59 protein-coding genes, 1 riboswitch and 1 other annotated feature (2 of these 61 only partly in view) are annotated in these 57671 nt (G+C 41.5%); of the genes, 41 read left to right on the top strand and 18 right to left on the bottom strand.

The genetic code is table 11. The features are described from left to right. The 3 genes in view from M2353_RS14205 to M2353_RS14195 are tightly spaced (at most 39 nt apart) and all read left to right on the top strand, a layout consistent with a single transcriptional unit that may run on beyond the window. Nucleotides 1-658, top strand: the final stretch of a protein-coding gene (locus M2353_RS14205) for a phytoene desaturase family protein (protein WP_284725612.1). Its footprint begins 824 nt before the window's first position; 658 of the gene's 1482 nt are visible here — the last part of the coding sequence; the start codon falls outside the window, past its left edge; it ends in the stop codon at nucleotides 656-658. Between the two features lie 26 nt (nucleotides 659-684). Next, entirely contained in the window at nucleotides 685-1479 is a 795-nt protein-coding gene (locus M2353_RS14200; RefSeq protein WP_017367901.1) for an alpha/beta hydrolase family protein, read from the top strand. A gap of 39 nt (nucleotides 1480-1518) precedes the next feature. Next, a complete protein-coding gene (locus tag M2353_RS14195) occupies nucleotides 1519-1761 on the top strand; it encodes a DUF2584 domain-containing protein (RefSeq protein WP_017358362.1) in 243 nt (80 codons plus the stop codon). A 40-nt stretch (nucleotides 1762-1801) separates the two neighbouring features. Here the strand turns inward: M2353_RS14195 and pckA are convergent, their stop codons facing one another. Further along, nucleotides 1802-3388 (bottom strand): phosphoenolpyruvate carboxykinase (ATP), encoded by a 1587-nt coding sequence (pckA, locus tag M2353_RS14190; RefSeq protein WP_007501908.1) that lies wholly within the window; start codon nucleotides 3386-3388, stop codon nucleotides 1802-1804. A 226-nt stretch (nucleotides 3389-3614) separates the two neighbouring features. Further along, nucleotides 3615-3749, top strand: a riboswitch (SAM riboswitch). Between the two features lie 195 nt (nucleotides 3750-3944). On the opposite strand from pckA, the gene metK reads away from it, so the two are divergent. Both metK and asnB read left to right on the top strand, forming a co-directional pair. Beyond that, nucleotides 3945-5147, top strand: coding sequence for a methionine adenosyltransferase (gene metK, locus M2353_RS14185; RefSeq protein ID WP_008342973.1), 1203 nt, complete (start codon nucleotides 3945-3947; stop codon nucleotides 5145-5147). 148 nt (nucleotides 5148-5295) lie between these two features. Next, the gene (gene asnB / locus M2353_RS14180; RefSeq protein WP_008342976.1) at nucleotides 5296-7194 is read left to right on the top strand and encodes an asparagine synthase (glutamine-hydrolyzing); all 1899 of its coding nucleotides are present in this window, start codon (nucleotides 5296-5298) and stop codon (nucleotides 7192-7194) included. A gap of 141 nt (nucleotides 7195-7335) precedes the next feature. Here the strand turns inward: asnB and M2353_RS14175 are convergent, their stop codons facing one another. Further along, on the bottom strand, nucleotides 7336-7851 hold the full coding sequence (locus M2353_RS14175; protein ID WP_008342977.1) for a gamma carbonic anhydrase: 516 nt from the start codon (nucleotides 7849-7851) through the stop codon (nucleotides 7336-7338). A 45-nt stretch (nucleotides 7852-7896) separates the two neighbouring features. Between M2353_RS14175 and M2353_RS14170 the strand changes: the two genes are divergently transcribed. From M2353_RS14170 to M2353_RS14160, 3 genes are all read left to right on the top strand, one after another. Further along, nucleotides 7897-8676 carry an alpha/beta hydrolase gene (locus M2353_RS14170; protein WP_019743683.1) on the top strand — a complete coding sequence of 260 codons (780 nt, stop codon included), beginning with the start codon at nucleotides 7897-7899 and terminating at the stop codon, nucleotides 8674-8676. A gap of 28 nt (nucleotides 8677-8704) precedes the next feature. Continuing rightward, on the top strand, nucleotides 8705-9784 hold the full coding sequence (locus M2353_RS14165; RefSeq protein ID WP_041507625.1) for a tetraprenyl-beta-curcumene synthase family protein: 1080 nt from the start codon (nucleotides 8705-8707) through the stop codon (nucleotides 9782-9784). Between the two features lie 231 nt (nucleotides 9785-10015). Next, on the top strand, nucleotides 10016-10792 hold the full coding sequence (locus M2353_RS14160; protein WP_284725611.1) for a sporulation protein: 777 nt from the start codon (nucleotides 10016-10018) through the stop codon (nucleotides 10790-10792). 19 nt (nucleotides 10793-10811) lie between these two features. On the opposite strand, the gene mnmM is transcribed toward M2353_RS14160, so the two are convergent. Further along, complete coding sequence (mnmM, locus tag M2353_RS14155) at nucleotides 10812-11390, bottom strand: tRNA 5-(aminomethyl)-2-thiouridylate-methyltransferase MnmM (RefSeq protein WP_017367896.1); 579 nt, start codon at nucleotides 11388-11390, stop codon at nucleotides 10812-10814. Further along, a complete protein-coding gene (gene mnmL / locus M2353_RS14150) occupies nucleotides 11387-12352 on the bottom strand; it encodes a tRNA modification radical SAM protein MnmL/YtqA (protein WP_017358356.1) in 966 nt (321 codons plus the stop codon). The genes mnmM and mnmL overlap by 4 nt, the downstream gene beginning before the upstream one ends. 152 nt (nucleotides 12353-12504) lie before the next feature. Here mnmL and M2353_RS14145 point away from each other — a divergent pair, with 152 nt between their 5' ends. The 8 genes from M2353_RS14145 to M2353_RS14110 all read left to right on the top strand — a co-directional run bounded on the left by M2353_RS14145 (nucleotide 12505) and on the right by M2353_RS14110 (nucleotide 17986). Beyond that, entirely contained in the window at nucleotides 12505-12780 is a 276-nt protein-coding gene (locus M2353_RS14145) for a YtzC family protein (protein ID WP_017367895.1), read from the top strand. Between the two features lie 150 nt (nucleotides 12781-12930). Then, entirely contained in the window at nucleotides 12931-13263 is a 333-nt protein-coding gene (locus M2353_RS14140) for a hypothetical protein (protein WP_250026726.1), read from the top strand. A 265-nt stretch (nucleotides 13264-13528) separates the two neighbouring features. Beyond that, a complete protein-coding gene (locus tag M2353_RS14135) occupies nucleotides 13529-13708 on the top strand; it encodes a hypothetical protein (RefSeq protein WP_008342991.1) in 180 nt (59 codons plus the stop codon). A gap of 17 nt (nucleotides 13709-13725) precedes the next feature. After that, nucleotides 13726-14118 carry a GntR family transcriptional regulator gene (locus tag M2353_RS14130; RefSeq protein WP_024719312.1) on the top strand — a complete coding sequence of 131 codons (393 nt, stop codon included), beginning with the start codon at nucleotides 13726-13728 and terminating at the stop codon, nucleotides 14116-14118. Beyond that, nucleotides 14111-14989: an ATP-binding cassette domain-containing protein gene (locus M2353_RS14125; protein WP_007501894.1), complete on the top strand. Its 879-nt coding sequence runs from the start codon at nucleotides 14111-14113 to the stop codon at nucleotides 14987-14989. Before M2353_RS14130 ends, M2353_RS14125 begins: the two co-directional genes overlap by 8 nt. Next, nucleotides 14983-15966 carry an ABC transporter ATP-binding protein gene (locus tag M2353_RS14120; protein ID WP_160757433.1) on the top strand — a complete coding sequence of 328 codons (984 nt, stop codon included), beginning with the start codon at nucleotides 14983-14985 and terminating at the stop codon, nucleotides 15964-15966. Before M2353_RS14125 ends, M2353_RS14120 begins: the two co-directional genes overlap by 7 nt. Nucleotides 15967-15987: 21 nt before the next feature. After that, complete coding sequence (locus tag M2353_RS14115) at nucleotides 15988-16686, top strand: ABC transporter ATP-binding protein (protein ID WP_017367892.1); 699 nt, start codon at nucleotides 15988-15990, stop codon at nucleotides 16684-16686. After that, nucleotides 16676-17986 (top strand): ABC transporter permease, encoded by a 1311-nt coding sequence (locus M2353_RS14110; protein ID WP_284725610.1) that lies wholly within the window; start codon nucleotides 16676-16678, stop codon nucleotides 17984-17986. Before M2353_RS14115 ends, M2353_RS14110 begins: the two co-directional genes overlap by 11 nt. A 60-nt stretch (nucleotides 17987-18046) precedes the next feature. Here the strand turns inward: M2353_RS14110 and M2353_RS14105 are convergent, their stop codons facing one another. Further along, nucleotides 18047-18745, bottom strand: coding sequence for a sunset domain-containing protein (locus M2353_RS14105; protein ID WP_008343000.1), 699 nt, complete (start codon nucleotides 18743-18745; stop codon nucleotides 18047-18049). Between the two features lie 84 nt (nucleotides 18746-18829). Beyond that, on the bottom strand, nucleotides 18830-19633 hold the full coding sequence (gene ytvA, locus M2353_RS14100; protein WP_284725609.1) for a YtvA family blue-light photoreceptor: 804 nt from the start codon (nucleotides 19631-19633) through the stop codon (nucleotides 18830-18832). Nucleotides 19634-20058: 425 nt separating this feature from the next. Here ytvA and M2353_RS14095 point away from each other — a divergent pair, with 425 nt between their 5' ends. The 6 genes from M2353_RS14095 (at nucleotide 20059) to M2353_RS14070 (ending at nucleotide 27666) form a co-directional block, all read left to right on the top strand. Further along, nucleotides 20059-20388 carry a DUF4257 domain-containing protein gene (locus M2353_RS14095; protein ID WP_008343006.1) on the top strand — a complete coding sequence of 110 codons (330 nt, stop codon included), beginning with the start codon at nucleotides 20059-20061 and terminating at the stop codon, nucleotides 20386-20388. Nucleotides 20389-20490: 102 nt separating this feature from the next. Beyond that, nucleotides 20491-20712 (top strand) — a binding site (T-box leader). Between the two features lie 97 nt (nucleotides 20713-20809). Beyond that, the gene (leuS, locus tag M2353_RS14090) at nucleotides 20810-23224 is read left to right on the top strand and encodes a leucine--tRNA ligase (protein WP_284725608.1); all 2415 of its coding nucleotides are present in this window, start codon (nucleotides 20810-20812) and stop codon (nucleotides 23222-23224) included. Nucleotides 23225-23354: 130 nt separating this feature from the next. Further along, nucleotides 23355-24257 carry a dienelactone hydrolase family protein gene (locus tag M2353_RS14085; protein WP_284725607.1) on the top strand — a complete coding sequence of 301 codons (903 nt, stop codon included), beginning with the start codon at nucleotides 23355-23357 and terminating at the stop codon, nucleotides 24255-24257. Nucleotides 24258-24309: 52 nt separating this feature from the next. Then, a complete protein-coding gene (locus M2353_RS14080; protein WP_284725606.1) occupies nucleotides 24310-25062 on the top strand; it encodes an NAD-dependent epimerase/dehydratase family protein in 753 nt (250 codons plus the stop codon). A 218-nt stretch (nucleotides 25063-25280) separates the two neighbouring features. Continuing rightward, on the top strand, nucleotides 25281-26141 hold the full coding sequence (locus M2353_RS14075) for a carbohydrate ABC transporter permease (protein WP_098680761.1): 861 nt from the start codon (nucleotides 25281-25283) through the stop codon (nucleotides 26139-26141). Between the two features lie 25 nt (nucleotides 26142-26166). Continuing rightward, nucleotides 26167-27666 carry an extracellular solute-binding protein gene (locus tag M2353_RS14070; RefSeq protein ID WP_008343015.1) on the top strand — a complete coding sequence of 500 codons (1500 nt, stop codon included), beginning with the start codon at nucleotides 26167-26169 and terminating at the stop codon, nucleotides 27664-27666. A 44-nt stretch (nucleotides 27667-27710) separates the two neighbouring features. On the opposite strand, the gene M2353_RS14065 is transcribed toward M2353_RS14070, so the two are convergent. Together M2353_RS14065 and M2353_RS14060 are read right to left on the bottom strand one after the other, a co-directional pair. Continuing rightward, a complete protein-coding gene (locus M2353_RS14065; RefSeq protein ID WP_045034179.1) occupies nucleotides 27711-28550 on the bottom strand; it encodes an aldo/keto reductase in 840 nt (279 codons plus the stop codon). A 13-nt stretch (nucleotides 28551-28563) separates the two neighbouring features. Next, nucleotides 28564-29751, bottom strand: coding sequence for an MFS transporter (locus M2353_RS14060; RefSeq protein WP_284725605.1), 1188 nt, complete (start codon nucleotides 29749-29751; stop codon nucleotides 28564-28566). Nucleotides 29752-29905: 154 nt separating this feature from the next. On the opposite strand from M2353_RS14060, the gene M2353_RS14055 reads away from it, so the two are divergent. Further along, complete coding sequence (locus tag M2353_RS14055) at nucleotides 29906-30277, top strand: winged helix-turn-helix transcriptional regulator (RefSeq protein ID WP_008343017.1); 372 nt, start codon at nucleotides 29906-29908, stop codon at nucleotides 30275-30277. Nucleotides 30278-30312: 35 nt separating this feature from the next. On the opposite strand, the gene M2353_RS14050 is transcribed toward M2353_RS14055, so the two are convergent. Beyond that, complete coding sequence (locus M2353_RS14050; RefSeq protein ID WP_284725604.1) at nucleotides 30313-32613, bottom strand: helix-turn-helix domain-containing protein; 2301 nt, start codon at nucleotides 32611-32613, stop codon at nucleotides 30313-30315. Nucleotides 32614-32844: 231 nt separating this feature from the next. On the opposite strand from M2353_RS14050, the gene M2353_RS14045 reads away from it, so the two are divergent. From M2353_RS14045 to M2353_RS14015, 7 genes are all read left to right on the top strand, one after another. Then, nucleotides 32845-33810 (top strand): ABC transporter permease, encoded by a 966-nt coding sequence (locus tag M2353_RS14045; protein WP_284725603.1) that lies wholly within the window; start codon nucleotides 32845-32847, stop codon nucleotides 33808-33810. An 18-nt stretch (nucleotides 33811-33828) separates the two neighbouring features. Beyond that, the gene (locus M2353_RS14040; RefSeq protein ID WP_039168377.1) at nucleotides 33829-34941 is read left to right on the top strand and encodes a glycoside hydrolase family 88/105 protein; all 1113 of its coding nucleotides are present in this window, start codon (nucleotides 33829-33831) and stop codon (nucleotides 34939-34941) included. Next, complete coding sequence (locus M2353_RS14035) at nucleotides 34938-35462, top strand: lipoprotein YteS (RefSeq protein ID WP_178930471.1); 525 nt, start codon at nucleotides 34938-34940, stop codon at nucleotides 35460-35462. Before M2353_RS14040 ends, M2353_RS14035 begins: the two co-directional genes overlap by 4 nt. Nucleotides 35463-35480: 18 nt before the next feature. Beyond that, a complete protein-coding gene (locus M2353_RS14030; protein WP_178930470.1) occupies nucleotides 35481-36770 on the top strand; it encodes a Gfo/Idh/MocA family oxidoreductase in 1290 nt (429 codons plus the stop codon). 24 nt (nucleotides 36771-36794) lie between these two features. Continuing rightward, nucleotides 36795-37478 carry a YesL family protein gene (locus M2353_RS14025; RefSeq protein WP_035702083.1) on the top strand — a complete coding sequence of 228 codons (684 nt, stop codon included), beginning with the start codon at nucleotides 36795-36797 and terminating at the stop codon, nucleotides 37476-37478. A gap of 54 nt (nucleotides 37479-37532) precedes the next feature. Further along, nucleotides 37533-37844: a rhodanese-like domain-containing protein gene (locus M2353_RS14020; protein WP_017358336.1), complete on the top strand. Its 312-nt coding sequence runs from the start codon at nucleotides 37533-37535 to the stop codon at nucleotides 37842-37844. 102 nt (nucleotides 37845-37946) lie between these two features. Then, nucleotides 37947-38129: a sporulation protein Cse60 gene (locus M2353_RS14015; RefSeq protein ID WP_284725602.1), complete on the top strand. Its 183-nt coding sequence runs from the start codon at nucleotides 37947-37949 to the stop codon at nucleotides 38127-38129. 185 nt (nucleotides 38130-38314) lie between these two features. Here M2353_RS14015 and M2353_RS14010 read toward each other — a convergent pair whose 3' ends face one another. From M2353_RS14010 to M2353_RS13995, 4 genes are all read right to left on the bottom strand, one after another. After that, complete coding sequence (locus M2353_RS14010; RefSeq protein ID WP_017358334.1) at nucleotides 38315-38839, bottom strand: CbrC family protein; 525 nt, start codon at nucleotides 38837-38839, stop codon at nucleotides 38315-38317. 133 nt (nucleotides 38840-38972) lie between these two features. Next, nucleotides 38973-40505 (bottom strand): glycine betaine transporter OpuD, encoded by a 1533-nt coding sequence (gene opuD / locus M2353_RS14005; protein ID WP_284725601.1) that lies wholly within the window; start codon nucleotides 40503-40505, stop codon nucleotides 38973-38975. Between the two features lie 139 nt (nucleotides 40506-40644). Beyond that, nucleotides 40645-40842 (bottom strand): hypothetical protein, encoded by a 198-nt coding sequence (locus M2353_RS14000; RefSeq protein ID WP_019743705.1) that lies wholly within the window; start codon nucleotides 40840-40842, stop codon nucleotides 40645-40647. Then, nucleotides 40839-42110 carry a BaiN/RdsA family NAD(P)/FAD-dependent oxidoreductase gene (locus tag M2353_RS13995; RefSeq protein ID WP_284725600.1) on the bottom strand — a complete coding sequence of 424 codons (1272 nt, stop codon included), beginning with the start codon at nucleotides 42108-42110 and terminating at the stop codon, nucleotides 40839-40841. Before M2353_RS13995 ends, M2353_RS14000 begins: the two co-directional genes overlap by 4 nt. A gap of 175 nt (nucleotides 42111-42285) precedes the next feature. Here M2353_RS13995 and M2353_RS13990 point away from each other — a divergent pair, with 175 nt between their 5' ends. Next, nucleotides 42286-43908, top strand: coding sequence for a putative polysaccharide biosynthesis protein (locus tag M2353_RS13990; RefSeq protein ID WP_017358331.1), 1623 nt, complete (start codon nucleotides 42286-42288; stop codon nucleotides 43906-43908). Nucleotides 43909-43923: 15 nt separating this feature from the next. Continuing rightward, nucleotides 43924-44640: a pseudouridine synthase gene (locus tag M2353_RS13985; RefSeq protein WP_017367874.1), complete on the top strand. Its 717-nt coding sequence runs from the start codon at nucleotides 43924-43926 to the stop codon at nucleotides 44638-44640. Nucleotides 44641-44707: 67 nt separating this feature from the next. Here the strand turns inward: M2353_RS13985 and M2353_RS13980 are convergent, their stop codons facing one another. Further along, a complete protein-coding gene (locus tag M2353_RS13980) occupies nucleotides 44708-44929 on the bottom strand; it encodes a DeoR family transcriptional regulator (protein WP_008356419.1) in 222 nt (73 codons plus the stop codon). Between the two features lie 369 nt (nucleotides 44930-45298). Continuing rightward, nucleotides 45299-46597, bottom strand: coding sequence for an NCS2 family permease (locus M2353_RS13975; protein WP_017358329.1), 1299 nt, complete (start codon nucleotides 46595-46597; stop codon nucleotides 45299-45301). A 94-nt stretch (nucleotides 46598-46691) separates the two neighbouring features. On the opposite strand from M2353_RS13975, the gene pepV reads away from it, so the two are divergent. Continuing rightward, on the top strand, nucleotides 46692-48092 hold the full coding sequence (gene pepV, locus M2353_RS13970; RefSeq protein WP_217967901.1) for a dipeptidase PepV: 1401 nt from the start codon (nucleotides 46692-46694) through the stop codon (nucleotides 48090-48092). A gap of 27 nt (nucleotides 48093-48119) precedes the next feature. Continuing rightward, on the top strand, nucleotides 48120-48737 hold the full coding sequence (locus M2353_RS13965) for a Type 1 glutamine amidotransferase-like domain-containing protein (protein WP_284725599.1): 618 nt from the start codon (nucleotides 48120-48122) through the stop codon (nucleotides 48735-48737). A 210-nt stretch (nucleotides 48738-48947) separates the two neighbouring features. On the opposite strand, the gene cysK is transcribed toward M2353_RS13965, so the two are convergent. Further along, a complete protein-coding gene (gene cysK, locus M2353_RS13960) occupies nucleotides 48948-49877 on the bottom strand; it encodes a cysteine synthase A (RefSeq protein WP_411238087.1) in 930 nt (309 codons plus the stop codon). A 69-nt stretch (nucleotides 49878-49946) separates the two neighbouring features. Here cysK and thpR point away from each other — a divergent pair, with 69 nt between their 5' ends. From thpR to M2353_RS13940, 4 genes are all read left to right on the top strand, one after another. Next, nucleotides 49947-50522: an RNA 2',3'-cyclic phosphodiesterase gene (gene thpR / locus M2353_RS13955; RefSeq protein ID WP_284725598.1), complete on the top strand. Its 576-nt coding sequence runs from the start codon at nucleotides 49947-49949 to the stop codon at nucleotides 50520-50522. A gap of 25 nt (nucleotides 50523-50547) precedes the next feature. Beyond that, nucleotides 50548-51483 (top strand): hypothetical protein, encoded by a 936-nt coding sequence (locus tag M2353_RS13950; RefSeq protein ID WP_008343036.1) that lies wholly within the window; start codon nucleotides 50548-50550, stop codon nucleotides 51481-51483. Between the two features lie 47 nt (nucleotides 51484-51530). Further along, nucleotides 51531-52460, top strand: a complete 930-nt coding sequence (locus M2353_RS13945; protein WP_284725597.1) for a YegS/Rv2252/BmrU family lipid kinase — start codon at nucleotides 51531-51533, stop codon at nucleotides 52458-52460. A 284-nt stretch (nucleotides 52461-52744) separates the two neighbouring features. Beyond that, a complete protein-coding gene (locus M2353_RS13940) occupies nucleotides 52745-53545 on the top strand; it encodes a phosphotransferase family protein (protein ID WP_205627782.1) in 801 nt (266 codons plus the stop codon). Here M2353_RS13940 and M2353_RS13935 read toward each other — a convergent pair. Beyond that, the gene (locus M2353_RS13935; protein ID WP_024719286.1) at nucleotides 53542-53817 is read right to left on the bottom strand and encodes a YtzH-like family protein; all 276 of its coding nucleotides are present in this window, start codon (nucleotides 53815-53817) and stop codon (nucleotides 53542-53544) included. The two genes, M2353_RS13940 and M2353_RS13935, sit on opposite strands and share 4 nt — an antisense overlap. 189 nt (nucleotides 53818-54006) lie before the next feature. Here M2353_RS13935 and trmB point away from each other — a divergent pair, with 189 nt between their 5' ends. The 3 genes from trmB (at nucleotide 54007) to M2353_RS13920 (ending at nucleotide 57384) form a co-directional block, all read left to right on the top strand. Further along, nucleotides 54007-54648, top strand: coding sequence for a tRNA (guanosine(46)-N7)-methyltransferase TrmB (trmB, locus tag M2353_RS13930; protein ID WP_284725596.1), 642 nt, complete (start codon nucleotides 54007-54009; stop codon nucleotides 54646-54648). A gap of 116 nt (nucleotides 54649-54764) precedes the next feature. Next, nucleotides 54765-55613, top strand: a complete 849-nt coding sequence (locus tag M2353_RS13925) for a YtnP family quorum-quenching lactonase (RefSeq protein WP_284725595.1) — start codon at nucleotides 54765-54767, stop codon at nucleotides 55611-55613. A gap of 73 nt (nucleotides 55614-55686) precedes the next feature. Beyond that, nucleotides 55687-57384, top strand: coding sequence for an NAD-dependent malic enzyme (locus M2353_RS13920; protein WP_008343042.1), 1698 nt, complete (start codon nucleotides 55687-55689; stop codon nucleotides 57382-57384). 40 nt (nucleotides 57385-57424) lie between these two features. Here the strand turns inward: M2353_RS13920 and M2353_RS13915 are convergent, their stop codons facing one another. Continuing rightward, nucleotides 57425-57671: the 3' portion of a PepSY domain-containing protein gene (locus tag M2353_RS13915; RefSeq protein ID WP_003217759.1), read on the bottom strand. It continues 68 nt past the right edge of the window; 247 of the gene's 315 nt are visible here — the last part of the coding sequence; its start codon lies beyond the right edge, outside the window; it ends in the stop codon at nucleotides 57425-57427.

Below are 57671 nucleotides of genomic sequence, written 5' to 3'. Positions count from 1 at the left end.
AGATGCACTGACTGTTTATCGCCAATTAATTGATGAAGAAGACCGCCCGAGCTTTGGAAATCAAAAACTGGCAAACATTGAGCCATCGTTATCAGGTTTTGTTCTTTTGTTGGGCGTCCCTAAAGTCTATGAACAACTGTCTCATCACAACGTGTTTTTTCCAGAGAATTATGAACAAGAATTCAAGGATATTTTTCAGAAAAAACAGCTTCCTCATGATCCGACGCTTTACATCTGTTATTCAGGTCATTCAGAGCCAGCTTTAAGCGGAGGACCAGGAAGAAGTAACTTGTTTGTATTGGCCAATGCGCCATATGTGACAAAAGAGCAAAATTGGGACATGCTAAAGGAGACATATGGCCAGCATATGAAAACAAAACTAAAGGAAAAGGGTCTCTTTGATCTTGACCAGCTTGTAGAATTTGAAGCGGTACAAACCCCGCTTGATTTACAGCAAAAAACGGGAGCGTATCATGGGGCCATTTATGGCATGTCGTCAAACTCGTTCAAGCAGGCATTTTTTCGCATCAATAATCAATCAAAGGATATTGAAGGACTTTGGTTTGTTGGCGGCACAAGTCATCCAGGCGGCGGCACTCCGATGGTGACAAAATCAGGACAGCTCGTCGCAGAGGCCATTATCAAGCATTTGACGTAACACCGAATGAAAAGGAGAGAATTCAAGTGATTGTGGAAAAGAGAAGGTTCCCGTCGCCACATCCGCATATTCACTTATATACAGTGACATATGAGGCCGATGGACTTCGGATGAAGGGGCTGCTCGCTGAACCGGCCGGAGAAGGTCTCTATGACGGTTTTTTATATTTACGGGGCGGCATTAAAAATGTGGGAATGGTTAGACCTGGCCGAATTGTGCAATTTGCTGCGCAAGGGTTTGTCGTCTTTGCGCCCTTCTACCGAGGGAATCAAGGAGGCGAAGGGAACGAGGATTTTGCCGGAGAAGATCGGAAAGATGCATTTGCTGCATTTCAGCTGTTGAAACATCATCAAAAGGTGAAGCAGGAGCGCATTCATATCTTTGGTTTTTCCCGCGGCGGAATTATGGGCATATGGACCGCTGTTGAAATGAAGCATGAGGCCGCTTCCTTTGTGACATGGGGAGGCGTAAGTGATATGAAGCTCACCTATGAAGAACGTGTGGATATGAGAAGAATGATGAAGCGTGTGATAGGAGGTCCTCCTCATAAGGTACCAGAAGCATATGAGGCTAGAACGCCTTTGAATCATGTGCACCAAATTGAAGCACCTGTCTTAATCATTCATGGGGAGCTGGATGAGAATGTATCCATTGAGCATGCGTATTTATTAGAAGATGCACTGCGTCAGCATGGCAAATCTGTGGAAACATGGTATTTTCACGGATATCATCATTATTTCCCGCCACAGCATAACCGGGAGATTGTCAGACGGTTGACGACATGGATGCACAGCCGAAAAGGCGGAAATGTGGTAAAATAAACGGTAGAAAGAAATATAGAAAGTAGGGGGATTTTCATTATGGGAATGCCTGTTGAATTTAATACAATGATTGTCACAAAAGGAAAAGAGACAAGAATTGAAGAAAATGTGTTTGAGCTCATGAAGGAAGGGTACCGCATTTATCCATTAAATATTCCGCTTGAGGTGCGTAAAACGAAAGACGGAGAAAAAACAGGAACAGCACATGTTGAAAAGCTGGAGCTCACAGACAATATCACGAAGGTGACGTACCGTCTTGTGTCATTGCATTCAACGAACTAAAAAAGCTGAGGGAATGAATCCCTCAGCTTTTTCCTTTTGATTAGACGAGTGGTCCGCCTTTTGCTTCAATATCACTTGCTGCATGGCTGAATTTTTTGAAGTTCTTTTTAAATTCATTTGCAAGGAAGTTTGCTTTTTCTTTGTAAGCCTCTTGATCGTCCCATGTTTTAGCAGGCTGAAGCACTTCATCTGGCACTCCTGGAATATGAAGCGGGATGTGTAATCCGAAGATGTCGTCAGTGATCATTTCAGCGTTGTCAAGATCGCCTTCGATCGCTGCCTGCACCATTGCTCTTGTATGAGCAAGATTCATTCGTTTGCCCGTACCGTAGCCGCCGCCAGTCCAGCCTGTATTCACAAGGAATACTTTTGCGCCGTGCTCATCAATTTTTTTACCAAGCATTTCAGCATAGACATGAGCAGGAAGTGGCAAGAATGGTGAACCAAAGCAAGTAGAGAACGTTGTTTCTGGTGACGTCACGCCACGCTCAGTTCCCGCTAATTTACTTGTGTAACCGCTCAAGAAGTGGTACATGGCTTGTTCTTTCGTTAAACGGCTGATTGGAGGTAAAACACCGAATGCATCAGCTGTTAAAAAGACGATAGCAGATGGGTGACCTGCAATACTTGGTTTCACGATGTTATCAATCATTTCGATTGGGTAAGCCGCACGTGTATTTTCAGTAAAGAATGTGTCATCATAATCTGCTTCACGTGTTTCTTCATCAAGTACTACATTTTCAAGCACTGATCCGAAGCTAATGGCTTTGTAAATTTGTGGTTCTTTTTCTTCACTTAAGTTCACGCATTTTGCATAGCATCCGCCTTCAATATTGAAGACACCTGTGTTAGACCAGCCATGCTCATCGTCTCCAATCAGCTTGCGGCTTGCACTTGCAGAAAGCGTCGTTTTTCCAGTACCTGAAAGGCCGAAAAATAAAGCAACATCGCCTTCTTGACCGACGTTAGCAGAGCAGTGCATTGATAAAATATCTTGTTCAGGAAGCAGGTAGTTCATAACAGAGAAAATGGATTTTTTCATCTCTCCTGCATATTCTGTTCCACCGATCAGAATCGTCCGTTTTTCAAAAGAAACGATAATAAACGTTTCAGAGTTTGTGCCATCTGTTTCAGGATCTGCTTTAAAGTGAGGTGCAGATAAGATGGTGAAAGGTTTTTCGTTTGATGATGGTGTTGATCCATCAGGTCTGATGAATAGCTGCTTTGCAAAGAGATTGTGCCAAGCGAATTCATTTACAACTGTAATTGGCATACGGTATTTTTCGTCAGCACCGGCAAAACCATCAAAGACAAATAGTTCATCACGTTCTTTTAAGTATGACACAACCTTTGTATATAAACGATCAAATGCCTCTTTCGAGATCGGCTGATTCACTTGACCCCAATCAATTTTATGTTCAGAGTTTTCTTCTTTTACGATGAATTTATCTTTAGGCGAACGTCCAGTGTAGGCACCCGTTGTGGCGCGCACAGCACCAGTTGAAGTTAAAACGCCTTCATTACGTGCCAAAATCTTTTCAACAAGTTTCGGAACAGATAAATTTTGGTGCGTATTTTCTAATGAGAGCAATGACTGCAAATCTTCTTTTAAATCCACTGAGTTCATAAAAAAACCCTTCCTTTACCGTTGAATTTGTTTGTTTTGATTAGTATAACACATTGATAATAATAGTCTATACTATTTAAACATTTTTGTGTGTGTTTTTTCATTTCTGCTATGAAAATATGCTTTTTGGTGATGCTAATGATGAGGTGAAAAAAAGGGGAGATAATTCCTATGAACCATTGACATGACGCAAGGGTTTAAGATAAGATATCTTATTGAACGGATACTCTTATCCCGAGTTGGTGGAGGGACAGGCCCGATGAAGCCCAGCAACCGGTTTCTTATGAAAAAGGCATGAACATGCTGAGAAACCAAGGTGCTAACCTGATGCAAGGTACAAGAACACCTTGAGCGATAAGAGTGAAAGGCATGCGATCTCAGACCCTTTCCTCGCAATGAAGGAAATGGTTTTTTTATTTTTGGGATATCATATGAACAAATTGCCAATAACATCTCTAATATAAACATGTTGAAATATAAGAGGGAACGAGTTCCGTATCATATTGGAGGCCTCATCTTGGGATGATGTGGTCTTGTACAGGAGGAAATAGCCATTATGAGTCAAAATCGTCGTTTATTTACTTCAGAATCAGTGACCGAAGGACATCCAGATAAAATCTGTGATCAAATTTCAGACAGCATTTTGGATGAAATTTTAAAGAAAGATCCAAATGCACGTGTTGCCTGTGAAACTTCTGTAACAACCGGTCTCGTATTAGTAAGCGGTGAGATTACAACGTCTACTTATGTCGACATTCCAAAGACGGTGCGTGACACGATTAAGGAAATTGGCTACACACGTGCGAAATATGGTTTTGATGCGGAAACATGTGCGGTTCTTACATCAATTGATGAACAGTCTGCTGATATTGCGCAAGGTGTAGACAAAGCGCTTGAAGCACGTGAAGGAACAATGACTGAAGAAGAAATTGATGCGATCGGTGCAGGTGACCAAGGTTTGATGTTTGGTTTTGCAAACAACGAAACTGAAGAGCTTATGCCACTGCCGATTTCTCTTGCACATAAATTATCTCGCCGTTTAACAGAAGTACGCAAGAATGAAACACTTGCATACCTTCGTCCGGACGGAAAAACTCAAGTAACAGTTGAATATGATGAACAAAACAAACCAGTTCGTATTGATACGGTGGTTATTTCTACACAGCATGCACCAGAAGTGACGCTTGAACAAATTCAAAGCGACTTAAAAGAGCATGTCATCCGCCCCGTCGTTCCAAGTGAACTGATCGATGAAGAAACAAAATACTTCATCAACCCAACAGGCCGCTTTGTTATCGGTGGACCTCAAGGGGATGCTGGTTTAACTGGACGTAAAATCATCGTTGATACTTATGGCGGGTATGCTCGTCACGGTGGCGGTGCTTTCTCTGGCAAGGATGCAACGAAGGTTGACCGTTCGGCAGCATATGCGGCTCGCTATGTAGCGAAAAACATCGTAGCAGCTGGTCTTGCAGATTCATGTGAAGTGCAGCTTGCTTATGCAATTGGTGTTGCACAGCCTGTCTCTATTTCAATTGATACATTTGGAACAGGAAAAGCCTCTGAAGAGAAATTAATTGAAGTGGTACGTGCAAACTTTGATCTTCGTCCAGCCGGCATTATTAAAATGCTTGACTTACGTCGTCCGATCTATAAACAAACCGCTGCATACGGACATTTTGGCCGTCATGACTTGGATCTTCCATGGGAAAAAACGGATAAAGCCGACACGCTTCGCAAGGAAGCATTAGGAGAATAACAACATACAAAACCGCTTATTTTAAGCGGTTTTCCTTTTGATTAAAAAAAATTCTACAAAAAGCGTAAAAATGTGAAACAAAATTGGACAAAATACTGTCTAATTATAGGTCTACTTTTAAGAAATAACATAACGTGGAGGCAATAATATGTGTGGGTTTGTTGGTGTATTTAATCACCGTCCATTGTCCGAAACTACTGAGCAGGAAGAGTTAATTAAGCAAATGAATCGTCTCATCGTTCATCGAGGTCCGGATGATGAGGGGTACTTTCATGATGAGCATGTAGGATTTGGATTTAGACGTTTAAGTATTATAGATGTTGAACACGGAAAGCAGCCGCTTTCTTATGAAGATGAAAAGTATTGGATTATTTTCAACGGAGAAATTTATAACTATGTGGAGCTGAAAGAAGAGCTTGTGAAAAAAGGCTATACGTTCAGCACAGATTCTGATACGGAAGTCCTTCTTGCCACATATCGCCACTATAAAGAAGAAGCGGCATCGAAGCTTCGCGGGATGTTTGCATTTTTAATTTGGGATAAAGAAGCGCAGTTATTATATGGCGCAAGAGATCCTTTCGGCATTAAACCGCTCTATTTTACACAAATGGATGACCAAGTGTACTTTGCTTCTGAACGCAAAAGCTTAATGGCTGTGAATGAGAACATTTTATTTGATGAGACTGCTTTGCAGCAGTACATGTCTTTTCAGTTCGTTCCTGAGCCAAATACACTTGATCAAAAAGTGCACAAAGTCGAGCCAGGTCATCAGTTTACACTGCGTCCAGGCCAAGACATTGCATTTAAGACTTACTGGAAAGTTCAATTCAAACCTGAACAAACACAAGAGCAGAAATTAGTAGAAGAAGTACGTGATGCTATCTATGATTCTGTAAAAGTCCATATGAGAAGTGATGTGCCTGTTGGTTCATTCCTATCAGGCGGGATCGATTCTTCTTTCATCGTGTCAGTCGCAAAGGAATTTCACCCTGAACTGAAGACATTCTCTGTTGGTTTCCAGCAGGATGGATTCAGTGAGGTAGATGTAGCAAAAGAAACAGCTGATAAGCTGGGATTGCAAAACTTTAGTGCTGTGATTTCTCCTGAGGAATATATGAATGAGCTTCCAAAGATCGTCTGGCATTTAGATGATCCTTTGGCTGATCCAGCGGCGATTCCATTGTATTTCGTGGCAAAAGAAGCGAAAAAACAAGTCACAGTTGTTCTTTCAGGTGAGGGAGCAGACGAGCTGTTCGGTGGATATAATATTTACCGTGAGCCGCTGTCTCTAAAGCCTTTCGAATCTGTACCTTCCATGCTGAAAAAGCTTCTTCTTCGTCTGGCTCGTTTAATGCCAGAAGGAATGAAAGGGAAAAGCTTTATCGTTCGCGGCTGTACGCCATTAGAGGAACGTTATATCGGCAATGCGAAAATCTTTGAAGAGCCAGTGAAGAAAAACCTCTTAAAGCAGTATGATCCGAACATCACGTATCGTGACGTGACGAAAACATACTTCGAGGAAAGTGCAGGCTACAGCGATATTAACAAAATGCAATATGTTGATATCCATACGTGGATGCGCGGGGATATCCTGCTGAAAGCAGATAAGATGACAATGGCGAATTCTCTTGAGCTTCGTGTTCCATTCCTTGATAAGGTCGTATTTGAAGCAGCTTCTAAAATTCCAGAAGAGCTGAAAACGAAAGACGGCACAACGAAATATTTATTGCGTAAAGCAGCAGAAGGCATTGTACCGGACCATGTGTTAAACCGTAAAAAACTAGGTTTCCCTGTGCCAATTCGTCATTGGCTGAAAAATGAGATGAACGCTTGGGCGAAAGATATCATTAAAAACAGTCAGACAGATGAATACATTAACAAGGCATATGTTCTTGATTTATTAAATGATCATTGTGCTGGAAAAGCAGATCATAGCCGTAAGATTTGGACTGTCCTGATCTTTATGATCTGGCATAGCATCTATGTAGAGCGCAGCATTGATCCAGAGCAGTTGAATCACCAGCCGAAAGAAGTTATTTTTAGCTAATGAAAAAGGTTTTCAGCTTTGTGCTGAAAACCTTTTTTGTCATGATAGAAAGTAGTGGAAAAGGGTAAAATAACAAGCGGTACACAGTTATTGCTTAATATCCTGAAAAAAACATGATAAAGTGAAGATACATGTATGATGTTAACGCGATAAAAGGGAACGATAGTATTGTCCTTTTTCTACATATTCTCTGCGGATACGATCCATGTCTTGGATATCTTCATCTGTTAACTGGCGAACGACTTTGGCTGGACGGCCAAAAGCGAGTGAGCCTTTTGGGATGACTTTTCCTTGCGGGACAAGGCTACCTGCACCAATAAAGGCTCCTTCGCCAATTTCCGCACCATCGAGAATGATGGATCCCATGCCAATGAGGGCATTTTTTCGAATGATAGAGCTATGTAATGTGACTTGGTGTCCAATGGTAGCACCATCTTCAATAAGAAGTGTTTTTCCAGGACTTTGATGCAGGCAGGATAAGTCTTGAATGTTGACGTTTTTTCCAATTCTCACAGGAGCTACATCGCCTCTAATGACCGTTTGGAACCAAACGCTTGAATATTCTCCAATTGTGACATCACCTGTAATGGTGGCGTTTTCTGCAACAAAGACCGATTCATGAATCTCAGGTGTAAACTGATGATATGGATAAATCACTTTTTCGACTTCCTTTCTTAATACAACATTTGTGAGGTGTTTACTTTGTGGACTTGGCATGCTGAAAGACCGGTTGGTACAATTGTCATTGTACATGGTGCTAGTGAATATCATGGCCGATATAAATGGCTGATCGAAATGTGGCGAAATGCAGGCTATCACGTCGTCATGGGTGACCTGCCTGGGCAAGGGACATCGACACGTGCGAGAGGCCACATTCGTTCTTTTCAAGAATACATTGATACAGTGGATGAATGGATTGAACATGCGAAGTCGTTCAGACTTCCGACATTTTTACTTGGACATAGTATGGGGGGACTGATTTCGATTGAATGGTTCAAGCAGTATACCCATACGAAGATTGATGGCCTTATTTTATCATCACCTTGTTTAGGTCTGCAATTTAAACCGAAGAAGCTGATGGATTTTGCGTCAAAAGGGCTAAATGTGCTGGCGCCGTCTTTTAAAGTCGAATCTGGGCTGTCGATCGAACTTGCCACACGGAATCAAGATGTGATAGAGGCAGATTCGAATGATTCGCTTTATGTGACGAAGGTGTCGGTTCGCTGGTATCGAGAACTGGTGAAAAATATCGATGCGGCGATGCAGCCTACGAATGTTTTTCGGTCGATTCCACTCCTGCTCATGCAGGCAGGCGATGACAAGATTGTAGATAAAACAAGAGTGATGAAATGGTTCAATGGCATTGAATCAACCAATAAGTCATACCGTGAATGGGAAGGGCTTTATCATGAAATTTTTAATGAGCCCGAGCGAGAAGATGTGTTTAAGGCGGCAAGAGCCTTTACTGATCAATATATTTGATTGTGAGCTAAAGTTGGGGGTGGATGATTTGTCAGTACCAGAACGTCCTTTTGCACTGATGACGAAGGTGTATAAAGATATTTTTCCGCTAGTTCATCAGGAGCTAAAAAAGTGGCGGGCTCATGCAGAAATGATTGAAAATGAAGAACTGAGAACGCAGGCACTAGCGAGCATATCCAGTAAAACCTTTCACTGTGAAGGCGGGGGAATTTTATCTCTTCTTGCAGGTGAAGCGAAGGAAACGTGTATTGAATTCATTGTGGCGTACCAAACGATTAGCGATTACTTAGATAATTTGTGTGACCGCAGTACATCACTTGATCCAAAGGATTTTCATATGCTGCATCAGGCAATGAGAGATGCACTCGATATTCATGCGGAGCTTAAGCCGTATTATCAATTCCGTGATGATCAAGAGGATCATGGGTACTTGCATGCGCTAGTCAGGACGTGCCAAGATGTGCTGTCACGTCTAGCGCATTATCCGATCATTCAGCCCTATTTACATACGCTGTGTGATTATTATAGTGATTTACAAGTACATAAGCATGTGGTTCCTCATGAGCGTGAACCTCGATTAGAGTCATGGTTCCGCCAGTATGAAAAGGATTTACCAAAGATGGAGTGGTATGAGTTTTCCGCATGTGCAGGATCAACGCTGGGTATTTTCTGTCTTGTGGCTTATGCACTGCAGCCTGATTTTACAGAGAAGCAGGCGAAGCAAATTTACGAAAGCTATTTCCCTTATATTCAAGGTCTGCACATCTTACTGGACTATTTAATCGACCAAGAAGAGGACAGGCTGGAAGGCGATTTGAATTTTTGCTCGTACTACAACTCTCATCATGAGATGATGGATAGACTACAGCATTTTATTGAAAAAGCGGATGAACAGCTGAAAGGCATTCCACACGAGAATTTTCACAAACTAATCAATAGAGGGTTACTTGCGGTCTATTTGTCTGATGAAAAAGTGACAGCCCAAAAAGAGATGAACAAGCTGGCAAAGCGGTTGATCAAATCAAGCGGGAAAACATCGTTCTTTTTCTATATCAATGGCAGAGCCTATCGAACCTATCAGAAAATGCCTTGGAAGAAATCTTCATAAAGGATAAAGTAAGCTCATCAGCTTGTAGAAAATGGTTTTCTACAAGCTTTTTTGTTTTGAACTGTTTCGTTTTGGGCCATGTACAGTTCTTTTATGATTACAATCCTCTTATTTGCTGCCGATATTATTCTTAGTGTACGAAAAATAGGAGAAAAGTATGGATCGAATGAATCGTATCTACTCCTTATGACGTATATTTGTTGAAAAACTTAAAAAAGGGGAAGGTCGAATATGTCATTTTTTAAAAAGTTTGCAGCAAGTGTGGGAATCGGTGCAGCAAAAGTGGATACAATTTTGGAGAAAGATGCGTATGAACCAGGAGAAGAAGTAAAGGGAACAGTCCATGTGAAGGGCGGAAAAGTGCCTCAAGATATTCGCTATATTGATTTAAAGTTGAATACATGGTACACCATCGTAAAAGATGATGAAGAGCAGCGAAAATACACAACGATCCATTCTCTCCGAGTGACTGAATCATTCACGATTCAGCCTGGGGAAGCTCATCAGTTTACTTTCTCTTTTTACCTTCCTCTTGATACACCAATGACTGTAGGTAAAGTAGAGGTGGCTGTTGTGACAGACCTTGATATTCAAGGCGGTATTGATAAATCTGATCATGACCGCATTTTTGTAAGCGCGCACCCGTGGGTGAAACGTGTGCTTGAAGCTGTTGGAAACTTAGGCTTTCACCTTCATGAAGCAGACTGTGAAGAAGCACCTTATTTCAGGCGCCGCCTTCCCTTTGTTCAAGAGTTTGAGTTTATACCGACTTCCGATTATTATCGTCAAATGCTTGATGAGTTAGAGGTGATTTTCTTCATTGATGAAGAGGGGCTAGATCTCATTTTTGAAGTTGACCGCAGAGCAAGAGGGCTGCGTGGCTGGCTGGAAGAAATGTATAATGACGGAGAACAGCTTGTACGTGTCCGCTTTACTCGATCAGAGCTTGCAGATGCAGAAGAGCTGGAAGTAGTGCTTGAAGAAATCATTGACCAATACGCTTATTAAATAATAAAACTCAAATCCATTAAGAGGATTTGAGTTTTTTTTCGATGGCTACCACAAAGGGCGGATCGTTTTGAATATTCATGTATTGATAAGAGATCACCTGTACTTCTTCGTGATGGAGTGTTTTGCAATAATCAAGAAGGATGTCCTTCTCTTTTTTTCCTTCAGGATGACCGTGGTAAATCACAAGAACGATCAGACCTCCAGGCTTAAGCCAATCCATGAGCTGTTTGATCGCTTCAATGGTCGTATGTGCCTGAGTCGTGACGGTTTTATCGCCTCCTGGTAAATATCCAAGATTGAACACTGCACCAGATATGTGGCCATAAGCATCCGCTGGCAGATGCTCAGCAAGTTGTTCATGTCCGTCATGGATCAGGTGAACGTTTGGGTAGTGCTCACCAAGTCTTTTGCTTGTTTGCTCAATGGCTTCCTTCTGTACATCGAATGCGAAAACTTGTCCATCTCTCCCGACAAGGTCAGCTAAATAGCGCGTATCATGGCCATTCCCCATCGTTGCATCAATGACAATATCGCCTTTTTGACAAGCACGTTCTAACAGTTCTTTACTAAAAGGGAGCATCCGTTTTAAAATCATTTTGCCGCTTCTTCCAATCTGACGAAGCGTTTGCCCTGGTAGCTGTTACGTCTTTCAAGCTCAGCATTAATGGCATTGAGCACTTCCCATTTATTCACACTCCACATTGGACCTACCATTAATTCAATGGGACCATCGCCTGTAATACGATGAATAATCATTTCTGGGGGCAGGATCTCCAGCTGATCACAGACAAGCTGGACATATTCCTCTTGGCTGAGAAACTCTAGTTTGCCTTTCTCATATTGCTTTACCATCGGTGTTCCTTTTAACAGGTGAAGTAGATGAATTTTAATTCCTTGCACATCTAAATCAGCGACAGCTTTTGCTGTCTCCATCATCATATCTCGGTTTTCAAGAGGAAGACCGTTGATGATATGTGAACAGACTCGAATGCCATGTTTTCGCAGTTTTTCTACACCTTCTACGTAGCATTCATAATCATGGGCACGGTTGATGAGCATCGCTGTCCGCTCATGTACAGTTTGTAGACCAAGTTCAACCCATAAATACGTCCGTTCGTTTAACTCAGCTAAATATTCCACCACGTCATCTGGTAGGCAATCAGGTCTTGTGGCAATCGATAAACCAACCACTCCATCCAGATTCATGACGGTTTCGTATTTTTCTTTTAAAACAGGAAGCGGCGCATGTGTGTTTGTGTAAGCTTGGAAATACGCCATGTATTTTCCGTCTTTCCATTTTGTATGCATCCGGTCCTTGATTTCATTAAATTGAGTGATGAGATCATCCGCCCGGTTTCCTGCAAAATCACCAGATCCTGCTGCGCTGCAAAATGTGCAGCCTCCATGTGCGACAGTACCATCACGGTTTGGACAATCAAAGCCGCCGTCTAATGCGACTTTAAATACTTTATGACCAAAGTGCTCACGCAAATGATAATTCCATGTGTGATAACGTTTTTCGCTGTTTGAATATAAAAAAGGGTTATGCTGATCCAAGTCAGTAACCTCCTTGCATAATAATAGGCATCCTTAAAGTTTAACAAAAATCACGAAAGAGGACAATTGAATCTGTCCAACATTTTCTTTAGTGAAAAAGCTTTACGTGGGCAAAATAGGCGAGAGCAATGATGAAATGGAGGGATGGCTAGATGGCAACTAGAAAATCAATCGATGAATTTGTCCAAAAAAGCACTGAGACTCTTGAGTTTGCAAGCGAACAGTTTGATTTGAGCTCTCGCCAAGAACATTATAACGTAGAAGAATTTTCAAAAGCGCAGCTCATGCTTGAAGATGCGGTGAATGAATTAGAAAAGTTAAAAGATGTCGCCAATGATCAGCAAAGAGAACGTTTAGACAGAACGCGTGTACAAATTCAAAGTCTGCAAAACCAAATGATTTTAGGTATTTCATACGAGAACGAATGATGAACAGATCCTTCTTTTAAGGGTCTGTTTTTATTTTTTGGCTGTTTTCGCAAAGATTGTTGTTTTTGGATATATATTTGTAATAGGTTTTTGTTCTGTTAAAGTATGTTATATATAGAAATTGCAAATATCTTCAAGGGGGTAGAAGAAATGTGGGAGACTCTTCCTGATTGGTTTTGGGCATTATATTACTTGTTTTTCTTAGCAACATTAGGAACCGCAATATTCAGTGTTGTGAAAAATAAACAAAGGGGATTGTCCATTCTAACCATTGTATTTACTGTTACAATTCCGATGATTAGCCTGATAAATAGCATTGGTAGAGTAGAAGGAATGAATGAATTTGAACACTTATTTAGTCAATTGCGACAAGGTGCAGTTTGGTCTATCTTTACAGTTATAGGCTATATATTTTTATTAGTATGGTGGGTGCTAATCCTGTTCAAAAGCAAGTCCAAAAACAAAGTAATAGTATCTAATTAAAACATTGTAGAGACCTCAATATTCGGGGTCTTTTATTATGCACTTTTTCAGGCGATGATGAAAGTTATTAACGTGTTGAACACCCTAAACCAGAAGCAAACCTGGCTTCCGAAAGCTTTTAAGTAGCTTCGTCATTTTATCTGGTTCGTCTGCCAATTTTTTTCTAAAGTCTCTTGACTTTTCAATTAAGTGTCTATATTGTATTAGGTGTACTACATCAACTAATACACTGCAGACACTTAAACGTGAAGAAAGGTGTTTAACCATGAAAAAAGAAAAAAAACCAATCAATTTAAAGTGGATGGTACTGGCTGTTGCGTTAGCATGTACATTTTTTTTCGTTCTCGTTTTCATTGGTTTTGAAGTTCAAAAAGATTTTATTCCAAATTCGGTCCCTTTAATGCAAGGACATGATCAAGCGATAGGACTGCAAAAGCATGAATGAGAAAAGAGGGAGCCATCATGATTCAAATAGATCCAAGAAGCGCTGCACCAATATATGAACAAATCATTGAGCAGTTAAAAATTTTGTGCTTAAAAGGCGTGATGAAACCAGGTGACAAACTGCCTTCTGTGAGAGAGCTTGCCACCATTATTATTGCGAATCCAAACACCGTCAGCAAAGCGTATAAAGAGCTTGAACGGGAAGGAATTATTGAAACATTAAGAGGCCGTGGAACGTATGTGACAGAAGGTGCACAGTTAAAGCTGAATGAAGGGAAGGTGTTAGAGATGAAGGAGCAATTAAGGCAACTCATTATTGAAGCTCATTATGCCGGTATTGATATTCATCAACTCAAAGAGTGGCTGGAGGAGATCAGCTCAAGTCTAAAAGGAGGAAAACAAGTTGATTGAGGTCAGAAATGTATCAAAGAAATTAAATGGACGTGAAGTACTCAGCAACGTTTCCTTCAAGATAGGCGAAGGAGAGATCTTTGGTCTGCTTGGCCGGAATGGCTCTGGTAAAACAACACTTCTTCGCTTGATTCAGCAAATCCTTCTTCCAGATGAAGGAGAGATTTATTTTAAAGATGTACTCGTAAAAGACCACCCGTTAGTGAAGCAAAATATTGTGTATATGCCAGTCGTAAATCCCTACTTTGACCGGTACAATTATGGACAGCTTGTGAAGTTGTTAAAACAACTGTATCCAAAGTTTGACGTGACATATGCCAATGAGCTTGTGAACCGGTATGAGATTCCGGAAAAAGTGAAATACCGTGAATTGTCGACAGGTTTAAAGAAACAGCTATCCCTCATTTTAAGTTTTGCCATCAAACCAGCAGTCATTTTGTTAGATGAGCCGACAGACGGGATTGATGCAGTCACAAGAAATGACGTTCTTCAGCTGATGATTGACGAGGTGGCAGAACGACAAACAACGATTTTAATTACATCTCACCGTTTAGAGGATATTGAGCGTATGTGTAACCGAATCGGGTTTTTGGAAGGAAATCAGCTCACAAGTGTTATGGATTTAGATGAATTAAAGAATGACTACGTTAAAATCCAGATGGCATTTGAAGAGGATATGAACTTAAGTATTAGAAAAAAAGGCGTTGCCATTTTAGATCAAGCGGGTGTGTTCTATACAGCACTTGTACTCAAAACAGATGAAGAAGCAAAAGAGTATTTGAAATCGCTTGAACCAAAAGTCTGGCATGAACTGCCTGTAAATTTAGAAGAAGTATTCATTGCGAAGTTTGGAGGGAAACGCAGATGGTAAAACGGCAATTGTTATATAAGGAATGGAAGCAGTCTGAGCTGACATTCATTTTAGTGATGCTTGTTGCGATCTTTGCGACGCCATTATCCCTCTTAATGGAGTACTCAACCTTTCAAGATTGTTTGAATAACCGAGACTGTCTAATGGATACAACAACATTCACTTATATTTTTAAGACGGACGCATTTCTCTCACTTTCATGGGTCATGGGAATATTTTTTGCTGTGATTCAGCTAGGATTTGAAAGAAATAAAGGGCAGATGGACTTTACCGTATCCTTGCCGTTTAGTAGAAGTTCCATCTTTCACACAAAGTTTTTCTTAGGTGCTGGAATTATTGCAAGTGTTCATGCTGTTTCATACCTTCTCATTTATTTATTAAAATTAGGTCTTGGGCCAATAGAGACACCTGGATTTAACAGTCTTTATGTTTCTGCACTGTTGTCAGCCTTGATGATCTATAGTTTGTTTTTTGCAGCAGGTGCTTTAACAGGGAGTGCTATTTCTCAAGCAATCGTTGGATTTAGTACAGCTATTTTACCTTACTTAGTGATTGGTTTACCAATCCTTCATTTAGATTTTATCTTTAAAACAAGCGGGATGTGGCTGGATAAAATCTTTAATTTTTTGATCACGCCCATTTCCCCCATTACTTATATTACAGCTAACAGTTTTTATCAGGAATATCCGCTTTGGTTCAATGGTGAAGAATACATCATTCCAATTGTCATGATGTTGCTATTTTACCTTATAGGCTTGTTTAGCTTTATTAAACATCCAATTGAACGAAATGGCCGATTCTTCCTTTATTCAATAATGGATCGCCCAATTCAAATTATGGTGATCGTGTTTGGCGTCTTAGGGTTTGGCTGGGTTGGTTTCTCTTCAGATTCATTAATTGGCTATTTTGTTGGGATGTGCATCGGTGGAGCTGTAGGCGCACTGACGAGTTATTTCTTAATCTATCGAAAAAGATAAACAGAGAGCAGGGGAGTAGAGATGATTCAAATTCAATCGTTAGATCATGTGTTTAAAATTGGGAAAAAGGGCAGGGAGAACGAGATTCCTGTGCTCAAAGACATTGACTTGTCTATTAAAAGAGGCGAAATTGCATGTATCGTCGGACGAAGCGGTTCGGGGAAATCAACTTTACTGAATTTAATATCGGGATATATTACGCCAACAAGCGGACAAATTATCGTTGATGGCACCAATGTGACCGGCTTTAATGAGAAGGAATGGGCAGACTTTCGGTTAGATCATTTTGGCTTTATCTTTCAAAGCTTTCAATTGATCGGGAGTTTAACAACATATGAGAACGTTGAACTTCCGCTCACTTTAAAAGGTGTGAAGCCGTCTGAGCGAAAAGTGAAAGTAAAGGAAATGCTGAAACGAGTTGGACTGGAACATCACGCAGGACATTATCCTAATGAACTGTCAGGTGGACAGCAGCAGCGTGTGAGTATTGCAAGAGCCTTGATCCTTAATCCGTCTATTATTTTAGCGGATGAGCCAACAGGCAGTCTGGATTCAGAAACTGAAGGAGAAATTCTAGCCTTTATCCAGCAGCTCAATCGTGAAAAAGGAATTACATTTGTCATCATTACACATGACGATGAAGTCGCTTCAATCGCAGACACAACGTTCCAGCTTCATGATGGTGTATTAAAGAAAGGGGATCAGTCCATTGAAATTTAGAGATCAGGTCAAATTCATCAGAAGAAATATGAAGAAAAATAGATTGCGTGTGTTTATGACCATACTTGCAACGACAATGGCATGCTCTTTCTTAATCGTTCTAGCGTCAGTTGGTTTTGGTCTGCAAAAATCGGCTCAAGATGAAATCATGAAACAACAAATTATCACAGAAATTAAAGTGTTAGGCAAAGAAAAAGGTGACGTCAAGGTTGACGATTTAAAGAAATATGATCATGCGAAATCTGTCGTTGCAAGAACGTCAATCATTCCATCGGTTCACGTCGAGCTCGATAATCGCTCAAGTGATACGCAGGCTGTACTGACAGATATGAAAGAAGAAAAAGAGGCAGGCCTTGAACTAGACCGTGGAAAAGTCCCAACATCGGCGAATGAAATTGTAGTTGGGTATCAAATGGCAGAACAACTTTGGACGGAAAAAGAACGAAAAGACTATGAAAAAGAAATGAATCAGACATCAAATGGTGAAGATACACCGGAAGAGCCAAAAGGCTATACGAAGGAAATTTTAAACAAAGTCATTCAAATCAAGGTGCCGAAACTGAATGAAGAAAATGAAGTGGTGAAAGAAAAGACGTTCGATTTCCGTGTCGTCGGTGTATTGAAGAAACCGAATTTGGAGTGGCAGCAGGATCATAAAATTCTTATTCCGAATGCTTATCAAAAAGAATTTAGTCAAGTGCTCGATCTGTCTCCTGATGCAGGAAATGTCGAAAAAATGACGTCTGTCTATGCTGATAAGTTCGACAATGTCGGTGCGCTCACAGATAAGCTGACAGATGACGGCTATCAAGTCATCTCTGTGACGAATCAGCTTGAAGGAATGGATATGTTCTTTACAGTCTTTAAAATTGGACTCATCTTTGTTGGATGTATTGCGGTGATTATTTCGGCGATCGGCATTTTCAATACGATGACAATGGCCGTAACAGAGCGGACACAAGAGATTGGGATCATGAAAGCCATCGGTGCGAATCCTTCCATTATTAAGCGAATGTTCCTCATGGAAAGTGCTTATATTGGGGTGATTGGATCGATCATCGGGATTATCATCTCGTACATCGTTAGTTTTGCAGTGAATTTAATCATTCCAGCAATTTTGTCTTCCATGTCTGAAGGGGGATCAAGTGATCAATTCTCGATCACCTTCTCCTATATTTCGCTAAGCCTTGTGGTCACAGCAACAGTGATTAGTGCAGGAGTCGCCATTATTTCTGGACTCAATCCAGCACGTAAGGCGACAAAAACGAATGTATTAACAGCATTAAGAAGAGAAATTTAAAGAAGAACCTCCTGTACCTATATTGGGCTGACAGGAGGTTTTTTTATCGTCAAAAGATGTCTATTGCTTTGGTGCCCGGTACCCTGCACGCTCAGCTTCTTCTACGGAGCAGAACATTTTGGTCACGTTTTTTGTCCGTGAGTAGTATCTGCTGCTCGGTGTGTGATATATGCCGTTGACACTTCCTTTAATATTACAGGCGGCAGATTCTTTTTTTGTTTCTTTTTGTGACTCATGACCGCCAGTATTCGACCCATCATCTTTAGGAGCAGATCGCTGGGCCGATGACGTGGTGTCTTTGTTTACTTTCTGGTGTTCTTTTTTGAGTGTTTCGTTTGTAGAGGTGAGCTTGTCTATTTTCTCTTCAAGCTCATGGATGGTTTTTTCTTGCTGTTTGACTGTCTTCTTTTCGGAGGTGATGGTTTCTAATTTCTTGGATAGCTTTTCTTTTTCTTTGGTCACGTCTTCTAAAGAGGCCGTCAGCGTTTCTTTGTCTTCCTTTAGACGAGAAATGTCAGATGCTAATTGTTTTTGCTCTTTCAGCAGCTGTTCAGAAGATGGATCTGCTTGTGCTTTCGGAGCACCTGTGCCGGCAAACGGTAATGACATAATAGAAAAAACAAGACCAATGGTCAAAAAAGGATAGAAGAGTTTTTTTGAAAAGATTTGTTGATTTTGGTGTTTAAGTAATAAATAATTGACGGCATATCCTATGGCGAAACAAATACATAAAAGACCTATGATGAGTAACATCATCATCTGGCAGCCCCCCTATATCGCTATTTACACCTATCATACCTCATTTTTCCATTTTGGGGAGCGGTTCAATTAAAAAAACCCTGTTTAAACAGGGTTTTCAGCTAATGGCAATCCTTTGATTGCTTCTTTTACCGTTAAATAAGTGATCGTATTCTGGAAGTCTGTATCTAAGTCTTTCATTTTCATCGCAAGCTGTGGTTTGATCCCAGTGATGATAAGTTCAGTTCCAGTTAAGTTCAGCAGGTGATGCAGTTTGAAAATTCGCGCTGCAACGGAATCATCGACATCGATTAAACCAGAAAGATCGACAATTAAATAATCATCCTTTGAATCTTCTAATATACAAGTTAACTTCGCGACGATGGCATCAAAGCGTTCTTCTGATAATTTTCCGATGAGTGGAAGAGCGGAAACACCATTTTTGATTGGGACAATTGGCGTCGACAGAGAGGTGACTTCATGTAAGAAATCTTCTAGGAGTTGTTCATATTCTTTCTGCTTTGTAATGTCCTTTTGAAAGCCAATAAAAAATGTTTTGTCATCTTGTTCAATGTATAGAGGATCTATATTGAGTTCATTCCAAAAAAAAGTACCGTCTTTTTTATAATTTTTGAGCTGTGTGGTAATAGGTGTTTTGTTTTGAATTCCGTGACGTATTAAGGCAAGTTGATCTTGATTTGTGTCTTTTCCTTGGAGGAATCGACAATTACGTCCAAGAATCTCATCTGGTTTATATCCAGTCATTTGTGTAAAGCCATGATTCACATAAACGATAGGGTTATCCTCTAAAGAAGGGTCTGTAATGACAACACCAATCCGCGCATGATCCAGCGCTTTTTTTATGAGTTCAAGCTGTTTTTGCAAGCCGAAGATGTTCGAGCTGACCATATTACCCTCCTTTGCTGCTACTATCAGACATTTAAGATGGTTTTTTTAAAACCAAATGAATTCTTTTTAAACGTAACATAACATATGTTCTGTTTCAATGATTGCAATCGCTTTGTTAAATTTGTCATCATAGTTTGTCCTCCATTAGAATAGAGTAAGTAAGGAGACTTTTCATTAGAAAAAGAAGGGATCATTTGAGGATAATTCATAAAATGACAAAAATAGTTAATATGGATTAGGTGAAAATGATTCCAATGCATCAAGATTGTTTTTGGGTCATTCACATATAATGGAAGAAACAAGCTTTTTTTCTTCGTTAGAGAGAATAGACCTTTTACATGGATTATGACGGAACAGCAGAATGGCATTACAGGGGGCTGGACAGCCTGAAGTCGCTTTACTATTCTAAGGGCTTTAGGAAGGTGATGAAAATGCTGCAACAAGTCATTATTGCTTGCGCCATTGGAGGGGTCATGGGCATTCTCGGTCACGTAAAGAAAAAAGGCAGGCTAGAGAAGCCCAGAATGACAAAGAAGTTTATTTATCTAGGGTTTATTGAAGATTGGCTCGTTGGGATGATTGCTGCTACACTGCTTGTCTTATCCTCAAATCCCGAATCTAGTCTGCACTTGATCATCTTATCCATTATTTCAGGTTACGGAGGAGAAGCAGTTCTGCGAAGCTTCGATTTTGTGAGAGAAGAACGTTCACAGGATGCAGGCTCCAACCGTCATAACCGATCTCCACACGAATAATATCCTCACTTTACCCTAGTCTAGGGTACATTCCCATTGTATACAAACCTGCTTGCACTTATGATCATAATTCTATAAAATACTACTTAGATGACGGTTACGATAAGAACAGTGAAGAGGAGTAGTAGGAAAGCAGTATTTGTCTTTAGAGAATTGACGGCTGGTGAAAGTCAATCAAATCTGCTTCTGAACTCGCCTCAGAGTTGCAGTTGCGTTAAAGCTTCTGTCGCATGTCTGCGTTAAAGATATTAAGTGAGCGTATGAACAGTTCATGACGCTAACAAGGGTGGTACCGCGGGAACCAAAAAATCTCTCGTCCCTTTCCAGGGATGAGGTTTTTTTGTTGATTTTAGAAAAATCTGAATTCTTGCAGTGGTCATCTGAGCAGATAAAGCCGTACATATTAAAGGAGGTTTTCACATTGAGTTTTCAGCATCGGGAAATTGAAAAAAAGTGGCAGGATTATTGGCTGACACATAAAACATTCGCCACATCTGACTCGGAAGATAAACCAAAGTTTTATGCGCTAGATATGTTTCCTTATCCATCAGGAGCAGGGCTTCATGTAGGGCATCCTGAAGGATACACAGCAACGGATATTTTATCACGTATGAAACGTATGCAGGGCTACGATGTTCTTCATCCAATGGGATGGGACGCATTTGGTCTTCCAGCGGAACAATATGCGCTGGATACAGGAAATGATCCAGCTGAATTTACAGAAGAGAACATTAATAATTTCCGCCGCCAAATTCAATCATTGGGCTTCTCGTATGATTGGGATCGAGAAATTAACACGACAGATCCGAATTATTATAAATGGACCCAGTGGATTTTCTTGAAATTGTATGAAAAAGGATTGGCGTATATTGATGAAGTACCTGTAAACTGGTGCCCAGCACTCGGTACAGTCCTTGCAAATGAAGAAGTCATTGATGGGAGAAGTGAGCGCGGAGGGCATCCTGTTGAAAGACGTCCAATGAAGCAATGGATGCTAAAAATTACAGCATATGCGGACAGGCTGTTAGAAGATTTAGAAGACATTGATTGGCCTGAAAGCATCAAAGACATGCAGCGCAACTGGATTGGACGTTCTGAAGGTGCACATGTTCACTTCGAAGTAGAAGGACATGACGAACAGTTTACGGTGTTTACAACACGTCCTGATACACTATTTGGTGCCACATATGCCGTTCTTGCACCAGAGCATGCACTAGTTGAAAAAATTACAACAGCTGCTCAAAAAGAAGCAGTTGAAGCATATATCAAAGAGATTCAATCTAAGAGTGACTTAGAGCGAACAGATCTTGCTAAAACGAAAACGGGCATTTTCACAGGTGCTTATGCCATCAATCCATTGAATGGGGAAAAGATGCCGATCTGGATTGCAGATTATGTGTTAGCCACATATGGCACTGGAGCGATCATGGCAGTTCCTGCTCATGATGAGCGTGATTATGAATTCGCCAAAACATTCGATCTTCCAATCAAAGAGGTTGTCGAAGGTGGAGACATTGACAAAGAAGCCTACACAGGTGATGGAAAGCACATCAACTCTGATTTCTTAAACGGCTTAGGGAAAGAAGAAGCAATTGAAAAAGCGATTGCATGGCTGGAAGAACATCAAAAAGGTGAAAAGAAAGTCACTTATCGTTTAAGAGACTGGCTGTTCAGCCGTCAGCGTTACTGGGGAGAGCCAATTCCAATTATTCATTGGGAGGACGGAACATCTTCAGCTGTTTCAGAGGAAGAGCTTCCACTGATTTTGCCTAAGACGACTGAGATTAAGCCAAGCGGAACAGGTGAATCACCTTTAGCGAATATTAAAGATTGGGTAGAGGTTGTCGATCCAGTGACAGGTAAAAAAGGACGCCGTGAAACCAATACGATGCCACAATGGGCAGGTAGCTGCTGGTACTTCTTACGTTATATTGATCCACATAACACAGAAGAACTTGCATCTCCTGAAAAGCTAAAGAAATGGCTTCCGGTTGATGTGTATATTGGTGGAGCAGAACATGCTGTGCTTCATCTGCTATATGCACGATTCTGGCATAAATTCTTGTATGATATTGGTGTTGTTCCAACAAAAGAACCGTTCATGAAATTGTTCAACCAAGGAATGATTCTTGGTGAAAATAATGAAAAAATGAGTAAATCAAAAGGGAATGTTGTCAACCCAGATGATATCGTAGAATCTCATGGTGCAGATACATTAAGACTGTACGAAATGTTCATGGGACCTTTAGATGCATCGATTGCTTGGTCTGAAACAGGTCTTGATGGTGCTCGTCGTTTCCTAGATCGTGTATGGCGTCTGTTTACAAATGAAGATGGCTCCATCAGTGATAAAGTGACAGAGCAATCTGGCGGCGCATTAGAGCGCAGCTACCATGAAACCGTCATGAAGGTAACGGATCATTATGAAGGCTTACGTTTCAATACTGGGATTTCACAATTAATGGTGTTCATCAACGATGCATACAAGGCTGACACACTGCCGAAAGAATATGCAGAAGGATTTGTGAAACTTCTTTCTCCGATTGCACCGCATGTAGCGGAAGAGCTTTGGAATAAACTTGGTCATGAAGGGTCTATTTCTTATGAAGCATGGCCGCAATATGATGAGTCAAAACTTGTCGATGATGAAGTGGAAATTGTCGTACAGCTAAATGGAAAAGTGAAAGCAAAATTAACGGTTCCTGCTGATGCAACAAAAGAGCAGCTAGAAGAGCTTGCGAAAAATGATGCACGGATAAAAGAACAGCTTGAAGGGAAAACAATCCGTAAAGTGATTGCGGTTCCTGGAAAACTTGTCAATATTGTCGCGAACTAATGAACGCACCCATCGGTATCAGCCGATGGGTGTTGTTTATTTCCCGGGACATAATTTTGTCGAAAACAAGGTAATTCCTCCATCAATCTCGTATTTAACAAGTTGATCAAGAAAATGAGGAGTGACGTCAATGGAAAAGGAAAGCAAACGTGAACAACTGCTCAGTTTATTAGGGGAAATGCCGGAGCGCCATCGTGTGGAGGCGTATACGTTAAAGATTGAGGAACGTGAATCGTACTTAGTAGAAACACTCATTCTCTCTATTCATGGGGTGGAGGAAGTTCCGGCTTATTTTGTGAAGCCGAAAGATACAGTGAAAAAAAGGCCTGTTGTCTTGTTCCAGCATTCTCATGGTGGGAATTACGTGGATGGGAAAGAAGAGTTATTGAAGGGGGCTCATTATTTGCAAGCGCCTTCATACGCAAAAGAATTCACTTCAAAGGGCTATAGTGTGTTGGCGATTGATCACGCGGGATTTGGTGAAAGAAGGGGGAGAACAGAAAGTGAAATTTTCAAAGAAATGCTGTTAACAGGAAAAGTGATGTGGGGCATGATGCTGTATGAGAGCATGTGTGCAATTGATTATTTGCTGACTCGCTCTGATGTGCTTCCAGAGCGTTTAGCTGTTTTTGGGATGTCAATGGGCGGCCTTCTTTCATGGTGGACGGCAGCACTTGATGAGAGGGTCAGTGTGTGTGTGGATCTTTGCGCACAGGTTGATCATCACACATTGATTGAAACAAATCATTTAGATAGACACGGTTTTTACTATTATGTACCGAGCTTAGCTAAGCACTTTACAGCAGCTGACATCCAAGAAATGATTTTCCCAAGACCGCATTTAAGCTTAGTTGGAAAGCATGATCAGCTTACACCTGCTGAAGGTGTTGGACGAATTCAACAGACATTAAGTCAAGCCTATCAAGCTGCTTCCTTAAAGGAACGTTATCAGCTTATAGGTCTACATGCAGGTCATTTTGAAACGGCTGCTATGCGCCACGAGGCTACACGTTTTTTGAAAAAGTGGCTGTAATCAATAGACGGCATGGACATACTACTCCGATAGAAGATGAAGGAGGAAACAGATGAAAAAAATCACCATGATTGGCGGATGTGGTGTCATCGGACGTTTATTAACTAAAGAGCTCTCTTCGGAGTATGACCTGACCATCATTGATCAAACAAGATGTGTAGAAGAAGTCATTTTTGCAAATGCGGCAATTGAAGAGGAGTTGTTTCAAGCCATTCCAAGAGATACAGATGTGATCATTCATCTTTTAAACATAGACATGACACATGATGTGATGAATGAAAAGGAGTTTGCAAAAATGAATGAGGTGTTTTGGATAAGCACGTATAATATGTTTCGTTCAGCGGCCAGGTTAAGCATTCCAAAAGTCATTTTTGCAAGCAGTAACCATGTGACAGATCGCTATGAAAAAGATGGTCACTCCTTACTAGGGAGAGAAATTACGACTGATGATGTACCAGCAACGAAAAATGTGTATGGCATTTTAAAATTTGCTTCCGAACAGCTTGGGCGTTTGTTTCACGATCAAACAGGTATGACTGTCATCAATTTGAGAATTGGAACCGTCGTGACAGATGAGATGGAAGGACTGCACACTAAAAAAAGAACGAAACGAACGCTTCTTTCACATGATGACCTTTTCGGCATGATCAAGGCTGCCATCGAAACGGACGTTCCATTCGGGACTTATTATGCCGTATCAGAAAACGAAGGGAAACCTTGGTCTACTCAGTCAACGAAGCAGGAGTTAGGCTACAGGCCAGATGTCAATACGGCAGAAATTCTGAAAGAAAACGATCAGGCATAGGGCATAATCATGACATTAGCTCATGATCTTTTTCTTTTCATTGATGAGGCTAAAAGCACGAATGGCATGATCATCTCTGTGGTCTGTCATGATGATTATAGACGCTTTCTTCCCCCGTTTGTTACATTTTAATCACGATATCGTCAAAGGCTGCAGCTTATGTTCAGACGAAATGATAACGCTTACAAAGAAAGGGCGTGATGAACATAGATCGTTCTATTAAAGGCCGATTGTTCAATGTATTTAATTACTCTTTTCTACTCATGTTCGCATTAATATGTGTGCTCCCGTTCATCCATGTCATTGCCGCCTCTTTTGCGACAGTAGAAGAGGTCATCTCAAAGAAGTTTATTTTGTTTCCAACGACGTTTTCTCTAGAGGCCTATCGCTATATCTTTTCTACAGATATTGTGTATCGCAGCCTGATTGTATCCATTCTTGTGACACTCGTTGGAACAGCGGTCAGCATGTTTTTATCCTCACTCATGGCGTATGGGCTGTCTCGTCAGGAGCTAAAGGGCCGAAGAACCCTCATGTTTCTCGTTGTCTTCACGATGCTGTTTAGCGGAGGGATGATTCCGACGTTTATCGTCGTGAAAACACTTGGGCTGCTTGATACTTACTGGTCACTCATTCTGCCAGTGGCCATCAATGCATTCAATTTGATCATTTTGAAAAACTTCTTTCAAAACATACCAGCAAGCCTTGAAGAATCAGCGAAGATGGACGGCTGTAACGATTTAGGGATCTTCTTTAAAATCGTACTGCCACTTTCTTTGCCAGCTATTGCGACGATTTCACTTTTTTATGCCGTGACGTATTGGAATACGTACATGACAGCCATTTTATATTTAAACGATTCGGTGAAATGGCCAATTCAGGTCCTGTTAAGACAAATCGTCATTGTATCAAGCGGTATGCAGGGAGATATGTCAGATATGGGCTCATCAACACCGCCGCCAGACCAAACCATTAAAATGGCGGTCATCGTCGTGGCGACCATTCCCGTTCTGCTTGTCTATCCATTTATTCAAAAGCATTTCAACAAAGGGGCATTACTAGGTTCTGTAAAGGGTTAAAAAGATGGAATAACGGAGGGATCTTATGGGGAGAAAGAAATTATGGCTGATTGCCTTTGTTTTGTTATTTGCCGCAAGTGGTATTCTGTCAGCTTGTTCAAGTAAAGGGGCAAGTTCATCAGATGAAAAGGTTGATTTAGACAAAAAGGTGAAGCTGACATGGATGGCGATTTTATATCATCAGCAGCCGCCGAAAGATTCAGTGCTAGAAGAGATTGAGAAGCTCACAAATACAGAGCTTGATATTACGTGGGTGCCTGATGCGGTGAAAGAAGACCGTTTAAATTCAGCACTTGCCGCAGGGAACCTCCCGCAAATTGTGACGATTCAAGACATTAAGAATTCATCTGCTATCAATGCGTTCAGATCAGGCATGTTCTGGGAAATCGGTCCATACTTAAAGGATTATCCAAATTTAAGTAAGATGAACGAACTGATTAATAAAAATGCCTCTATCGATGGGAAGCTTTATGGCATTTATAGAGAGAGACCACTTTCAAGACAAGGGATTGTCATTCGAAAGGATTGGCTTGAAAATTTAAATTTGGATACACCAAAAACGCTGGATGACCTTTATGAAGTAGCCAAGGCATTTACTGAAAAAGATCCGAACAAAAATGGTAAGGACGATACAATTGGTTTTACAGACCGTAACGATTTGATTTACGGTGCATTTAAAACGCTCGGTTCTTATGAAGGAATGCCAACAGATTGGAAAGAAGAAAACGGCAAATTTACGCCAGACTTTATGACAGATGAGTATATGAATACAATGAAATATATGAAAAAGTTGCGTGACAATGGCTATATAAACAAAGACTTCCCGGTCACAAGCAAAACGCAGCAGCAAGAATTGTTCTCACAAGGAAAAGCGGGTATCTATGTTGGAAATATGGTAGATGCAGTGAACTTAAGAGATGATGCAACAGATAAGAACATGGAAGTGGATATTATCAACCGAATCAAAGGCCCAGATGGCAAAGAACGTGTATGGGCATCAGGCGGCCATAATGGCATCTTCGCCTTCCCTAAAACAAGCGTCAAATCAGAAGCAGAGTTAAAGAGAATTTTGGCTTTCTTTGACCGCATTGCAGAAGAAGACGTATATGGTCTCATGACGTATGGGATTGATGGAAAGCATTATAACAAACAAGATGGAAATACATTTGTGAGGGAAGAAAGCCAAGTGAAAAGCTGGCAGACAGATGTACAGCCGCTTGTCAGCCTCGTAGGGATTGATAAACGTTACTTGAAAAATAAAGGCGATGCAGTTCGTACAAAATATGAAGAGCTAGAAGAAGACAATAAAAACATCATTGTCGCTAACCCTGCTGAAAGCCTGTATTCAGAAACGGCATCAGAGCGAGGAAATGAATTGAAGAAAATCATCGATGATGCGACCTATAAGTTCATTCTTGGTGATATCAACGAAGAACAATTTAAGAAAGATGTAGAGAAGTGGAAATCAAATGGTGGAAATAAAATCATAGAAGAATATGAAGCTTCCTTTAAAAAATCAAAATGATGAACATGAAGACCCCCGCTTAGTAAAAAGCGGGGGTGTTTTCATTAAAAGTCGAAGTTGTCTGGATCAGGACCAATTCGTTTATTTTCATTTAAGGCAGACAGGCGCTTCATATCCTCATCAGATAGGACAAAATCGAAAATATCGGCATTTTCTTTTAAACGATGGGCTTTCGTTGATTTAGGAATCGTAATGACGCCTTTTTGCACATCCCAGCGCAAAATAATTTGAGCAGATGTTTTGCTGTATGTGCCCGCAAGCTCCGTGATCAGCGGGTGGTGCAGCAGCTCTCCCTGCATAAGTGGTGACCAGGCTTCCATTTGGATACCATGTGTTTTCAAATACGTAAACAGCGTTTCCTGCGTGAGTTTTGGATGAAACTCGACTTGATTAATCGCTGGAATGATGTCCGCATCTTTCAATAATTCATCTAGATGATGCGGCTGGAAGTTACTCACACCGATGGCTCTAACTTTTCCTTCACGGTACAGCGTTTCAAGCGCGCGCCATGCTTCCTTGTATTTCCCTTCAACTGGCCAGTGAATTAAATACAGATCAAGGTAATCAAGCTGAAGTTTTTTCAGGCTGTCTTCGTATGCTTTTAGTGTCGCTTCATATCCTAAATCGGCATTCCACACTTTGGATGTCACAAAGATGTCCTCGCGGCGAAGGCCTGTTTCTGCTAGACCAAGTTGTATGCCTCGTCCAACACCTTCTTCATTGCCGTAAATAGAAGCTGTATCAATACTGCGATATCCTAATTGAATGGCTGTTTTAACAGCTTCAATTAATTCCGTTCCCTCTTCAACCTGAAAGACCCCAAGACCAAATCCTGGCATGCGGACGCCGTTGTTTAATGTTTTTGTACTTTGTAAATCGTTCATTTGAAAGACTCCTTTAAATGGTTTGTTTGTATTCTTTTTGTTCGATTTGATGACTCACCATCGTGAGTATGGCCGCCATGAGCACCATGATGCCGCCAACCCAGCCGGTATGCACAAGTCCAAGGGTATCTGTCACGATACCGCCTAAAAATGAACCAATGGCGATACCTGCATTAAAGGCAGCGATATTCAGAGCGGAAGCAACATCGACAGCTCCAGGTGTATACCTTTCTGCAAAATCAACGACGGCAACTTGAAGGCCAGGTACATTCATGAAAGCAAACAGTCCCATCAGCATCACAGTTCCAATCCCGAGTGTCATAAATCCAGCAGTAAAGCTAAGGATAAACAAGATGAGACTTTGAATGATAAACATATAAATCAGTGCCTTCATTGGCTGTTTATTCGCTGCTTTTCCGCCAATGACATTCCCAGCGGCGATGGTCATCCCATATAACAGCAGGATCAAGGCAACTGTTTCAGGCGCAAGACCTGTCACATGCTGCAAGAGAGGGGATAAATAGGTGAAGACGACAAAAGTTCCTCCATACCCTGTAGCAGTAATGACAAATAAAAGCAAAATTCTTTTCGTCTTTAATAAGGCTGCTTGATCCTTAAACGTTGTTTTCACGCCCTGTTTCAATTGAGACGGAACAAGGAAATAGTTAGAAATCAGTGCGATTAGGCCAATCATGACAATCACACCAAATGACGTCCGCCAGCCGAGCTCATGACCAAGAAACGTACCGAATGGCACACCGGTCACAGTAGCGACTGTTAAACCAGTGAACATAAAGGCAATAGCACTTGCCCGCTTTTCTTTCACCACAAGGCTTGCGGCAATGGTCGAACCAATCGACATAAATACGCCATGTGATAGGGCTGAAATCACTCGTCCGATTAAGAGCACAGAAAAAGTCGTGGCAATCGTGGCAAGTGTATTTCCAATGAGAAAGACGAGCATAATGAGCAAAAGCAATGTCTTTTTGTTCATAACGGAAGTCAATGAGGTTAGAATTGGTGCGCCAAAGGTAACACCAAGCGCATATAAAGAAACGGTCCAGCCGGCCTGACTGACACTCACGCCAAAGTCCTCTGAGATCATCGGCAGAAGACCTACAGAGATAAATTCAGTTGTACCTATAGCAAATGCACTAATCGCTAGTGCGAGAAGGGCAAAGTGATTTTGTTTGTTTTGCATAGTGATTCACATCCTTCTTTCATGACATTTTAATAGACGAAGCCGATCGGCAAGAGTTATTATCTAACATAGATGACAGAAAAAAAAGTACGTACTTTTTTGTAATATAGGTACTAAAAAGTGCCTGTACAGCATCAAAAGGAGTGAAGAGACGTTGGAAAAGAAGAAATATAATATCTCTGTGGAGGCAACGCTTGAAGTGATCGGCGGGAAATGGAAGTGTGTCATCTTATGTCATTTAACACATGGGAAAAAGCGGACGAGTGAACTGAAGCGCCTCATGCCAAATATCACGCAAAAAATGCTCACACAGCAGCTGAGAGAGCTTGAAAATGACGGTGTGATTAACCGCATTGTATATGAACAAGTGCCGCCTAAAGTGGAGTATGAATTAAGTGAATACGGACAGTCACTTGAGCGAATTTTGAATGCGTTATGTGATTGGGGGGCAGCCCATATTGAACGAGTGTATGGCGAGCCGCTTTCAGTGCTGGAAGACAGCATTCTAAATGAACAGTTTAAATAAAAAAGTCCCGCTTCTTGTGAGAGCGGGACTTTGCTTTATGTGCCTTTTTTCTGATCACGGTATTTCCCAGGTGTCGTGCCTTCCAGCTTTTTAAAGGAGCGGATGAAATTTTGCGGATTTTTGTATTTTAGCTTTTCCGAAATTTCTTTCACCGACATATCCGTTTCCACCAACCAGTTTTTGGCGACATGATGTCTGTAAGACGAGAGATATTCACTAAAGGAGATATCCATTTCTTTTCTAAAAATACTGCTTAAATAATTTGGGTTGTAGTGCAGGCGTGTAGCGATTTCGTCCAATGTCAGATCTGAGTCAAATTCTTGATGAATGATATGAATGATTTTCTCTGAGATATTTTTATATTGAGAGTCTTCACGCGCGCCGAGCTGATCAATGATGGGTCGAATGATCTCATGTTTCAGCCACGCTTCTGTATCTTCAAACGTTTTAAACTCAAAGATCGTATCATAGAGCATTTTATTATCTTCGACTTCAAACAATTCAATGCCTAGCAAATGCATCAGCTCGATGAGATTGTTTAAAAAACGAGCGAGAGCAATCTGGTACTCATGTGGTCCAGCATTTTTAGAAAAAATGGATTGCAGAAGCACATGTAAATAGTGATCTGCCTTGCCTTGATCGCCTGCTTTAATGGCATCAAATAAATCATGCTGCAGCTGTTTTGGGAAATGAGTCTTAAACGTCTTTCCTTGCTGAATGTGCTCGTATAAAAGAATGGATTTTTTCTCTGCCTTGAGCCTATATTTTAAGGCTTCTTTTCCCTCAATATAAGCATGTTTGGCCATAGAGAGCTCTTTAAATGAGCGACTGATCCCAATGCTGATCGACAAGCCCAGCTCTTCCTCAATCCGCTGCTGAATTGTTTCGGCTAATTGATTTAAATATTCAGTAAATTCCTCTTCTGACTTCGATTGATTGAGGACAATCGTCGTTTGATGCTGATTGACAACGGTCGGCTGAAGGTGCTCATCTAGCGGAATAATCTGCTCGATCAGTCCATTTATCGCAAATAAAAGCAAGTCTGCATCCTTTTTTTCATACGGCGTTCCTTTTAGTGTATCGATTTGGGTCACAAGCATGGACAAATGGGACCAGTCACGAGGAAAGCCTAGACTTTGAAATCGGTTGTGAATCTCTTCTTCCGTCAGTTTGCCAAGCAGCAGCCGCACCATAAAATATTGCTGTAAGTGGGTCACTTGCTGCTCAATCCGTTCCTCTAGATCATTGTTTTGATCTTTCATTTGTTTAATGCTCGATTCGATGAGCTCAAATTCATTTTGGAAAGGCTGTTTATGCAAAAACGACTCATTACGTGCAAAAGATTCGTATAATAAGCGAATCGGTTTATAAAAGTGTCTAGAGCCAAACCATGAAAATAATAATGAAAGCGCTAACAAAATGAAGCAAATAATAAAGGTGATCCACCCGATTGATTTCGTTTGCTGCTTTAGTTCTGGAATGGAGACAAAGGATAAGTATGTCCATTCGTTATAATCTGATTTTTGAAACGTAATTTGATAGTTTAGTTCATCGATTTTCATATCAAATTGTCCGGATCGTTCTTCAAGTGACAGGACATGTTTGACGAAATCTTGATTTTTTAACGAGTCACCAATTTGTTCTTTTCGATTATGTAGCAGCACTTTTCCGTTTGTATCAATGACAAACATACTATCAGATTGAGAGAAGTCAGGCATGTTGTCAGCAATCACGCAGCTTGGAATGCTGGCGACGGCGATCCCCTTCTTTTGGACACTGTTCATCGGAAGCTGCTTGATTAAATTCACATTGTATTTGCAAAAGGATGTCTTTCCTTCTTTTGTTGAGACAAGTGGATTATTTTCTTCAAGTGCCCAGCTGGAATGACTCGGAATATTGAGGTAAGAGGTTAACGCTTTCTCTTGATCTCCGTTTGAGACATGATAAAGACCAGAATTGTTCATATACCAATCTTCCATTTTACTAACAAGTGTAATATTGGAGAGATCGGTGTCGAAGGTTTGCAGGTAATTCAGTTCTTGCTGGACTTGATTATAAAGTTGGAATTGGTCTGGATTTAAAGGTTCTGCCAGTGTTTGAAGGAGAGGCGGCGAACTGACATAGTGAGTGAGAGAATGATCTACTGTCTTTAGAATATGCTCAATATTGGATTGCGTTTGTTTGACGCTGTCCAGCTTTTCATTTGAAATATTTTCGAGTGCAGTTTTTTGCGAATGCTGATAAGAAAAAATACCGATAATAATAACAGGAATTGTACTAAGCACGAAAAAAAACGTCACCAGCTTGTAATAAAATTTATACTGCTTTCTTTTCATAAAACCCCCCATTTCAAACGAAACAATCTTTTCCCCTTAGTTTATTAATCCAAAAATCTGGTAGGTTTGTCAATAATCATTTTCTGAGATTAGGATCATTTTCTTATGTTTTATGTAACGTTTTGAGTAGCTTCCCCTGAGTAAATATGATCTGATGATATGATTGTAGACGGATTTTTCATCCTTAAGATACAGTTAACACATGCATCAGCATGAGGGGAGGCTTTATCTGTGAAAACACAGGATGTCACTGCCAAGGGTGTGCCTGCGGCAGCTTTGAAAAAAGAAAAGAGAAAGCGCTTACTTAACCAATTACTTAGTCAAAAATTTCTGTATTTAATGATTTTGCCAGGGCTCCTTTATTTTCTTGTCTTTAAATATGTCCCTATGTGGGGGCTGATCATTGCCTTTCAAGATTACCAGCCGTTTCTCGGAATTCTTGGCAGTGAGTGGGTTGGCTTCAAACACTTTATTCGCTTATTTACAGAACCAACATTTTTCAACTTATTAAAAAATACGCTCATTTTATTTGCCATGAATGTCGTGATTTTCTTTCCGATTCCAATCTTATTAGCCCTTCTTTTAAACGAGGTCAGATTGGCACTGTTTAAGAAATTTGTTCAGACAATGATTTATATTCCTCACTTCATGTCATGGGTGATTGTCGTGTCCTTATCTTTTGTTTTGTTAACGGTAGATGGCGGGTTAATCAATGAATTGATTGCTTTCTTTGGAGGAGAAAAGATTAACTTCCTTCTTAGTCAAGAATGGTTTAGACCCATGTACATTTTGCAGGTAATCTGGAGAGAAGCGGGTTGGTCAACCATTATTTATCTTGCAGCGATTACAGCAGTAGATCCGCAGTTATATGAAGCAGCAAAAATGGATGGAGCCGGCAGACTCAGACAAATGTGGCACATCACCCTTCCTGCGATTAAAAGTGTCATTGTTGTACTGCTCATTTTAAAAATTGGTGATACATTAGAACTTGGATTTGAACATGTCTATTTATTACTCAATGCGACCAACAGGGAAGTCGCAGAGATTTTTGATACGTATGTGTATACAGCTGGTCTGAAGCAAGGACAATTCAGCTATAGTACCGCTGTTGGTTTATTTAAAGCAGCCGTTGGACTTATTTTGGTCATGATGGCGAACCGTTTAGCGAAGAAGTTTGGAGAAGAAGGGATTTATTAAAAGGGGAGATGAAGACCAATGACATTATCGATTGAAAAGGGATCACCGCTTGAGCATGCAGAGAAATTAGCACAAACAATAATGAAAGCGTATACACCGATTGAACTTCCGCCAGCTGGAAGGTGGCACTATCATCAAGGGGTTTTCCTTTGCGGAGTGATGAAGCTTTACGAAGCAACAGAAAACGAGGCGTACTTTGATTATGTGAAAAATTATGCTGACTCACTCATTGATGACCATGGGAATCTGTTATTCCGCAGAGACGAGCTTGATGCCATTCAAGCAGGGCTCATTTTATTCCCGCTGATTGAAAGAACGGGAGAGAAGCGGTATGTGAAGGCAGCAGAAAAGCTTCGGGGGCTTTACCGGACGCTGAATCGCACGTCTGAGGGCGGTTTCTGGCATAAAGACAATTATGCTTATCAAATGTGGCTAGATGGTCTTTATATGGGTGGGCCTTTTGCTTTAAAGTATGCCCAGTTGACAGGAGAATCGGAGCTGGTGGACATGGTCATCCATCAAGAGCATCTCATGAGAAAGCATACCAAAGATGAAAAAACGGGCCTTTACTATCACGCATGGGATGAACGGAAAGTGATGCCATGGGCTGATCAACAGACGGGCTGTTCCCCAGAATTTTGGGCAAGATCCTTTGGCTGGTATGTCCTTGCGTTAGCCGATATGATCGAAGATTTACCAGAAGGTCATGAAGGACGAAAAGTGTGGAAGGACACACTGACAGATATGCTGGAAAGTGTGGCAAAATATCAGGACGACGAAACGGGTCTATGGCATCAAATCATTGATAAAGGAAGTCATAGCGACAATTGGCTTGAAAGCTCAGGGTCATGTCTATTCATATATGCGATGGCAAAAGCCATGAATGAAGGATATGTCAGTCTTCGATATGTTGATCACGTGGTCAAAGCGTATCAAGGATTGATTCAGTATAAAACGGAGGAAAAAGACAACGGCGATTTTACGGTGAACGATATTTGTATTGGAACATCTGCGGGATTTTATGACTATTACGTTGGCAGAGAGCGGAGCACGAATGATTTGCATGGAGCAGGCGCTTTTATTATGGCGTTAACTGAACTAGAAAAGCTGTCTGTGTTTCAAAAGGTATGAGGCGGTATCAAAGGGCTGCGGCATGGCTCCTCAGCTTCATCGCTGCCTTTTATTTGTCCGCCTGTCAGGGGAAAACAGAGGGGATTGATGTCCTTATTTTTTCTGACATGTCAAAAGCAATGAAAGACCAATTAGTGGAGAAAGCTTTTCAACCAAATCAGGAGACATACGACGTTCACATCTTCCCTGCAATTCCTGAAAAACTTCTTGTTGAAATAACTGCAAAAGAGGGGGACGTGATGTTTGTCCCGGAAGAAATGTTTAGAACATATGATGATCCTGAAAGCTTTCAGCTGCTTGAAGAGATGCGGGTAGATGGCGAAGGGGCAGGACCATATACGGTGGAAGATGCAATGACGGGAAATACAGTCGATTATGCGGTCCAAATCAAGAAAGGAACGAAGCAGCTAAATGGCTATACCTTTCGATTACACCGAGATATGGTCGCCTTTATTCCTGTGTATGCGGAGAAATCTAAAGAAGCACTGTCTCTCATGAAGCAGCTTCGTGAAAACCAATAGAAAAAGGGGTGGGGGAATGTGAAAAGGGTCGCTGTTTGCGGGCTCAGTCACCGTGCCTTCAATATGTTTATCAAACCGCTCACCGAGGATTTCAACGAGCATTACAGGATTACAGGGCTCTTAGATGTAGATGAGAAGCGGTATACACTTTGTAAGGAGCGTTTTCCATCACTAAGCGGCGTCTCATTTTTTCATGAGGATGCATTTGGTCAGATGGTGAAGGAAGCAAGACCAGATATCGTCATTGTGGCGGGGCGAGATGATACACATGTCACATATATCCTGCAGGCACTGGATCATGATCTGGATGTCATAACGGAAAAGCCGATGGTCACAACAGCAAAAGACGCCAAACAGGTGATGGAAAAAGAGGCAGAAAGCAAAGGGAAGGTCACCGTCACCTTTAATTATCGCTACAATCCATTCCATCGAAAGATAAAAGAGCTCATTTTAGATGGAAAGATTGGAAGGGTCACGTCTGTTGAGTTAAGCTGGCTCATTGATACGTATCACGGAGCCAGTTATTTTAAAAGGTGGAACCGCTCACGTCAATATTCAGGCGGTCTGTCTATTCATAAATCGACCCATCACTTTGACTTGGTCAACTGGTGGATTGATCAAAAGCCGAAGCAAGTATTTGCCTATGGCGCACTGAATTATTATGGGGATGAAAGTCCTTGGAATCCTTTGCAGGGTGAAGAGAATCGATATTGTGGAACCTGTCATGTAAGAGATACCTGTCATTATGAAGCAAGGTGGAATCCGAGGTTAGAGCGCACAAAGGTGGAGGATGACCATATTGAATCAGGTGAGCAGCAGTCAAAGCAATACTCAAATTATCGCCCGGATGCCTGTATTTTTGATCAAGAAATTGATATTGAGGATACATATGTGGCGTCAGTGGCTTATGATCAGGGGGCTTTGTTAAGTTACTCGATTCAATTTTCAGCGCCATATGAAGGCTACCGGCTTGCGATTAACGGGACGAAGGGACGGATTGAAACAAATGAGTTTCATGTACCATCGAGAATCCCTTTTCAATTCCCTGAACAGACAATTGCATACTACCCGATGTTTGGTGGAAAAGAAACGATTGAAGTTGTGAAACAATCAGGTGGTCATGGAGGCGGAGATCCGCTATTATTAGCAGATTTATTTTTAGGAAAAGATCCGCTCATTCCTTATGACATTTCGGCAGGAGCAGAGGCGGGGGCTTATTCCATTGCACTTGGCGAAGGCATGTGGCGCTCAGTTGCAGAAAAACGCCCGATTGAAATAGAAGAATTGTTTCAAAAAGAGACGGTGTAACGAGTAAGAGAGGAGGGAACAGAGATGGATCATGATGGATCAATGAGCAGAATGTTGCGCATGTGTGAGTGGGTGATGAGACTTGCCTATACGAATTTGTTATGGCTTTTGTTCACTTTACTTGGGCTTGGAATTTTTGGCTTCATGCCTGCAACAACAGCGTTATTTTCTGTGATGAGAAAGTGGATACAAGGGCATGAGCAAGTCAGCGTCTTTCAAACCTTTTGGAAAGTATACCGCGAAGAATTTGTACGCTCTAATGTCATTGGAGTGGTGTTGGTCATCATCGGGACAATTATTTATGTAGACCTTGCTTATATTTATCCAACGAGTTGGTTTTTACACGTGCTTCGCTTTGCGATCTATATCTTTGGTTTTCTGTTTATTGTCAGCTTGTTTTATATCTTTCCGCTGCTGGCTCATTATGATTGGAAAAAGCGTCTTTATTTGAAATTTTCCCTTCTGCTTGGCATCTCGTATTTGCAATATACGCTCTCTATGCTCGTTTTCTCGGCTATTCTCTTTATCCTATTTGCTTATTTGCCAGGGATCGTGCCGTTTTTTAGCATCAGCATTCTCGCATATGGCCACATGTGGCTAGCCTATCAAGTGTTTAAAAAGATAGAGTTTGAAAGTGAGCAGCCGGCAGTTGATGTGAAGAAACGATTCCCGTCTTTCCTTCAATCCAAGCGGGTGAATACGCAGTGATGTGTATGATTTGTTATAATGGTGTCACCGTGAATAAAAGGAGAGATGAGAGTCGTGTCAGTAAAAGAAATTTCAATAGAAGAATTAAAGCAAAAGCTAGAGCAAGAAGAAGCCATTCAACTCGTCGATGTGCGTGAGGATGAAGAGGTAGCAGAAGGCATGATTCCAGAGGCAGTCCATATTCGAATGGGCGATATTCCTGAGAAGCTAGATGCGTTTGATAAGACGCAAGAGTATTATATTATTTGCCGTTCTGGTAAACGCAGTGAGAATGTCTGCTATTTCTTAGAAGACCAAGGCTATCAAGCAACCAATGTCGTTGGCGGCATGCTTGCATGGACAGGAGAAACAAAACCGAAGCTGTAAAAAGAAGTCCTTTCATCGACAAGATGGAAGGCTTTTTTTTTTTCATATGTCCGTCTCTATTTGCATAAAAATAGAGTAGCAAGAGAAGGGAGAGTGGCATATGTGCTGAAGGTAGCTGTATTTGATGAAGAACACGAGAAAGATCTGCAAAGCGAAATCAATCTTTTTTTAAAAGGAATGGACGACGACAAAATTATTGACATCAAATACAATGTGGCGGTGATCTGTGAGCAAGGAGGAGAGCAGCTCTACTGTTTTTCAGCGCTCATTTTATATAAAAAATAAAAGGACCTGCTGAAGGGTCCTTTCAGCGTGTAGACAAACCCTCGCATTCGTTGTCAGTCCTGCGTGCTGGTGCTCACGAATGTGAAATTCGCTCCGCGCCAGTACTCGTCCTTCCTAGTCTGCAAAGGTTTTCTATCACGCTGAAAAGAAGAAAAAGGGCTCAAATAAAGGTCCTTTTGACATGATCAACTAGCGTCAATATGTAAACGATGCTTTTTGCAGTGAACGCATTGAAAGAGGTAGCCTTGCAAGTCTCCTCCGTTCACGAGCCATTGTTTCAGGTTCTCTTTTGTGAAATGTCCACCACTGCAAATCTCTTCAATATCCTCTGAGAGTTCTTCCTCTAAATGCTCAATTTCTTTCCATCCAACATACTGCACAATCGCGCAAAAATCCCCGCAATGGCTTAACCAATATTCCTGCTGCCATCCGCGGTAACCCGGCGTTCTGTAGATCAGTTCATCTATATATTCTTCATGATCGACGTCATCACAACTCACATCGTCTTGAAACATTCCATTATATGTTTGAGCAGCTGATCCATCTTTAATGCACCAAGGACAAATGCCAGAAACGTCTTCAACAGAATAAAAAGGACCATGATATACATAATCTCGTTCTTTCTCACAAACGGGGCATATCGTCTGCTCTTTTTTAATTACATGTAATGAAACTGGGTCTGGGTTGTACTTGAACGTAGGTAACGTCATATAAACCTCCATTATGTAGAAAAGTGATGATTCAACACTATTTTATCGGAATACACAATGTCATGACAATCTTCAATTATTTCAACGAGAAAAAAAGCCGTTCGGATGAGGAACGACTTTTCTCTTGTGATGATTATGCTTTTTTTACTCTTGGACTTCTTGGTTTATTGTACTTATTTGCTTGTTTAATCGCTCTTCGTTCTTCATTTAATGACTTGTACAGTGAAACAATCATTAAAATGATGACAACAGAGAACGGCAAAGCAGCAAGTTTGGCTGTGTTTTGCAAGGCTTCAAGACCGCCTGAAAATAAGAGCACTGCCGCAACTGCTGACTGGATAATACCCCAGCTGATCTTTACACTATTCGCTGGATTTAATGATCCATAGGTTGTCTGCATTCCGAGAACGAATGTAGCTGAGTCTGCTGATGTGATAAAGAATACCGCAATTAAAATCAGTGCCAGAATGGAAGTAATCATGGCAAGTGGATATTCATTTAAAACACCAAACAGCATCGTTTCAGTAGACATGTTTGCAACATCGACGATATTGTTCTGTTGTAAGTCCATTGCAGATACACCAAAGATCGAGAACCAAAGGAACACGAGGATGGAAGGAGCCACTAAGACACCAATTAAAAATTCTCGAATGGTTCTCCCGCGTGAAACCCTTGCAATAAAAATACCGACAAATGGCGACCAAGAGATCCACCATGCCCAATAGAAGATGGTCCATCCATTAATCCATTCTCTCTTTTCAGGATCATTTGGTGATAATCTAAAGCTCATCTGTACAATATTTGATAAGTATTGTCCGATTGAATCAGTAAATGAATTTAAAATATACACAGTTGGTCCAACAATGAGTAAAAAGATCATGAGTAATGCAGCAAGAATCATGTTTGTGTTACTTAAATATTTAATCCCTTTACCAATACCGCTCCATGCAGAGAGAAGGAACAGGACCGTGACGATTGCAATAATGATGAGCTGAGTCAGGAAGTTATTTGGAATTCCAAATAAATAGTTTAATCCGCCATTAATTTGTGCGGCACCTAGTCCTAAACTAGTAGCTACACCGACCACGGTTGCAAATACTGCGATGCAATCAATGGTTTTTCCAATCCATCCATGAATTCTGTTTCCGAATACTGGGTATAAGGTGGAACTGATTAATCCAGGCGCATCTTTTCTAAATTTAAAGTATGCAATGCAAAGCGCAACAATGGCATAGATCGCCCATGCATGAAGTCCCCAGTGGAAAAAAGTATAACGAAGGGAATCACGGAAGGCTTGTGCAGTTTCAGTGTCACCCGTTGGTGATTGAATCGCATAATGACTGATCGGTTCAGCTGCTCCGTAAAAAACAAGCCCAATACCCATTCCAGCACTAAATAGCATGGCAAACCAAGAAAAAAGACCAAATTCAGGCTCTTCACCTGGCTTTCCTAACGTAATTTTTCCGATAGGGCTAAAGATAAAGAATAGACAAAAGCCGACTAGCAGCGATACGACTAATAAATAATACCAGCCAAAGTCATTTGTAATGTATGTTTGAATTTGATCTGTCACATTTTGCAGCGTATCTGGAGAAAGGGCTCCCCATAGAACGGCAATAAATGTGATAGCAATCACAATCCAAAATACACTTGATACGTTTTTCACACCATCTCACTCTCCTGTTGTTCTACACGTTTAAGCAGAGGATTTAATTTAATATCCCTGTCTCAACTATTTTCAAACAAAAAGAGGCGAGTTTCTCACTCGACCTCTATTTTACCGTAACATGTTTTGCTTCCATTTATCAACCATCGATATGTGAAGATGACTTTTCTTCAATTCGTTTGCGCAGACGGTAGACATATTCTTTTAAACAAACTGCGAAAATCGTAAACGCTAAAACAATGGCGACTTTTAACGGGGTAATGGACAGCTTCATAAAGAAAGCGGCTGTCAAACTAATGACAACTGCAAGGACAATCGGAAGTGCGCGTCTAATCATTGAAATCTCTCCTTTAGTTCTAGTGCGGCATTCATGCCAGCTAACCTGCCTGTGACAAGTGCTGACGTAATATTGTAACCACCTGTGTAACCGTGAATATCTAAAATTTCTCCGCAGAAATAAAGACCGGCCATTTTTTTGGATGCCATTTTCTTCGGTTCAATTTCTTTGACAGAAACGCCGCCACCTGTAACAAAGGCTTTATCTAAAGAAAGCGTCCCATTTGCATGGACGATGAAATGTTTACAATCATGCGCAAAAGCGCGCAGTTTATCTTTAGCGAGACCAGAAAATGTCTCCTGCGGATCAATGCCATTTCGTTCTAAAAGGAACAATAAATAGCGCTCTTGCATCCAAGCTTTCAGGACATTTTTAATGGCTTTTTTTGGTTCATCTTTTAGATCGCGATGAAGCTTTTGGAATAGCTCCTCGTCATTGATCTTTGGGTATAAGTCAATTTGAAGACGGACGGCCTGTTGCTTTTTCAGTTCCTTCACAACAAATCCGCTGCATCTCAGAATGGCAGGACCTGATAAGCCAAAGTGTGTAAAGATCATATCCATGACATGAGTGACGACGGGTTTTCCTTTTTTATTTAAAACACTCACGGCCACACTTCTTAATGAAAGACCTTGAAGCACTTTGTCCTTAATAAAACGCTCGTCTGACGTGACGGGTACTTCGGTTGGGAAGAGCTCTGTAATGGTATGACCAGCGGCTTCTGCCCATGCATAGCCATCGCCAGTAGAGCCTGTATGCGGCACACTTTTCCCGCCAACAGCAATGACAACGGCATGACTTGAAATTTTTTCATCATTATTTGTAACAATTCCAGCTGCTTGTCCGTCTTGATACAGAACGGTTTTAATCTTTTCATTCGTTCGAATGGTCACATTGAGCACGCGGAGCCTATCTAATAGGGCATCCACAACAGATTGTGCTTTGTTTGAGACAGGGAACATACGTCCATGGTCTTCTTCTTTTAGTTCAATACCTAGATTTTCAAAGAACGAAATAATATCCTCGTTATTGAACTCAGAAAATGCACTATATAGAAAACGGCCGTTTCCGGGAATATGCTTGATGATTTCTTCTACTGGAAGGCGATTGGTCACATTGCAGCGTCCACCGCCAGAAATGGCGAGCTTTCTGCCAAGTTTGTTTCCTTTGTCAATTAACAGAACCGATGCACCGTGTTCTGCCGATGCAATCGCGGCCATCAGTCCAGAAGGTCCACCGCCAATGACAATGACATCATAATGTTTCATGTTACATTCCTCTTTCTACTTTCAGTCATTTCTCTATTATAACGAAGATTGGGGAAGGCTGAAATATGAATTGATTGGTTTTGTGACTTCTGTATTGGATTTGTTACCTGTGCGATGAAATGATGTGTTAAAATAGTTAAGTTGAATATTCATTAGAAAAATGGTGGTTAAGCGCATGTCTAATAAACTGCTTCGTGGTACGTTGGTTTTAACGATAGGGACTTATCTCTCTCGTATTCTTGGTATGATTTACTTAATTCCATTTAGCGCAATGGTCGGAGCGACTGGTGGTGCGCTATTCCAATATGGATACAATCAGTATACGATCTTTTTAAGTATTGCTACGCTCGGCTTTCCAACAGCGGTATCGAAATTCGTCTCTAAATATAATGCAATCGGCGATTATGAGACAACAAGAAAAATGTTCAGGGCGGGTATGTCGGTCATGCTTGTCACCGGTATTATCGCCTTTTCTATTTTATATTTGACCGCACCGATCTTTGCCAAGATTCAGCTTGGAGGATCGAATGAAACGGGCGGTTTGACGGTCGATCAAGTGGTTTATGTGATTCGGATGGTCAGTTTGGGTCTATTGGTTGTACCCATTATGAGTCTTGTGCGAGGCTTTTTCCAAGGACACTCGATGATGGGCCCGACAGCTGTTTCCCAAGTCATCGAACAACTTGTCAGAATCATCTTCCTATTAACAGCGACGTTTATCATTTTAAAAGTGCTTGACGGTGGTCTTGTTATTGCGGTTGGTTATGCCACATTTGCCGCACTCATTGGTGCGTTTGGCGGTCTATTTACGCTTTATTTATATTGGCTGAAGCGGAAAGATCGGCTTTTGGCTATGCAGCCGAATACAGGGGACTATTCTGGATTATCTTATAAACAAATGTTTACAGAGCTGTTCAGTTATGCAGCACCCTATGTATTTGTTGGACTTGCCATTCCGATTTATTCTTATATTGATACAAATACAATTAACAGAGCGATGATTGCATCAGGACATCAGGATATTAGTACAGCGGTTCTGTCTATTGTGACGTTATATTTACCGAAGCTTGTCATGATTCCTGTGTCACTTGCAACTGCATTTGGTTTAACATTGATTCCAACCATAACGGAATCCTTTACAGCGCGAAATTACAAGCTGCTGAATCGGCAAATTGATCAAACGATGCAGGTCATTCTATTCTTCGTTCTGCCTGCTTCATTTGGTATCTCGGCATTGGCTGGACCAGTTTATTGGTTTTTCTATCCGTCTGTGCATCCTGAGATTGGAACTTCTATTTTGTTTTGGTATGCACCTGTTGCGTTATTGTTTTCTTTATTCACCATTAATGCAGCCATTTTACAAGGGATTAACAAACAAAAATTTGCGATCGTCAGTCTTTTGTTAGGGATCATCATTAAAACGGTTCTTAATATCCCGCTGATTAGCTGGCTGCAAGGAAACGGTTCTGTGCTTGCAACGGCATTAGGCTACAGTGCCTCGATTTTGTATATGTTCATCATGATCAAGCGACATGCAGGCTATTCGTTCCGCAGGATTTTCAAACGGTTTATTTTAATTGGTATTTTAACGGCAATCATGGCTGTAGTGGCTTATGTGACATGTCAGCTTGTGAGTCAAGTCATTTCATATGAAGGCGGAATCATACAAGCGGGTATTGTCATTTTGATTTCAATGATCACTGGCGGCGGTGTGTATATGTTCTTATCTTATAAAGTTGGATTGTTAGAGCGTGTACTTGGCAGCCGGATGCCGTCATTTTTAAGAAAAAAGAGTTAGAAGAGGTGGAGAAGCATGAGGCTTGATAAATTGCTGGCCAATACGGGCTTTGGTTCAAGGAAAGATGTAAAGAAGCTGGTCAAGGCCCGGGCTGTCACAGTGAATGGAGAAGTGGCGAAGCAGGTGAAAGATCATGTCGATCCAACAAATGATGAAGTGCTCGTGCATGGAGAGCGTGTAGAGTATAAAGAATTCATTTATCTCATGATGAACAAGCCAGACGGTGTCATTTCAGCAACGGAGGATCTGCGTGATGAGACGGTTGTTGATTTACTAGAGCCAGAGGATATTGCAAGGGAGCCATTCCCTGTGGGGAGACTGGATAAGGATACAGTCGGTCTCCTCCTCCTTACAAATGACGGCCAGCTTGCTCATCAATTGTTATCTCCGAAAAAGCATGTCCCGAAAACGTATGAAGTTCATCTAAAATACCCGCTTGGAGATCAAGACATCACTCGTCTTGAAGAGGGAGTTGTGATTTTAGACGACTACCGAACGAAGCCGGCGAAGGTTGAAGTAGATGCCAACCAAGAGGCAGATACACGAATCCGTTTAACGATTACTGAAGGGAAGTACCATCAAGTGAAGCTGATGGCACAAGCAGTGGGCAATGAAGTGATCTTTTTAAAACGGCTCTCGATGGGGGCTGTTTCATTAGACGAAGATTTGGCGCCAGGAGAATACCGTGAATTGACGGAGGAAGAGTTAGACAGTTTAATCAATCGTGATTAATATAGAGAAAATGAAAAGAACCGGCATATCGCCGGTTCTTTTTGTTATATGGAAGTTCATTATTCGCTTATGATGATATTTTTACTTTTTTTCTCGTTGTTTCCCATTTGCCTCTGCTTGGACTATGAACAAGATCGTTATAGGCAAGCACGTTTAAGTCTCTTTGGATGGTTCTAGGTGTGATCCCGAATTCATCAACCAGCTCTTGTGTCGTCACAAGACCTTTCTCTTGAATGAACATATAAACTGATTTTATTCGAGTCATCATACGGTTTGTTGAAGGTTTCAAAAAACCACTCCCTATCAATAAGATCGGATGGACTTGACTAACCACAACTTACTACACTAAAACTGCGACATAAGGACATGCAACAATGGTAAATGTTCGTGTTTCTTAATGTTTTATTCTATTATACACGTTATTATGCATCTAGTTCCACCAAAAAGTCAACTTTACGTGTTTTTAAACTTGTCTTCATGAATTGAAATATGTTATATATCATGATTTGAATCCGGTTACAACCCAATAAACACAAGGCGTATAAAGAAGTTTACCACTTAAGAAAGATCAAAAAATAAACACAGAAAATTTACAAAATAAAAAATCATTTATACAAAAAAGACACATTCAAATGAGAAATGTGTCTTTTTATTTTGGTTATCCTTCTAAGAAAAAGAGCTGCACGAAAAATAAGACGGCAAAAATGAGCACAAGAATATGCACTTCTTTCCATTTTCCTTTTGCCAGCTTCACAAGTGGATATGAAATAAATCCTAGTGAAATTCCTGTAGAGATGCTAGATGTCAGCGGCATGGAAAGAATCACAAGAAAAGCAGGAAATGCTTCGTCAAGCTCATTCCAGCGAATACGTGACACTGAATTCATCATCAAACAGCCGACAATGATTAAGACAGGTGAAGTGATGGACGGCAAAGACGAAATGGCTTGAACGAGTGGACCAAAAAACAAGGCCACAATAAACAATGCAGCAACGGTTAAAGAGGTCAGTCCAGTTCTTCCGCCAGCAGCCACTCCTGATGAGGATTCAATGTAAGCTGTGGTTGGGCTTGTTCCAAACATTGAGCCAATTGTCGTCGCAGCAGAGTCAGCAAGTAAGGCTCTGCGTACTTTTGGGAGCTGACCATTTTTCATTAAACCTGCTTGTTCCGCAACCCCGATCATTGTTCCTGTTGTATCAAAAATCGTCACAAGTAAAAAGGAGAAGACAACAGCATACAAGTGATGGGAAAATACATCGCCAAACGCAGCGAATGGATTTGTTATCAGCATTCCTTCAGGCAGTGCTGGGGTATCCACTAACACTTTAGGAAAATGAAGCTGACCTGTTGCAAGTGCAATTAACGTGGTTGCTAACATGCCGATAAACAGCGCTCCATTCACTTGAAGAACCATTAATATGACAGAAATCATTAAACCAACGAGTGTCAAAATGACAACAGGTGAGCTTAAATTGCCAAGCTTCACAAGATTTTGTGGATCAGCAGTGATGATTCCAGACTGTCTTAGCCCAATGAATGCAATAAATAGTCCGATACCTGCTGTAATCCCGTACTTTAAATTATCTGGAATCGCCTCAATGAGTTGTTTTCTAAGGGATGTTAACGATAAAATGATAAAGAGTATTCCAGCAACAAATACCGCACTAAATGCTGTTTGATAGCTGAGACCCCCACCACCGACAACAGTGACGGTGAAATAGACATTCAGCCCCATACCTGGTGCAATCGCAATCGGATAGTTTGCAAAGAGTGCCATCCAGAGTGTACCGACAACAGCAGCGATAATGGTTGCAGTAAAGACTTGGTCAAAAGGAATGCCTGCATCTGAAAGGATTCCTGGATTGACGGCTACAATATATACCATCGTAAAGAATGTCGTCATACCAGCGAGTAATTCTTTCTTTATATTGGTTTGGTTCTCTTTTAACTGAAACATAAAATCCTCCATTTACGAACATTATTACAAAACACTTAATATAATATTCGTTTTAAGGGCGGATTGCAACCTTTTTTCAAGGAGGAATGGAAAAATGAATTGGGAAGCAGAAGTCATACGAAAAAAAGACAATTTGATTCAGGATACACAATCTTTTTTACAAATTGAAAGTGTCTTGGATGAAGAAGGCGGCATAGCAGGAAAACCGTTTGGTGAAAAAGTGGATGAGGCTCTTCAGTATATGCTCAAAAAAGGGCAGGACGAGGGCTTCAAAGTGAAAAATGTTGATGGTTATGCTGGTCATATTGAATATGGAGAAGGCGAAGATATCGTCGGTGTGCTATGCCATGTGGATGTCGTGCCTGCGGGAGACGACTGGACAACCCCGCCATTTTCAGCGGACATAAGAGAAAATAAAATCTTTGCAAGAGGAGCCATTGATGATAAAGGGCCGACCATGGCGGCGTTTTACGCATTGAAAATGTTAAAAGATGCCGGTCTGCCGCTGTCGAAAAAGATTCGAATCATCATTGGTACAGATGAAGAAAGCGATTGGAGATGCGTGGATCACTATTTCAAGCATGAGGCGATGCCGCAAATTGGCTTTGCGCCAGATGCTGATTTTCCAATTATTCATGCTGAAAAAGGGATCATAGATGCCATCGTATCCTTTACATACGAACAATCAGAAGAAAACAAGCGTTACATCCTTAAGCAATTCACATCAGGCATGCGTCTCAATATGGTCCCAGATGAGGCTCGCGCGATTGTGGCAGCAGCAAATGATCACGATGCTGAAGCATTAAAAACGGCTTTTGCAGCCTATCTTGCGGAAAATCAGTTAACCGGTGAGACAAACCATACAGCAGATGGACTGACATTCACATTAAAAGGTGTATCAGTTCATGCAATGGAGCCGGCGAATGGCACAAATGCGGGCATTCATATGGCGAATTTCTTATGTGCGCATGAATTAGATGAAAGAGGGCTCGCTTTTACATCACAAATAAATGCTTTATTTGATCAAGACACAAGAGGACAAAAACTCGGCATCGCTTGTAAAGATGATATTAGTGGTGACTTGACCTTGAATGTTGGCACAATCCGCTATTCGCAAAACGAAGAAGCGAAGCTTGGGCTGAATGTCCGCTATCCTGTAACAGCGGACGGTGAGGAAGTCAAAAAAGGGATTGAACGAATAAAAGGGGCAGCGATTGAGAAATTTGATGACAGTCCTCCTCATCACGTCTCAAAAGACCATCCACTTGTGAAAACATTACAGCGTGTCTACGAAGAACAAACAGGAGATCCTGCCCATCTTATTGCGATTGGGGGAGGAACGTATGCAAGGTCATTAGAAGCAGGCGTTGCCTTTGGCCCTCTATTCCCAGGAAGACCTGATTGTGCACATCAAAAGGATGAATATATCGAAATCGATGATTTACTACGAGCAACTGCGCTATATGCACAAGCCATGTATGAATTGGCGAAATAAAAAAGGAAAGAGAAGAGGGGTTTCACCGTGAAAAAAATGTTCTTATGCTCTTCATTCAAAGACAGCTATTCTCTCTTGTCTGACTTTGCAGGCGACACCTTAAAAGGAAAAAGTGTGACATTCATTCCGGCAGCCAGTGAAGTGGAAGAAGTCACGCACTATGTCGATGCAGCAAAAGAAGCCTTTCATCAATTAGAAATGCGTGTAGAGACTGTTCAGCTGCCCGGACAAACGGTTCAGGAGATCACACAGATCATTGGAAAGAATGATGTCATGTATGTATCTGGCGGCAATACCTTTTATTTGCTGCAAGAATTAAGAAAGCACGGGCTCGATCGTGTATTGAAAGAAGAGATCGGCAAAGGCAAGCTGTATATCGGAGAATCCGCGGGGAGTATTATCATGGCGCCAAGCATTGAATACATCTCACTGATGGATGATCAGGAGAAAGCGCTAGAGTTATCTTCCTTTGAAGGATTCAATGAGACCAGCAGCTATCCGGTACCGCATATAAACAATCCTTATTTAGGTGAAGCCGCGCAGCATATCATAGAGAAAGATCAAAATACGCTCTCTTTATGCCCGCTCACTGATGAACAAGTTTTACTTGTGACAGGCGAACAGACTGAGGTCAAGACGGTCTGAGTTGTTCCTTTCAGCGTGTAGACAAACCCTCGCATTCGGTGTCAGTCCTGCGCTCTGGTGCTCACGAATGTCAAATTCGCTCCGCGCCAGTACTCGTCCTTCCTAGGGCTGCAAAGGTTTTTGAAAAGATGACAAAGGGCTAAAATCAAGTTCATTTTAGCCCTTTGTCAACAATCTGAAAGGAACAGGAGCATATGCCCTGTTCCTTTTTTAATCTTGAAACACATCACTTGATAAATAACGTTCACCCGTGTCTGCTGTCATACAAATGACAATGTGATCCTTTGGCATTTGCTTGGCCGCTTCAATCGCTGCATAGCATGCCGCACCAGATGATGGACCGACTAAAATACCTTCAAGACGGGCGAGCTTTCGTGTGATGTCGTAAGCATCTTCATCACTCACTTGCACAATCTCATCATACACCTGTTCGTTTAAAATATGTGGGATAAATCCTGGACTTGTGCCAACAAGCTTATGTTTGCCAGGTTTCCCGCCTGATAAAACAGGAGACCCCTTTGGCTCTGCCACATGTATCGTCAATTCCGGGAATGCTTTTTTGAGTTCCTCTCCAGTGCCTGTAATGGTTCCGCCCGTTCCAGCAGTTGCGACAAAAGCGGCAAGGGGCTGCCCGATCTGTTGCACTGCATCGATAATTTCTACAGCCGTTGTCCCTCTATGAGCATCGGGGTTCGCACCGTTGTCAAATTGCATGGGAATAAAGCTGTTAGGAATTTGAGCAGCTAATTCTTCTGCCTTGCGAATACAGCCTGGCATTTTTTCCTCCCCTGGGGTTAAGACGACCTGTGCGCCGTATGCCTTTAAAATATTGATTCTTTCTTGGGTCATCGAATCAGGCATGATCAGAATGGCTTTGTAGCCTCTTGCAGCAGCGTTCATCGCTAAGCCAATTCCTGTATTCCCGCTCGTTGGTTCAATAATTGTTGCCCCTTTTGTGAGCTTTCCTTGTTTTTCTGCCTCAAGGATCATATTGTAAGCAGCCCGATCTTTTACACTTCCGCTAGGATTAAATGATTCCAGTTTTAAATAAACAGCAGCGCCATGTTCTGGCTGAAGGCGCTGTAATTTTACAAGTGGTGTATGACCTATTAATTCAGCTATATTTTGTGCAACCTTCATCATGTGACACCCTTTCTTCTCATTCCGCATTACTTTAGTTATACTATCATCAATGGGGATTCGTAAAGTTTGTTAAAAAGGACAGGTGAAAATATGGCCGAAAGCCGTCATTATTTTATCGGGATTCCAATCCCTGAACAACTCGCGTATCAAATGAAAGCGGATATAGACAAGAGGAGCGGACTTTCCTTTCAAAAATGGACAGAACCCACTGATTATCATGTCACCCTTGTGTTTTTAGGCGCGATTCCAGAGGACCGTTTAAATAAGATATCTGAGCTACTTGCACAGCTGTCTCATGAGGTGTCTGTTTTCCCGTTGAAGCTGAATGAAGTAGGAATATTTGGTCAAAAGGAGCGGCCGAGAGTCTTTTTTGCAAAGCCTAGTGAAAGTAAGCCTTTGATGGATCTAAGAGAAAAGGTAAAAACAGCCGTTTTGACAGCAGGTCATCCTGTCGAAAAGAGACCCTTTCATCCACATATGACGATTGCGCACAAATGGAATAGGGAACAGTCCTATATAGAACAAGCACCCTTACGGAAAGAACCATATTCGATGGAGGTTTCTAGTATCGCTTTATTTGAAATCCGTCTAAAAGAAACCCCGCGTTATCACGCGATCAAACAATTTACACTACATAAATGATTCTAGAGGTTGGAGTGAGCAGCAGATGGCGCAAATTATTAAAATCCAAGATTATATATCACGATATGAACAAGACCCGCATCATTACATCAATCAGTTTATTCGGTTGAAAAAACAAAGATGGGACGAGTTAAAAAAGGCTTCAAAAGAGCAGGTGCAAAAGCAGGCTGACCAAGCCACCGAGCAAGCACCTGAGCAAGAGGAAGAAAAGAGAAAGAAATTCTCCTTAAAAAGAAAGCAAAAAGAAGCCGATATGAAAAAGGAACGGGACCTGAGTCTTTTTAACGAGCCAACAGATATAGAACAAGGTGTTTTTACAAACGTTCCTACCGATGAAACGAAGCTGATTCACTTTTTTAAGGATCATCTTTACGATGTTCAATTAAAATGGGCCAGCTCGACGATCTCTCATATTTCAACTGTCTCTCACCACATTCGATATGATGAAAAGCTGCGGATGCTTGCAAGGCAGCTGCCAGATTCTTATTTTGTGATGTACAAGCCGGTGCTGCTCATTCAAAAAGCTGAGATGGAATTGTGTCCAGTGCTCATTACGCCGCTTGAAGTCATCTGTTTATCTTTCTTAGAAGCAGAGCCAGACAGCGTATATATTGGATCGAAGGAACGTTTTTGGGAAAAGCGGGCGACTGGAAAAGCTGTTCAATCCGTCTTGAACCCTTGCGCAAGCCTTCTTCGCTCTGGAACTGTTGTGTCAAAAATTTTACAGCAAAGTGGTGTGGAGCTTCCTGTGAAAAAAATCCTCATCAGCCGCACCTCGTATATTGATTTGCCCGAAGTTCCATTCGGGATGGAGGTTGTCGATAAGAAGAAAGCGGAGGATTGGTTTGAAAAGCAGCGGAAAAACACCGCGCCGACAAAGCACCAGCAATTTAAGGCGACAAAGGCATTGCTCGCTTATGGTGAATCAGACAGCAAAAGAAGGCAGGAATGGCTTGATTAAAGGCATATCAAGGTCACCAAAAAATGAGACCTGAGTGGAGCTAATATATGAATGAATGGTACTTTATCGTCAATCCAGCAGCAGGACAAGGAAAAGGACTCCGCACTTGGAGAAGCATAGAGAAAGAATTACAAAAGGTAGAGATCTCATACAGATCGTTTCTTACCCAGCATGAAGGACATGCCGAAGTTTTGGCGAGACAGATTAGCGCTATGCAAGACGACAGATTGAAACGGTTGATCGTCATTGGCGGTGACGGCACAATTCATGAAGTGCTAAATGGTTTAAAAGAAATCGATCATGTGCAGCTAAGCTTTGTCCCAGCAGGTCATTGGAATGATGCTGCGAAGGGGCTGGGCATCCAGCGTCATGATGTGATCAAAGAAGTGAGAAAACAAAAGAGGATGCTGACGAAAACATTTTCTCTCGGTTCCTTTCAAGATCATGCAGAAAGTCCGCAATCTGTTCTTTTTCTCAATCATATTGGTGTTGGGTTTGATGCGCATGTTTTGAAGAGAACGGTACATTTTAGAGGGAAAAAGTGGCTCAACCGACTCAAACTCGGGTTTATCATCTACCCGCTGTCTTTTCTACATTCGTTATGGTCATTCAAACCGTTTGACCTTGCTCTTTTTATTGAAAATGAGAGAAAAGTATTTCGCCAAGTGTGGTTTGTGATCGTATGTAATCACCCTTATTATGGGGGCGGGCTGGAAGCAGCGCCCGAAGCGAGTGCGAGGCAATCAGGATTTCAAACGCTCGTTGTCACGGATTTGAATCCATTGAAAGTCCTCTTATTTTTAAGTGCAATGGTTTTTAAAAAGCACCTTGTAATGGAGGGAGTCACCCTTTTTCAGTATGAAGAAGCCTACTTGGAGGCAGATGAAAAAATCTTATTTCACGCCGATGGAGAAGTGATTGGCGCCACTCCAGTGTTTGTTAAGGCTAGTGATCGATCGTTAAAATTACGTGGCTAAGAAGCAGCCAGTGTGCGCACGAGCACAAGAAACATGAAAAAAGACTTCCTTTTTCATAAGGTTCTTGTCCTGATTTTCTAGTTTTGCTTGACGAGTATAAGAAGGTAGCGATAAAATCTATAGGACGGCTATTGTTTAGCATCTCATTCTCAATAGCTGTCCTTTTTGTTTTTATGATCATATAAATAAAAAATAAACAGCCAATTGATCTCAATCGGCTGAATTTTGTCGACTAAAAAAGCATGATTTAAAATATTTTAAGAAATGATGGGTTGAAAATTGATATGAACTGGTTGGGACAAATATTAGGTAGCGAATGGCACATCTCTCCTGCTGGAGGCGCTACGGGAGATGCGTACTTCGCAACACACAATGACCAAAAGCTATTTTTAAAACGCAATACGTCACCGTTTCTTGCGGTTTTGTCAGCTGAAGGCATTGTGCCGAAGCTTGTCTGGACAAAACGGATGGAAAATGGGGATGTCATTACTGCGCAGCACTGGCTGAGCGGCAGAGAGCTGAAGCCAAAGGACATGAATGACCGTCCTGTAGCGGAGCAGCTAAGAAAAATTCATACATCAAAAGAGCTGCTCGATATGCTGAAACGATTAGAAAAGCACTCGCTTGACCCGGCATCGATCTTGATGCATCTCAAGGCATCGATCTTAAAAGAGCAGATTGACTCACATGATATCACGCGTGCTATCCAGTATTTAGAGAAACATGTGGAGGCAGTTCATTTCGAGGATAAGGTCGTATGCCATTGTGACCTCAACCATAATAATTGGCTGCTGACAGATGAAAATCAGCTCTTTTTAATTGATTGGGATGGGGCAATGATTGCAGATCCAGCGATTGATCTTGGACCGCTCTTATACCATTATGTTGAAGAAGAGAACTGGGAAAGCTGGCTCTCTATGTATGGTGCTCCGCTGACTGACAACTTGCGAAAACGCATGGCATGGTATGTGCTGGCTGAAACCGTATCGTTTGTCGTTTGGCATAAAAGAAAAGGAAATGAAAAGGCGCAAAAAGAAGTGCAAGCCGAGCTACATGCACTCTTAAAACGGTTAAACATCCATTAAGACAGTGGAATGTTCTCGACCCAGTCAGATAGATGCGATTGATGCGCTTCGATATGTGCATCAATTGAACTGACAGAAGTGCCTTTTTGGCTGTAATCATAAATATCGGTTAGTAGCTGACGAACGTCAGCATCCAAATCTTCTTTTGCCAGCATTAATTGAATCACTCGTCCCACCTGTTCATATTCTGCAACAGTCCCGCAGCAATCCAGCTGGTGATCAGTTAAAATATCTTTGATTAATTGAAGCTGATGTTGGCGGTTTAATCCCATACGTATGCTCCTTTCAGGGCGTGTCATTTATGTGGTTAAACTGTGCATTCAGCTTTGATTTTATACATGAAGCAGACCAGCCCAAATAGCAGCTGGTCTTTTTCATATGTGCGGATAAGTTGCTGTCTTGCGGCTCTTTATGTTTCATGGTATCTTGATAAAATGTAAAGAAAATAGAGGTGTATCAAATTGAGAATGCGACATAAACCATGGGCGGATGATTACTTAGCTGAAAATGCTCATATTGCTTTAGCCAACCCTGAACAATACAAAGGGAAATGGCATGAGCTGTTTGGAAATGATCATCCAATCCATATCGAAGTCGGTACAGGAAAAGGGAGCTTTATTGCCGGAATGGGCAAGCTTCATCCTGAGTTGAACTATATCGGCATTGAATTATTTAAAAGTGTCATTGTGACGGCAGTCGATAAAATCAAAGAAACAGATGTAGAAAACGTAAAGCTTCTAAACATCAACGCAGAGACACTGACAGATGTCTTTGCGGAAAATGAGATTGACCGGGTGTATTTGAACTTCTCTGATCCGTGGCCAAAATCAAGGCATGAAAAACGTAGGTTGACGTTTAAAGCCTTTTTAAAGCGATATGAACAGATCCTCCGTCCAGGCGGTGAATTACATTTCAAAACCGATAACCGCGGACTATTTGAATATTCCTTGAAAAGCTTTTCGTCTTACGGACTCCTTTTAACATATGTGAGCCTTGATTTACATGAGGATGGTCTCGAAGGAAATGTCATGACAGAATATGAAGAGAAATTCTCTTCCATGGGACAACCGATCTATCGATCAGAAGTGAAATTCCCTGATTAACAAGCGAACAAAGCTGGCTGCAACGAACGATTGCGGTCAGCTTTTTTTGATAAAAAGATTAGCACATGCGATTTTCCTTTGTATTTGCTACGATAGAAAAAGGAGGGATGACAGCAATGGAGACAATGAAAATAGGTGAAATGGAACTGTTCTGGTTAAATGGGGGAGATACACACATGGATGGCGGTGCCATGTTTGGCGTGGTGCCAAAGTCATTATGGTCAAAAAAATACCCTGTGAATGATCGAAATCAAATTGAATTACGGTGTGATCCAATGCTCATACGGTGGAACGGTCTTCATCTGTTAGTAGATTCCGGCATCGGGTCAGGGAAGCTGACAGAGAAACAAAAACGCAATTATGGCGTCACAGAGGAAACGAAAATAGAAGAATCACTTGCGGCTCTCGGTTTGCGCCCATCTGATATAGATTACGTCTTAATGACTCATTTGCATTTTGATCATGCAAGCGGGCTGACAAAACGTGAAGGCGATGAGCTCGTGTCTGTTTTTCAGCAGGCAAAAATCATCACGTCCAAAATTGAATGGGACGAAATGAGAGCGCCGAACATCCGCTCAAGAAATACATATTGGAAAGAAAACTGGGAGCCTGTTGCCGATCAAGTCATGACATTTGAAGATAGCATCGAAGTAACAGAAGGCATTCGCCTGCATCATACAGGTGGACATAGCAATGGGCATATCATCTTAACGCTCACAAGTCAGGGAGAAACAGCTATTCATTTAGCGGATATCATGCCGACACACGCTCATAAAAATCCGCTTTGGGTCTTGGCATACGATGATTATCCAATGACCTCGATCCCGGCGAAGCAAAAATGGCAGGCATTTGCCGAAGAAAACAATGCATGGTACTTGTTTTATCATGATGCCATCTACCGTGCTGTAAAGTGGGATGAAGACGGGGCAATGACCCATGAGGTCAAAAGAGAAACCGGAAGATAAAAGATCATCTGTATGTTTTTTCACCTTTCACACAAAATAACGACAAAATGAACTTGTGAAAGGAAGAGTGCAGGTGAATCAATTTTATCGTGTACATGGTGATGTCATCGAGACACCGTTAAGAGGGATGGAAGTCATGTCTGTCCCTTATTTAAACAAAGGGGTCGCATTTACAAAGGAAGAGCGGGAAGAGCTTGGGTTAAAGGGATTTCTGCCGCCGAAGGTGTTAACACTAGAAGATCAAGCAAAGCGTGCATATGAACAGTTCAAAGCACAGCCAGACGCACTTGGGAAAAATGTGTATTTAACTGCGCTTCATGACAGAAATGAAGTGCTCTTTTATAAATTATTAAATGAGCATTTGGCAGAAATGCTGCCGATCGTTTACACACCGACCGTAGGAACAGCGATTCAGCGTTACAGCCACGAGTATAGAAAGCCAAGAGGAATTTATTTATCCATTGATGACCTAGAAGGAATGGAAGAAATTTTTGCATCTTACGGAGTGGATGAATCAATTGATCTCATTGTCGCAACAGATGCAGAAGGAATTTTAGGCATCGGTGACTGGGGTGTAGGCGGAATCGCCATTTCAGTCGGGAAGCTGGCTGTTTATACAGCCGCAGCAGGTATTGATCCTAGTCGTGTGCTGGCAGTGGTACTTGATGCTGGGACCAACCAGGAAAGCCTTTTAAATGATCCGCTTTATGTGGGAAATCAGCACTCCCGCGTTCGAGGAGAGCGCTATGATCAGTTTATTGATCAATATGTTGAGCTTGCCCGTGCGACTTTTCCAAATGCACTTCTTCACTGGGAAGACTTCGGTACAAAAAATGCGCGCGCCATTTTGGAAAAATATAAGGACCGTATTTGTACGTTTAATGATGATATTCAAGGAACTGGAGCCGTTTCACTTGCTGCGGTTCTGGCTTGTGCAAAAGCATCGAAGGTTCCGCTGAAAGATCACCGAATCGTGATCTTTGGAGCAGGTACAGCAGGGATTGGTATAGCCGAGCAAATTCGTGATGCCATCGTGCGAGATGGTGTCAAAGAAGAGGAATCATATGATCATTTCTGGTGTATTGATAAAACGGGATTGCTCACAGATGATTCACCCGACATTCAGCCATTCCAAAAGCCGTATGCAAGACGTTCTGATGAAGTGAAGGATTATGCACGTAATGGTCCAAAGCATTCAATTGATTTGTTAGAGGTCGTGAAGCAGGCGAAACCTACGATCTTAATTGGTACCTCAACTGTAGGTGGGGCATTTACAGAGGAAATAGTGAAAGAAATGGCGTCACATGTAGAGCGGCCAGCGATTTTACCGATGTCAAACCCGACACCTCTTTCAGAGGCAAAGCCGGAAGATCTCATTGAGTGGACAGAAGGACGTGCGCTTGTCACAACGGGAAGCCCGTTTGATCCAGTTGAATATGGCGGTGTGACATATGAAATTGGGCAGGCAAATAATGCTCTTGTGTTTCCAGGGCTTGGTCTTGGAACGATTGTGTGTAAAGCCCGTCTCATGACAGACAGCATGTTTGTTGCGAGTGCTGAAGCGATTGCGAGCATGGTCAATGTCGGAAAACCGGGTGCTGCGATGCTTCCAAGTGTTGATCAGCTCAGAACGGTTTCAGCGACAGTGGCTGTCCGTGTGGCACAAGCAGCGATTGACGAAGGAATTGCGGAAGAAACCCCTGATGACCTCATTCAGGCTGTGCAAGACGCCATGTGGCACCCTGTATACAAAAAAATCAAAGCCATCTAAAAAAAGCTTCGCAAGGACTTGTCTTTGCGAAGCTTTCTTATTAAGCAACAGAATCAATGACATCAACGATCATGCCTGTTTTTGCATCAATCATGACTTCATACTGTTCCAGCTCGCCAAAGGCGGAGCGTGTAATGCCAGATTTGTACACATCAATCGTTTCACCATTTACGGTATACGGTTCTGGTACAGTATAAATCCAAGAGCCATCAATCGGACCGCGCTGTTTAAAAGCGGATTTCACAATTTTTAACGCTTTTTCAGACGAGATATACGTCGGGAAAAAG

Source organism: Bacillus aerius, from assembly GCF_029894105.1.
Lineage (GTDB): Bacteria > Bacillota > Bacilli > Bacillales > Bacillaceae > Bacillus > Bacillus altitudinis.
This window is presented reverse-complemented; position numbering and strand designations above follow the sequence as displayed.

What these genes read in the sequence shown, in the direction of transcription:
- pckA (WP_007501908.1), bottom strand. Translation starts at nt 3,388, where the DNA reads ATGAACTCAGTGGATTTAAAAGAAGATTTGCAGTCATTGCTCTCATTA.
- M2353_RS14140 (WP_250026726.1), top strand. Translation starts at nt 12,931, where the DNA reads ATGTGGGAGACTCTTCCTGATTGGTTTTGGGCATTATATTACTTGTTT.
- M2353_RS14105 (WP_008343000.1), bottom strand. Translation starts at nt 18,745, where the DNA reads ATGATGATGTTACTCATCATAGGTCTTTTATGTATTTGTTTCGCCATA.
- M2353_RS14195 (WP_017358362.1), top strand. Translation starts at nt 1,519, where the DNA reads ATGGGAATGCCTGTTGAATTTAATACAATGATTGTCACAAAAGGAAAA.
- M2353_RS13985 (WP_017367874.1), top strand. Translation starts at nt 43,924, where the DNA reads ATGAGGCTTGATAAATTGCTGGCCAATACGGGCTTTGGTTCAAGGAAA.
- M2353_RS14145 (WP_017367895.1), top strand. Translation starts at nt 12,505, where the DNA reads ATGGCAACTAGAAAATCAATCGATGAATTTGTCCAAAAAAGCACTGAG.
- M2353_RS14080 (WP_284725606.1), top strand. Translation starts at nt 24,310, where the DNA reads ATGAAAAAAATCACCATGATTGGCGGATGTGGTGTCATCGGACGTTTA.
- M2353_RS13975 (WP_017358329.1), bottom strand. Translation starts at nt 46,597, where the DNA reads ATGTTTCAGTTAAAAGAGAACCAAACCAATATAAAGAAAGAATTACTC.
- M2353_RS14010 (WP_017358334.1), bottom strand. Translation starts at nt 38,839, where the DNA reads ATGACGTTACCTACGTTCAAGTACAACCCAGACCCAGTTTCATTACAT.
- M2353_RS14050 (WP_284725604.1), bottom strand. Translation starts at nt 32,613, where the DNA reads ATGAAAAGAAAGCAGTATAAATTTTATTACAAGCTGGTGACGTTTTTT.
- M2353_RS14070 (WP_008343015.1), top strand. Translation starts at nt 26,167, where the DNA reads ATGGGGAGAAAGAAATTATGGCTGATTGCCTTTGTTTTGTTATTTGCC.
- M2353_RS14095 (WP_008343006.1), top strand. Translation starts at nt 20,059, where the DNA reads ATGAAAATGCTGCAACAAGTCATTATTGCTTGCGCCATTGGAGGGGTC.
- M2353_RS13935 (WP_024719286.1), bottom strand. Translation starts at nt 53,817, where the DNA reads ATGGGATTAAACCGCCAACATCAGCTTCAATTAATCAAAGATATTTTA.
- M2353_RS14120 (WP_160757433.1), top strand. Translation starts at nt 14,983, where the DNA reads ATGGTAAAACGGCAATTGTTATATAAGGAATGGAAGCAGTCTGAGCTG.
- cysK (WP_411238087.1), bottom strand. Translation starts at nt 49,877, where the DNA reads ATGAAGGTTGCACAAAATATAGCTGAATTAATAGGTCATACACCACTT.
- M2353_RS13945 (WP_284725597.1), top strand. Translation starts at nt 51,531, where the DNA reads ATGAATGAATGGTACTTTATCGTCAATCCAGCAGCAGGACAAGGAAAA.
- M2353_RS14060 (WP_284725605.1), bottom strand. Translation starts at nt 29,751, where the DNA reads ATGCAAAACAAACAAAATCACTTTGCCCTTCTCGCACTAGCGATTAGT.
- metK (WP_008342973.1), top strand. Translation starts at nt 3,945, where the DNA reads ATGAGTCAAAATCGTCGTTTATTTACTTCAGAATCAGTGACCGAAGGA.
- M2353_RS14160 (WP_284725611.1), top strand. Translation starts at nt 10,016, where the DNA reads ATGTCATTTTTTAAAAAGTTTGCAGCAAGTGTGGGAATCGGTGCAGCA.
- M2353_RS14065 (WP_045034179.1), bottom strand. Translation starts at nt 28,550, where the DNA reads ATGAACGATTTACAAAGTACAAAAACATTAAACAACGGCGTCCGCATG.
- M2353_RS14135 (WP_008342991.1), top strand. Translation starts at nt 13,529, where the DNA reads ATGAAAAAAGAAAAAAAACCAATCAATTTAAAGTGGATGGTACTGGCT.
- M2353_RS14115 (WP_017367892.1), top strand. Translation starts at nt 15,988, where the DNA reads ATGATTCAAATTCAATCGTTAGATCATGTGTTTAAAATTGGGAAAAAG.
- M2353_RS14130 (WP_024719312.1), top strand. Translation starts at nt 13,726, where the DNA reads ATGATTCAAATAGATCCAAGAAGCGCTGCACCAATATATGAACAAATC.
- mnmM (WP_017367896.1), bottom strand. Translation starts at nt 11,390, where the DNA reads ATGATTTTAAAACGGATGCTCCCTTTTAGTAAAGAACTGTTAGAACGT.
- M2353_RS13990 (WP_017358331.1), top strand. Translation starts at nt 42,286, where the DNA reads ATGTCTAATAAACTGCTTCGTGGTACGTTGGTTTTAACGATAGGGACT.
- ytvA (WP_284725609.1), bottom strand. Translation starts at nt 19,633, where the DNA reads ATGGTCAGCTCGAACATCTTCGGCTTGCAAAAACAGCTTGAACTCATA.
- M2353_RS14040 (WP_039168377.1), top strand. Translation starts at nt 33,829, where the DNA reads ATGACATTATCGATTGAAAAGGGATCACCGCTTGAGCATGCAGAGAAA.
- M2353_RS14025 (WP_035702083.1), top strand. Translation starts at nt 36,795, where the DNA reads ATGGATCATGATGGATCAATGAGCAGAATGTTGCGCATGTGTGAGTGG.
- pepV (WP_217967901.1), top strand. Translation starts at nt 46,692, where the DNA reads ATGAATTGGGAAGCAGAAGTCATACGAAAAAAAGACAATTTGATTCAG.
- M2353_RS13925 (WP_284725595.1), top strand. Translation starts at nt 54,765, where the DNA reads ATGGAGACAATGAAAATAGGTGAAATGGAACTGTTCTGGTTAAATGGG.
- asnB (WP_008342976.1), top strand. Translation starts at nt 5,296, where the DNA reads ATGTGTGGGTTTGTTGGTGTATTTAATCACCGTCCATTGTCCGAAACT.
- M2353_RS13950 (WP_008343036.1), top strand. Translation starts at nt 50,548, where the DNA reads ATGGCGCAAATTATTAAAATCCAAGATTATATATCACGATATGAACAA.
- M2353_RS14000 (WP_019743705.1), bottom strand. Translation starts at nt 40,842, where the DNA reads ATGATTAGACGCGCACTTCCGATTGTCCTTGCAGTTGTCATTAGTTTG.
- M2353_RS14085 (WP_284725607.1), top strand. Translation starts at nt 23,355, where the DNA reads ATGGAAAAGGAAAGCAAACGTGAACAACTGCTCAGTTTATTAGGGGAA.
- M2353_RS13940 (WP_205627782.1), top strand. Translation starts at nt 52,745, where the DNA reads ATGAACTGGTTGGGACAAATATTAGGTAGCGAATGGCACATCTCTCCT.
- M2353_RS13995 (WP_284725600.1), bottom strand. Translation starts at nt 42,110, where the DNA reads ATGAAACATTATGATGTCATTGTCATTGGCGGTGGACCTTCTGGACTG.
- M2353_RS14035 (WP_178930471.1), top strand. Translation starts at nt 34,938, where the DNA reads ATGAGGCGGTATCAAAGGGCTGCGGCATGGCTCCTCAGCTTCATCGCT.